Origin of the sequence: uncultured Umboniibacter sp. (assembly GCF_947497555.1) — a bacterium.
GTDB lineage: Bacteria > Pseudomonadota > Gammaproteobacteria > Pseudomonadales > DSM-25080 > Umboniibacter.
Map to the genome: position 1 here is coordinate 1 of NZ_CANMGY010000009.1, position 57,671 is coordinate 57,671.

A 57,671-nucleotide genomic window follows, 5' to 3' on the forward strand; every position below is an offset into this window, starting at 1 on the left:
TAGGTGAAATTACACGCGATACGGCAGCTCTTAGCCAAAACATCTGACTAGCGACGGGTTACCGCCGTCAAGCAAGGAAACGGATAATAGGGGTCTTCAGAGGTGTCGTCAAACGTTTTTTGTAAATTAGTTACAACCACTTACGAGGAAGTAATCTATTGGTTATTTTTCAAACATAAAACGTAAAAAAGGCGATGAAATTCATCACCTTTTTTAATGCTAATAATAGCGGCCGCTAAATCACTCGCTTTACTTAGTCAAAAATAACTCAGCAGACTATAAACAGCGTATTTAGCAATTAATTGCGTTTCAACAACCGTGTAATTGGCCCAGACAGCGCATAACCCGCAAAAATAACCAATAGCGCCAACGCTGGGTTCATAGCCACCACTACAAAGATCACAACTAACAGTACGATCTTACGGATGGGCACACGACCTTTCAGATCTAAGGTCTTGAAGGAGTTATACTTGAGGTTGGTAATCATCGCCAAGCCTGCAAAGGCGGTAACTACTGCAGCAATCACTTGCACGGCAAAGCTTGTTTCTGCGTCGTAACCAAACCAAACCATTCCCGCAACCAGCGCTGCGGCTGCCGGACTAGGTAAGCCGGTGAAGTAATTCTTATCTTCAACACCCACCATGGTATTAAAGCGCGCCAAACGAATAGCCGCACAGGCTACATAGATGAAGGTAGCCGCTAAGCCCACCTTACCAAGGCTATGGGTCGCCCAGCTATAGGACACTAATGCGGGCGCAATACCAAAGGAACACATATCCGACAGGCTGTCGTACTGAACACCAAACTCACTGGTGGTATTAGTCAGGCGGGCAACGCGCCCGTCTAAGCCGTCGAAAATCATCGCAAAGAAGATCGCAATAGCCGCTGTCTCAAACTGAGCATTCATGCCCGAGATTACAGCGTAGTAACCACAGAAGACCGCAGCGGTAGTCAACGCATTCGGAAGCAGAAAGACACCACGATGGCGAACAGGCTTACCATCTTCTAGCACCTCTTCCTCATGCTCATCAACCGGGAATATGCCTTCAGCGGCTTCTATTGTCTGCTCAAACGGATCCTTTTCTGAACCATTTGTTTTATTAGTTTCGTTGCTCATATAACTCTCTATATAACGTCGAGTGTCGTAAGCATACAAAAAACGCGGCTAGTTTGCCGCGTTTTTTTATCAACTCATGGTGAGCTGAGAGGTTTTAACCCGAATATCATGGTGCGTTAACAGCTAGCTTTACCCAGCAGACAACGTATCCCGCAATATTAGTTACGAGTTTTATCGATGATTTTGCTCTTAGCAATCCAAGGCATCATGGCTCGAAGCTTCGCACCAACCTCTTCGATTGGGTGCTCTTCGCCCAAACGACGCTCTGCCTTCAAGCGTGGCTGACCTGCCTGCGACTCCAACATGAAATCCTTCGCGAACTTGCCACGCTGGATATCATCCAGTACACGCTTCATTTCAGCTTTAGTTTCCGCTGTGATGATACGAGGACCGGTTACATAGTCACCGTACTCGGCCGTGTTCGAGATTGAGTAACGCATGTCGGCAATGCCGCCTTGGTACATCAAGTCAACAATCAGCTTCAATTCGTGTAAACACTCGAAGTAAGCCATCTCTGGTGCATAGCCCGCTTCAGTTAATACTTCAAAGCCAGCCTGAACCAATGCTGAAGCACCACCACAAAGTACTGCCTGCTCACCGAACAAGTCCGTTTCAGTTTCTTCACGGAAGTTAGTTTCAATAATACCTGAACGGCCACCACCATTAGCAGAGGCATAGGAAAGCGCGGTGTCTTTCGCCTTGCCTGACGCATCTTGATAAATCGCGATAAGTGTTGGTACACCGCCACCTTCTGTGTATGTTGAACGAACGGTGTGACCTGGACCCTTCGGCGCGATCATAATCACGTCAACGTCAGCACGTGGCTCAATCAACTGGAAGTGGATGTTGAAGCCGTGGGCGAATGCCAAGGTAGCACCTTGCTTTAGGTTTGGCGCGATGTCCTTTTCGTAAATACCCGCTTGGTACTCATCCGGAGCCAAGATCATTACTACGTCAGCATTAGCAACGGCATCAGCAATCTCAGCTACCTTAAGGCCTTCACCTTCCGCTTTCTTCCAGCTAGAAGAACCCTTGCGCAGTGCAACGGTAACGCCTTCAACGCCTGAATCGCGAAGGTTGAGTGCGTGGGCGTGACCCTGTGAGCCGTAACCAACAATAGCTACTTGCTTGCCCTTGATGATGTTGATGTCACAGTCTTTATCATATGAAACGTGCATGGTGTTGTTCCTTAATTCGTAAAAATCGAATGTGCTAATTTGAATAAAATTTAAATACTAAGAATCTTTTCGCCGCGAGAAATACCGGAAATACCGGTTCTCACCACTTCGAGAATTTGTGTGTCGCCTACTGCCGCAACAAAGGCATCTAGCTTTTCCTGCTTACCGGCAAGCTGAATGGTGTAAGTCGTTGGTGTTACATCCACAATGTCGCCGCGGAAAATATCGGCGTTGCGCATCACTTCAGCTCTGGCTTCGCCCACTGCTCGCACTTTGATTAACATCAATTCGCGCTCAATGTGAGGGCTTTCGGTGAGATCCACCAGCTTCACCACATCAATCAACTTGTTTAAGTTTTTGATGATGCGCTCCATGTGATCGTCGTCGCCTACGGTGGTTAACGTTAACCGCGAAAGCGTTGCGTCATCGGTTGGCGCTACCGTTAGCGTTTCAATGTTATAACCACGCTGCGAGAATAAGCCCACTACGCGCGACAATGCGCCCGGGGCGTTTTCCATAAGAATCGAGACTATTCGTTTCATTAGGTACGCTCCGTTTTACTAATCCACATGTCCTGCATCGAGCCATTCGGCATGATTTGCATGGGGTAAACGTGTTCGCTTTGATCAACCACTACGTCGACAAAGATTAACTTATCCTTCTGACTGAACGCCCACTCAAGTGCCGGCGCTAAATCCGCTAACTTCTCAACGCGAATACCGTCGTGACCATAGGCTCGAGCTAGCGCGATGAAGTCCGGTAGTGAATCAGCATAAGTACTCGCAGAGTATCTACTTGAGTACTGCATATCCTGCCACTGGCGAACCATACCTAACGCTGAGTTATTCAGATTGATAATCTTGACCGGCAAGTTGTAGTGCGTACAGGTAGCCAGCTCCTGAATATTCATCTGAATGGAACCCTCACCCGTTACTACGGCGATGTCGCGCTCAGGAAATGCTAACTTCGCACCCATGCCTGCCGGCAAACCGAAGCCCATGGTGCCCAAGCCGCCTGAGTTGATCCACTGGCGCGGTTCCTTAAACTGATAATATTGCGCCGCGAACATTTGGTGCTGACCAACGTCAGACGTCACAATGGCGTCGCCGTTAGTTGCCTTATACAACGCCTTGATCACTTCCTGCGGCTTAATTGGGCCGTTGGGTTGCTGGTCGTAGTTCGGCTGGCGATAAATACTGTACTGGCTGCGCCATTTTTCAATGCGTGCCCACCAATCACTCAAGTCGACTTGCTCAATCTCAGTGCTGTGATAGATCTCCAGCGCGTCCGATAATACTGACTTAACCGGCCCGACAATCGGTACGTCGGCGGTGATGGTTTTTGAAATGGACGCTGGATCAATATCAATATGAACGATCTTCGCGAACGGGCAGAACTTATCGGGGGTATTAGTAACCCGGTCATCGAAACGGGCACCCACTGCGAAAATTAAATCCGCATGGTGCATGGCATTGTTGGCTTCAACTGTGCCGTGCATGCCCAACATGCCGATAAACTGCTCATCATTACCCGGGAAAGCACCCAAGCCCATGAGCGTATTGGTTACTGGTGCGCCACATAATCTGGCCAGCTCGGTCAATTCAGCCGAAGCTTGACCTAGAATCACGCCACCACCGGAGTAGATGACCGGACGCTTTGCGGCCTTCAATAATTTAACGGCCTTACGAATCTGCCCTAAGTGACCCTTTTGAATAGGGTTATAGGAGCGCATCTTCACTTCTGCCGGATACTCGAACGGATAGGTCTTTTCTGGGTGACACATATCCTTGGGAATATCCACAACTACCGGGCCAGGCCGGCCGCTGCTCGCGATGTAAAAAGCCTTCTTAATAGTCTCTGGAATATCTTCGGTCTTAGTGACCAAAAAGCTATGTTTTACGATTGGCCGCGAAACACCCACCATATCGGTTTCCTGGAAGGCATCGTCGCCAATCAGATGACTTTGCACCTGACCCGAGATCACCACCATAGGAATAGAATCCATATAGGCCGTAGCAATACCGGTAATCGCATTAGTAGCACCGGGACCTGAGGTGACTAGCACCACACCTGGCTTACCGGTAGTACGGGCGAAGCCATCGGCAGCGTGCGTAGCAGCCTGCTCATGGCGAACCAATACGTGTTCAATCTTGTCCTGTCGGAAAATGGCATCGTAAATATGTAGTGCTGAACCGCCTGGGTAGCCGAAGATAACTTCAACGCCCTCGTTCTGAAGCGATTTAACTAGCATGTCTCCGCCGTTAAGCATTTCCACGTTGTTTCCCCTTAGGAATGCAGCATAAATTTTGGCGCTTGTGGAACGCAGCGGATAAAAACTCGACGTGCTTGAGCCAGACTCAAGACTGATAGCAGATTTCCTTCCGACCCTGCGTGGTACACAAGAGGCCTTTCAGCAGATGCAAATATACATGCACCTGTGGGTTCGCTAGATAGCTCATGGTAAAGCTAAAAATCCCTGCACACTTTCGCGCTCACGGAAAAACGAATCCCTTGTGCTCATTGTCGTCGAGGAGCGCTCAATGTCAATGAAGGCAAGTACAAAAAATGAGCTTTTTTCATGGTTATTTAGAATTGGGTGCATAACCTTCGCTTATAGCATTAAATAGGTTGCTGTAATTGGCGAGTTTTATGCAGGTTTTCGACGAGGAGCAGACGAATTGGACAGCGCAATGACTAGAACTCCCCAGACGGATTTTTTCACACTTGACGTGTTAGTCACAACGTTAGTTTTCGAGCACTATATAAAAAAATCCCGACGCTAGCTTTCACTAGGTCGGGCATTAGGGGAGTACTGTTAAGGGTAAGTTTAATGCGCTATTGCTACGGGTTTATTACTAAACACCAACTGATCGTTCTCAACCGTGGTGTAAATCACATCACCGGGCAGGAAGTCTCCGCGAAGAATGCGTTCTGCCAACTGATTCTCAACCAATTGTTGAACGGCTCGCTTAAGTGGTCGTGCGCCATAGACTGGGTCATAGCCTGCATCCACAATTTTTGTCATCGCCGCTTCGCTCAATTCAATATTCAACTCACGCTCACCAAGACGCTTACGTAGGTGATCTAACTGAATATCGGCAATGCCGGCAATCTGATCCTTCGCCAACGAGCCGAATACCACGGTTTCGTCAATACGGTTCAGGAACTCTGGGCGGAAATGCGTTGATACTACGCCCATTACCGCTTCCTTAATTGCTTCGTAGCCTTCATCGCGCTTAGCTTGAATAAGATCCGAGCCCAAGTTTGATGTCATCACTACTACCGTGTTCGAGAAATCAACCGTTCGACCCTGACCATCCGTTAAGCGGCCATCGTCAAGCACCTGTAATAGGATATTAAAAACATCGGGGTGCGCTTTCTCCACCTCATCCAGCAAAATAACTGAGTAGGGCTTTCGACGCACCGCTTCCGTGAGGTAACCACCCTCTTCATAGCCTACATAGCCAGGGGGAGCACCAAGTAGACGAGCGACTGAATGCTTCTCCATAAACTCGGACATATCAATGCGAACCATGGCATCGGGCGAATCGAATAGGAACTCCGCGAGTGTTTTACACAGCTCGGTTTTACCCACACCTGTTGGCCCTAGGAATAGGAACGAACCATTGGGACGGTTCGGATCCGATAGGCCGGCACGTGAACGGCGAATGGCATTCGATACCGCAACCACGGCCTGCTCCTGACCTACCACGCGCTGATGTAAGAGTCCCTCCATCGCTAGTAGTTTATCGCGTTCGCCTTCCATCATTTTACTAATTGGAATACCGGTCCAGCGTGAGACCACTTCGGCCACCTCTTCCTCGGTAACCTTATTACGTAATAGCGTGTTTTCTACGCCCTGTTCTTCGCGCTCGGTGGCATCTTTCAGCCGAGCCTCCAAGGCTGGAATAACGCCGTACTGCAGCTCACTCATCTTTGCTAGATCGCCGGCTCGGCCCGCAGCTTCTAAATCTAAGCGTGCCTGCTCAAGTTCTGTTTTCACCTGTTGAGCGCCCTGAAGTGTGGTCTTTTCAGCCACCCAAACAGCATTGAGGTCAGCGTATTCGACTTCCAATTCTTTGATGTTGGCATCCAGATCCGCCAAACGCTGCTTAGAGGCTCTGTCCTCTTCCTTCTTAATGGCCTCGCGCTCAATTTTTAGCTGAATTAATCGACGATCAAGCTTATCCATTGATTCCGGCTTGGAGTCAATCTCCATCCGGATACGGCTGGCCGCTTCGTCGATTAGATCGATCGCTTTGTCCGGTAGCTGTCGGTCCGTAATATAGCGCTGACTGAGCTTCGTTGCGGCGATAATTGCACTATCGCGAATATCGACACCGTGGTGCACTTCATAGCGCTCCTTCAGACCACGGAGAATCGCAATGGTGTCTTCCTCGGTAGGTTCATCTACCAGTACTTTCTGGAAGCGACGCTCCAACGCAGCATCCTTTTCTACAAATTGACGATATTCATTCAGCGTCGTTGCACCCACACAGTGCAGTTCACCACGAGCCAATGCCGGTTTCAGCATGTTGCCCGCATCCATAGCTCCTTCGGCTTTACCGGCACCAACCATGGTATGAAGTTCATCAATGAATAGAATCACCTGCCCTTCCTGCTTTTTAAGATCAGTCAGCACTGCCTTGAGTCGTTCTTCAAAGTCACCACGGAACTTAGCCCCCGCCAATAGCGCAGCCAGATCTAGTGACAACAATCGCTTGCCCTTTACGCCCTCAGGTACTTCACCGTTAACGATGCGCTGTGCCAAACCTTCCGCAATGGCGGTTTTACCTACACCCGGCTCACCAATGAGAACGGGGTTGTTTTTGGTGCGGCGCTGCAGTACTTGGATAGTGCGACGAATCTCATCGTCTCGGCCAATCACGGGATCAAGTTTGCCCGTCTCGGCAAGTTCGGTCAGATCAACCGTATATTTATCTAGCGCCTGGCGCTGATCTTCTGCGTTTTCGTCCATGACGCGCTCTCCTCCGCGAACCTGCTGCACAACCGCTTCGAGTTGCTGCAAGTTAACTGATTTTTTAAGTAGCTTGGCTACCTCGTCGCTGCCGTCAAATAGAGCCAGTAACAGGGTTTCTACCGCGACAAAATCATCGCCCATCGCCTGCATACGACGATCAACTAAATTGAAGGCGCGGCTTAGATTCTGGGACAGACTGATGTCGCCCGTGTTGTTGGTTAGGGTTGCCTGCTTGTCTACCAGCGCTAAAGCCGCTTTGCGCAGAGCAATCGTATCGGCATTCGCCGATGCAAGTAGTTTGGCGGCCGTTTTGTCGCTTTGGTCCAATAGCGCTATTAAGAGGTGGCTGGTATCAATGGCGGCGTGATTTCGGCCAGCAGCCAACGATTGCGCATCGGCAATAATAGCTTGGGTATTGCGAGTAAATTTGTCTGGGCGCATGTTTTCCATCCTTAAAATGTTTGCCTGTTAAAGGATAGATGAGGTCGTTATTTTATTTTTCAAGGCATAAAAGACAAATAAACAATTATTTATGGCAAAAAGGCCATATTAATCATTCTAGTGGGAAAGTTACTGCGCTAATTGGCGGGAGGACCAACGACCGTTGCAAGTCGCTTACTTGTTTTATGGCGTCGATAACTAAAAAAACAAGGGTCGAGTGCGGTACAGAACTGACTTTGCTTAATTTTTACGCCAAGAGATGCTAGTTGATGCTGTGCTAAACCGGCTAAATCGGCTCGCAGATGCTCGCTGCCATCCTCTTGAAAGTAGCCACTGAGATCTTCACGCCACTTCTTTTCAAACTCAGTGCGAAAGCTCAGAGGAACTTGATACTCAGGCTGCGATATCGCTGGGCCAATATAGGCGTGCAGTGTCTCGGTACTAAAGGTTTTAACGGCGTTACTAAGAATACCATTCACTAAGCCCCGCCAACCAGCGTGGACCGCTGCATATTGTGTACCGCACTCACTATAGAGAATTACCGGTAGGCAATCTGCCGTGAGTACCGCAAGGGTTGCCCTTTGCTCGTTTTTGTCTGGACTGGCATGGGTGAATAGGCCGTCGACGGTTGGGGGGTGGGCTGCGCTTGTAGAAGGTCCGATGGATTGCTCTGTGTTAACGAACGGCTCAGCAACCACTTCAGCCAAATCTGTGGCGTGTACTTGGTTCATCCAGTGAATAGGACTGTGCCAATTTTTTGCAATCTTCGCTCGGTTGGCATTGACGCACACCGGATCGTCGCCGGTGTGTAGCGCCATATTGCCGTCATCTGCCTCACTCACACCAATTAGTAGCGGTGAGGCAGTGGCTAGGCGAATCAACCTCAAGCGGGGTCTTCCGCTTTGATGATCGCTAACAGATGCGCCATGTCATCGGGTAGCGGTACTTCCCACTCCATTTGATCACCCGTTTCCGGATGGATGAGCTCCAAGGCTTTGGCATGAAGGGCTTGACGCGGAAAATTACGTAAGGTGTCCAGCAGCAAGTCGGAGGCACCGGCAGGTACTTTTTGACGGCCCGCATAGGTTGCGTCACCCACCAGCGGAAAACGTAAGTGAGACATGTGCACACGAATTTGATGCGTTCGACCCGTTTCAAGCTTCACCCGCACGTGAGTGTGATGGCCAAAACGTTTGAGAACACGATAGTGGGTGATGGCTTCTTTACCGCCACTTCTAACCACGGCCATCTTTTGTCGCGCTTTCGGATGCCGGCCAATTTGCGATTCGACCACACCACCCCCGGTCATGGTACCCATGGTAATAGCCTCATACTCGCGCCCTACGGTTCGATCATGTAATTGCTTAACCAGATCCGCATGAGCGGTTAATGACTTCGCCACGACCATCAAACCGGTAGTGTCTTTATCTAGACGATGGACAATCCCAGCGCGTGGCAGTGCCGCACAATCAGGGGCGTGGTGAAGAATGGCATTCAACAGGGTTCCGTCACGGTTACCGGCCGCGGGATGCACAACAATGCCCGCCTCTTTGTTGATTACTAACAGGTGCTCGTCTTCATAGACCACATCTAACGGAATATCTTCGGGCTGATGATCGGAATCAGCCTCAAGTTGGACTGCTAAGGTCAAAATGCTTTCGACATAGACCTTCTCTTTGGCCTTCATCGGATTACCATCCACGACCAATTCGCCACTTTTTATCCAGGTTTGTAGTCGCGCTCGCGAATAATCGGGGAACAAAGCCGCTGCAACGTGGTCGAAACGTTTACCGCTAAGGTCGCTGGGAACTACTTTTGTTGCGCTTATCGTCTCTAACATAAGTTTTTTCCAAAAAGGTTTCTGCCAGTAAGTGCTTATGGTTAAATACTGGCCTATTAAATATAAAGATAACCGTTTTTTTTCGTTGGGAGTTAAATTGTAATGAGCCTGTTCAGAATTGCTGGCCTTTCACTAATAGTGTTGTTGTCGGCCTGCTCGAGTACAGAAGACCAAGAAACTTCCGAACAACAGTTGTACACGTCTATTCAAGGTAGTTTGCGCGCATCTCAGTGGGATGCTGCTATTTCTAAGCTTCACCGTATTGAATCTGAGTACCCGTTCGGTAGTTTCGCAGAACAAGCACAACTAGAATTAGTGTACGCATATTATCAAAGTAATGAGCCAGATGCTGCCATTAGTGCGGCTGATCGTTTTATTCGCCTTCACCCACTGCATGAGAAAGTCGACTATGCCTACTACATGCGTGGCTTAGCGGCATTTACCCAGAGTCAGAGTGTGATTGAACGCTTTATGCCTACGGATATCACCCAGCGTGATCCCGGAGCCGCGCGTGAGAGTTTCAACTACTTTAAGCAGTTGACAGACCGCTACCCTGAAAGTATTTACGCTTGGGATGCCACCCAACGAATGATCTATCTGCGTAACGTTCTAGCTCGTTACGAGCTGCATGTCGCGAACTACTACTTTACTCGCGGTGCGTATGTAGCCGCGCTGCGTCGTGGCCAGTTTGTATTGGAAAATTTTCCCAGCACTCCAGCTGTGCCGGATGCTCTAGCGACAGTCATTCAAGCGTATCACTTACTTGATATGAATGACTTAGCGGATGAGAACCTTGCAGTACTGAGTCTGAATTACCCCAATTACCCGCTGCTTGATGACGACGGGCAACTTCAACTGGCAAAGAATCGTGGCGCTAACCAGCGTTCTTGGATCAACCAATTAACGTTCGGCTTAGCGGATCGTCCAGAACCCCCCGGCTTTGATACGCGTATTGATGGCGAGTTTGAGCGAGACTGGGACGAAGCAACCCCCCAGCCGAACTAATCGGCCCATAAAAAAACGAGCCTAGCGCTCGTTTTTTTTGGCCTGCGTTTTGGGGCCCGCAATTAGGGGTCGGGAGTTTTGGGGTCGGGTACATAACTTTATTATCGCGCAGGGCGATGGTGGCGGTGGATGCAATTAGGGGTCGGGTACATACCCGTAGACCGAGCTTGAATGAACTACCTAAACGTTACCAATAGCCGGGATCACTCAACGCTTCAATACAACTAGGCCGCTGATCCACCTTAGGTATTTCGCCTTCCGTCAACGACTGGCACAACCAGCCTTCGGGATGACTCATTGGCACCGGCGCTGGGATCTGCGCTTCTGGGATTTGTTGAAACCCCATCTTTGAGTAGTAGCTTGGATCGCCGTAGGTAAACACCAGCTCCACAGTGCCCTGTTTCAATTGTTCCAAGCCAAAATTGATTAATCCCTGTCCAACTCCTTTACCTTGGTAACTAGGAGAAACCGCCACGGGCGAGAGAATATAGGCGTTGATAGTAGGCGTGAAGTACATCTTGCTGAAGATGATAGCGCCAACAAGCGTGTCATTATCAAAAGCGACTAAGGGTATGAGTTCTGTCTCTGCTGTGATGGTTAACATGTTGTTAACTAGCTCACCAATAACTTGGCCCTCGGCCTCGCCCTCGGAAGCTCCGAACGTTTGCTCATAGAGTGCGATGACATCATCTTTTTGATCGTGGGTGTAATATTTAAATTGCATTGATGAACACTCTATCCGACAGCATGTGCGTCTAACGTTAGCTTGAACCGAGAAAGATTGCTATTGATCCGAACTTATAGGGAGCGGAGACGCCGAGGCGTGAATAGCTTATGTACCCGACCCCTAATTGCATTCGGTCCCCAATTACACAAGGCGCCGCTTTAGGGGAGGGTAAAAGTTATGTACCCGACCCCAATTAGATGCCGGGTTTCCAGCCATTGGTGATCGGATAGCGACGGTCTCGGCCAAAGCCTCGCTGAGAAATGCGGACGCCGATGGGTGCTTGGCGGCGTTTGTATTCGTTGACGTCGACGAGGCGAATGACGCGGTGAACATCATCTGCATCAAACCCCGCGGCGATAATCCTGTCTCGAGACTCGTCGCAATCGATGTAGCGATAAAGGATTTGGTCCAAAATGTCGTAGGACGGGAGGTTGTCCTCGTCCTTTTGATCTGGAGCAAGTTCCGCTGAGGGTGGACGATCGATAACGCGTTGCGGAATCACTGGGGAGACGGTATTGCGATAGGCTGATAACTCGAACACGAGCGTTTTGGGGACATCCTTAAGGACATCGAAGCCACCCGCCATGTCACCATAAAGGGTTGAATAGCCTACTGCGACTTCACTCTTATTACCGGTAGTGAGTACTAGCGAACCATTCTTATTAGATAGCGCCATGAGCAGCACGCCGCGCGCACGCGCCTGAAGGTTTTGTTCGGTGGTATCCGCTTCACGCCCAGCAAAATGCGGCGCTAATTCCTTCATAAAGGAATCATAGATCCCCTCAATGGAAATAACTTGGTAGTCGACCCCTAGCGTATTGGCCTCTTCGGCCGCATCTTGAATACTCATCTCTGAGGTATAGCGGAACGGCATCATAACCGCCGAAACACGCTCGGCACCTAAGGCATCCACCGCAATCGCCAGCGTTAGTGCCGAATCAATACCGCCAGACAACCCCAGCACAACACTTGGGAAACCATTCTTATTCACATAATCGCGCACGCCAACCACTAACGCTTGATAGGCTGAATCTAAGTAGGATAACTCCACCGCGCGTTCAGCAGTTTGAATCTTCACACCGTCATCGGTATCGATATCTACATAGGCCAGCTGTTCTTCATAGCGCGTTAATTCGGACAGTACCTCGCCATCCTTAGCAACCAATAGCGAGCCCCCATCGAATACCAACTCGTCCTGGCCACCCACTTGGTTCACATATACGATGGCCGAATTGGCCTCGTTAGCTCGGGTTTGCAGTAACTCAATACGCTCGGACTGTTTGTTCTGGTGGAAGGGTGAGGCGCTAAGATTAATTAGCACATCAATTTCACCCTCTGAGTAATCTTCGCAGATGCCGCGATGCCAGATGTCTTCACAAATCGACACCCCGAAATTAACACCCAGGAAGTCCACCAACATCAGCTCACTGCCGGCGGTGAAGTATCGATGCTCATCAAAAACTTGATAGTTAGGCAACTTCTGCTTGAAATATTCGCCCACCAGCTCACCGCCATCGAAAAAGCCGGCTGCGTTATAGAGTTTGCCGCCCTCATGGCGAGGGTAACCTACCACCACGGCAATCCCGTCTGTGGCCATCGCGATTTCTTTCAGCGCGCGCTCCACACGTGCCTTCAAGCTTGGACGTAGCAATAAATCCTCAGGCGGATAACCCGTTAGAGTCAGTTCGGGGAAGATCACTAAATCTGCACCCTGAGATTTCGCCTCAGCAATGGTCTTTAGAATCACTAAGGTGTTGCCCTCGATAGCCCCTACGTGAGGATTAATTTGTGCCATCGCTAATTTCATGTCGGTTCCTGCTTAGATGTACCCGTAATGGGCGCTATTGTTCACAATTACTGGTAGAAAGGCAAAGTGTCTTTATACCTAAACAAATGTCACTTACACTCAACTATCCCTAAACAGATAAAGAGCTCTATGGTTGCTACAAAATTCGCGCTATCGCAACAGCGATATCTCACACTAAGAAGCTACAGTATATACCGTCTGCTGCTCGCTATTGCACTAATCACTTTGCTATGGGGGGACTTAACTCAGCAACTGGTTGGTAACTTTCATAGCGAAGTTTTTAAGTATAGTGTTTACGCGCTAGGCCTCGTTGGGCTAATTGGGCTGAGCGTAATCTTCCGTCCTCCGTTCAATCCTAATAACCAAGAGGTTGTGGGTTGGTTACTTACAGACACCTGCCTAACCTTCGCGATTATCTATGCTTCCGGAGGCATTGGCAGCAGTTTACTCCCGCTCTACCTAGTGATCGTAGTGGTTGGTGCGGTTTTACTTCGAGGACAGCTCGTTTTTCTTATCGCCTCAGTAGCAACCATCAGCCTACTTGTTGCAGCCGCGTCTCTGGCGAATAACTCATCTGAATCGCAATCACTGTTTACCGCGGCCGCTTGGGGCTTTGGCCTATTTTTGATGGCTGGGAGTGTTTCGCTGTTGGCTAAACGACTCTACGCCACCATGGAATCCGAGGAAGCGCAATCATCGCTTATTGCTGAGCTACAAGCGGTGAACAATCGTATTATTGGCCGGATGAATACGGGGGTTATTGTGGTGGATCATCAGCTTAACGTGAAGCAGATCAATCCTGCTGCAAAGCGACTATTAGGCTGTGAAAGTGAAGATATCCTTAACCTTAGCGCGTTAAGCGATGCCGCCGACTGTTTTCAGCAATGGCAAGATAACCCTCACCACTATTCTCAAGAAATTTCCGTTGACGACACGCATGTCATTAAACTCAGTTTTGTTGAACTGGTTGAACAGCAGGAGAGTTTAATTTTCATCGAAGATCAGGCCCGCCTTCGCTATCGAGTTGAACAGATGAAGCTCGCTTCGCTTGGCCATTTAACCGCCAGTATCGCCCACGAAATTCGCAATCCTCTCAGTGCGATTAGTTATGCGCGTGAACTTCTCGCGCAGGCGCCCGAACTCTCAGACGAATCACGGCATTTTTTAGATATTATTAAACGCCAAGAAAATCGTGTGAATCGAATCATTAGCAACACCTTTGAACTGTCCAAGAATGATAGTGTTAACAGTGAACGTATCGAATTCTCGAGCTTTATCTCCGCTGTCTTACAGGAAATGCAGGAACTGCACGATTTCCAAAGCGGCGACATAAAGATTGCTGCTGAGCAATCAAATTTTATTATTGAATTTGATCGAGATCACTTGCGCCAAATCACCATGAATCTACTTGAGAATGCCAAACGCTATGGCAAACTGCCCATTACGCTGGAATACCGAATCCTAGCGGGGGCGCTTTCGATTGACGTGTGTGATCAGGGCGAAACCTTAGATGACGCAACACAAAAGCAGATTTTTGAGCCATTCTTCACACAGTCGGATAGTGGCACCGGTCTAGGTTTGTATATTAGCCGCCAGCTGTGCCAAGCTAATCGCGCTAACCTTATGTATAGCAATCACCGAGGACATTCTCGGTTCAGCATTGTAATCTCAAGCTGGTCGAAGACCACCGATGACTCTAAATAGGAACACCATGAAAGACGCCAGAATTTTAATTGTCGACGACGAAGCTGATATCCGTGAATTACTGGAGATTGCCTTGCTTCGCATGGGGGCGAATACCTCTACGGCACGCTCGGTGAATGATGCCTACGCCAAGCTCGACGAAAACGAATTCGATCTTATACTGACCGACATGAAGATGCCGGGCGGAGATGGCTTAGATATTATTCGACACGTACAAACACTCAAAAATCAGCCTCCCGTTGCCATGCTCACTGCATACGGGAATACGGAACTCGCTGTCGAGGCACTGAAGGCAGGCGCCTTTGACTTTGTCTCCAAGCCCATTGCTCTAGACAAGCTGAAGTCGCTCGTTGAGGGCGCAGTGAATATACCAAAGACCAGTATCGCAGCGAAGGCGAGCCTCATTATCGGCGAGTCGATTCCCATTCAAAAGCTTCGCAAACAAATCACTAAGCTCAGCAACAGCATGGCGCCCGTTTATATTTCGGGTGAATCCGGGAGCGGCAAGGAGTTAGTCGCTAGGGCACTTCATAATGAAGGGAGCCGAGCGGCACAGCCCTTCGTGCCGGTTAACTGTGGCGCCATTCCAGCTGAACTTATGGAAAGTGAATTCTTCGGGCATAAAAAGGGCAGTTTCACTGGGGCTAATTCCGACAAAGCGGGCTTATTCATTTCGGCCAACGGCGGTACACTATTCCTGGACGAAGTAGCCGACTTGCCATTAGAGATGCAAGTGAAGCTTCTACGCGCAATCCAAGAACGTGGCGTCCGAGCGGTTGGTGGCGAAACTGAGCAATCTGTCGACGCCCGGATTCTCTGCGCAACCCATAAAGATCTGTCGGTGGAAGTAGAAGCCGGACGTTTTCGTCAAGACCTATACTATCGCCTCAACGTTATCGAACTACCCGTTCCGCCATTACGTGAACGAACCAGTGATTTACCGATGTTAATCGATCACTTCCTCACCCGCTTCGCGGCGCAGTCTGATTGTACTCGCCCAGAATTAAGTGAGAGCGCGAAACAGACATTAGCCCACTATGCCTTTCCTGGAAATGTTCGCGAACTTGAAAACATTCTCGAACGTGCTTTCACGCTCTGCGAGGATGACAAAATCGAAACCGCTGACTTAGGGTTGAGCGCCAACCGAAGCGATATGATTGAGAGTATTGATGACGTTGAAAATATTGACGAATTCTTGGCAGTCTTGGAGCGTCAGGTGCTCATTCGTGCGTTAGAAAAAACCAAAGGAAATCGCACCGAAGCGGCGAAAAATCTAGGCATCAGCTTTCGGAGTATTCGCTACCGATTGGAGCGCCTAAACATTAATGTCGATGAGATTGATACGCCCTAAGCGCGCCCTTCGCTCCAGCCGCCTCTCCTAACGAAGTTAAAAAGAAGCGAAGTTAATATCTTAGCGACGCTGATGATTAAGGGGAGCTTATGATCCAGCAGTGTTACACCTTAAACAACAGCCTCGGTGCTAACTGCTGCCCACCAAAATGAAGAAATTCATGAATCCTCTATCTTTACGGAGGGTTCAGCACGAAGTTTCATTGCTACGCTACCTCGTATGATCTCACCCGCTATTCCACCTCAAACCAAGTCCTACTCACCCGATCGCCCTCGGGGCAATGAGCGAGGGTTATTGCTTGTAGAGCTCTTGGCCTACCTATTAATCTTTAGTTTGCTGAGTTCCACGTTCATGAGCTGGTTAGATTACTTACAACGGCAACGACTAGCGAGCGAACTTAATCAACTTCAGCAAGCCTTCCGAGGTGCACAACAGTTTGCTATTGCCTCGGGTAGAACCGTATTTGTATGCTTGGCGACTACCAATAATCAATGTATTTCTGATCCCTCTGCAGGATCGAAGTGGCTCGTTCATCAGGATATTGCGAATCCCTCATCGCCGTCTGAAGCCAATATTTTACAGAGCCTGCCGCGTAATCCTCAGGTAAGGGCAAGCGGACGATGGCTGGTATGGGGAGTGGGCCGCGATGGGCTCATGCGTTCCTGGGGAAGTTGGTTGGTTTGCAGTGGCGAGCAGGGTGCCAAAGTCACCATCAATAGGGGCTTAAGGTTCAGCACCAGTCAAACGGTATGTGATGAGTAGCGTCTCATCAGATCGAACCGTTAGGCGGATCTAAATCCGCCACCAGCATCGGCTCATCCAGGTGCATCATAGCGAGATTAAGTACGACTATTCCGACTTAGCCCATACATTCAACGCCAGCCAAATGACTCACTCGAATACTGGGGCAAGCAGTTTCCACCCCCGTCCGAGCCTGTGCAACAAGATGAAAGCCGCCGGCTTCAAGCACTTCAAAATCAACACTAAACTCCGTCTCTAGTTGAAGCGCTGTGACACTTTCCACCCACTCATAGCTTCCATTCGCCAGCGCGTGACGGTTAAGTTGCTGCTGCACAATCTGCCACTGCTGGCGCCGATGCTCGTCTTCGGCTCGAAGCACATATTGATGGTATTGTGGCAGCGCGATAGCACTCAGTACGCCCACAATCGCCATCACCACCATAATTTCAATCAGCGAAAATCCCCTCGCTCTCATCCAGCTCCCTCCGGTAAATGATCTGAATGCTACGCACGGCATGATGGTATCGAACCTCCCCGTCATCCGCGGATGCACCGTTTGCAATGGCTAACTCCATGGTGAAATCACGGCCTATCAAGCTGATATTTTCAACCACCAGCTCATGATTATTAGCCCCCTCTGTTTCTAGAAATTCAATCAAGCACGCTTGGATGAGTGGTAGCTTGGCATTCGCCCATTGGGAACGCAGCCATTCACATAACCATTGCTGGATGGCCGCCTGAGAGTGACCTCGCGAGGAACGAAAAGGGGAGTTCGGTGTCTCGCTTAACCCTTCGCTGAGAGCAGGTGTTTTTGGATCATCATCTAGCAGTGTTGAAACGCCACTAATGAGAAAGTTGAGGTAATTCCCAGATATACCGCGATAGCCGTCTATTTCACAGTCCCCCTGACCCAACTCAAGTACTAAACCACTGCTACGCCAACAGGCATCAAACTCAAACGGGCCCGGATACTCAACGCTCGGAGCATACACAGGTAAGCTGTCCATCGAAGCTGCCCCACTAACATCACCAGCCCCAGCCGCTGCTTCTAACTCAGCCGCTGTTACAACAGCCACGTTAACTGGGCAGCAATAGCCCATTAACGAACCTACCCAGAGCAGCAAATTCAGTTGCCGGACAAGCGGTTTAAAACTACCAAACGCCATAGAGCAACCAGCCCTCCTGAGTAATAAAGACGATGTCGTGAAGTCCCTGCTGATCCTCCAGCCCTACCGCGAACGAGGCCCGCAAATAAGGTCTCCTTGTACCATCTAGATTTAGAAAGCAGAGAAACTCAATACCGGAGTAAACATTCGCGCCATTCGCAGATTCGGTTCTTGTCATCCAGCTGGGATCAAAGCCTCCCGCCTCAGCCAAGTAGGGAACTTCCGGTTGAAATACACTATCTCGGTTTCGCTCACAGCTTTCACTTTTTTCGCGATTCGTCCAATGCCCCATAAAACATCTACCGGAGTAACAGCTACCATCACTAAAGATCACTAAGCCCTGGTCGAAAAGTTGTTGTTGAGCTTGATCAAAGAAGCGTTCCGATTGTGCCCGATAGTCGTCACGCTGAGTTCGTAGCGCCTGATGCTGGACGGATAAATTACTCATCGAAACCGCTGCGACCACCGCTAGGGTGGCAAGCATCATCAATATAAGACCGGTGAGTAATGCGGAACCCTGAAGCCTCGAATTAAACTTCTCCATCTACCCTCGCCTCAAGGTTCGCTAGCTCAGCTTCATAGATCGGCACCTGTTGTTGCGCTAATTTCGATTTACCAGCAACAGGCCAAACTCGACGGTGTGTGGGTGCCCCCACTATCAGTTGTAGGGCTTCATGCTCGTTCGCTAACTCCATAGCAATGAGCTGTGGTGCCACGGTATTCTCGTGGTAGCGCCATTGCAGCCAGTCACCCTCATACCAAGCCCAACGCCATGTCCCGCTGTAGGAAGAAATGGTATTGGTGGCTCCGCCCGCGCTGTTCAATACCGAAAACATTTCTGCGGTAGTGCTCGGAGATGGGTTGGTGGTAGGTGTCAGTCGCCAGGGATGGCGATGTTCCCGGAGCTTTAATACGCCCGATGAATTATCGAACTGCCAATGTTGGGTGCGCAGAAAAACCAGTTCGCCATTTTCCTGTTGATTACGGTAGAGGCAGTCCTCACGCTGCCCTATACATTTAGCTAGGTCATAGCGATAGAAGCCATCACTGCGAGTACCCAATGGGGGCTCAGATACCGCGAGTTCAGCTCCGTCACAGTACGGTGACACTAGCCAATCACCCTCTTCCAATTTACGTGACGAATACAGCCTCACTTGATCACTGACAAGTTGCCAATACGCTCGATCCTTATGCTCCGGTACCAACACAGTAAACTCCTGCCGAGGATCCTTAGGTGACAGCAATGGGGACGGTAGTGAGAAATCAAGACAGCTGCGATTCATGCCTTGCTCAGCACTGGCCATGACTTGCTCGGCGAGTTGTAACTGGCGAGCACTTTGCTCTGAACTCTTTGCCAAGCTATAGGCGAAGCGATTCTGACTGAGAACAAAATCAATGAGTGCGGTGAGAACTAGTGCCGAAATGAGCATACCTATAAGCAGTGATATTAAGGAGAAACCAGTCATAGTTGAAAGCTTCTGAGCAGCTGGCAAGGTAGGTGTTGCATGGCAACGACGGTAGGTTAGTAGCCACATTAGCGCGCCTCCAAACAGAATTGCTCAACCGCATACTGCCAACACACCGGAGCAGAGCGAAGTTCGCTAAGTTGTAATGGTTTCGCGAGTGGCCATGGCCAGTCGCAGGCGCTTTGGGTTTCACACTGCAAATAGCGCAATTGAGGCATCGCTAAGTAACGTTGGGCTGCCGTTGCAAAACGCTTAGCTTCGGCTAATTGAAAGGTGCTACTGGCGTGGGCAAGGAGTTGCTGCTGACTCGTTATCACTAGCGCCGTAAGCAGCATTAATAGCAGCGCTTCAATGAGGCTAGTACCAGACTGTAAGTGTGGCGTGTTGAGACTGATCGCAGAGCCGCGACGTAACGGTTCTGTCTCGTTGCTTGGAATTAGAAAGGACATCGCTAACATGGTGAATCCTCCATTGGATTTACCGATAGCATGACGAAAAAAAGGCGAGTTACCTACTCGCCTTTTAGGGATGAATCAGATCTTTTAGTCGTTGGTTACGTCAATCAAACGTAGCTCCTTGGGTAACGAAAAACGGATATTTTCTTCGATCCCACTAATTTCAGACACTACTCCCGCTCCTAATTCCTCCAAGCGAGTCAATACTGACTGGACCAGCACTTCCGGAGCCGATGCGCCAGCAGTGATACCTACTGACTTAACACCATTTAGCCAATTGTCATTAATGTCTTCGGCTGAATCGATTAGATAACTGGTTGAGCCTACGCGCTCTGCAAGTTCACGTAAGCGATTCGAGTTTGAGCTCGTAGCAGAACCTACCACAAGCACCAAATCATTTTGTTTTGCTAGTTCTCGTACCGCATCTTGCCGGTTCTGGGTGGCATAGCAGATATCATCTTTTCGTGGGCCGTGAATACTCGGAAACTTTGCTCTCAGGGCATTGATGACCATGGCAGTGTCGTCCATGGATAACGTAGTTTGGGTGACGTACGCCAACTTATTATCATCCTTGACCGATAGCGCTGTGACATCGCTTTCATCTTCAACAAGATGGATCCGACCACCACACTTCGTATCGAACCTGCCCATGGTACCTTCAACTTCAGGATGTCCCTCATGACCAATCAGTACGCAGTCGAAACCCGCTTTGGCATACCTCACTACTTCCATGTGGACTTTGGTTACGAGTGGGCAAGTGGCATCAAAAACTTTCAAGCCGCGCTTTTCAGCTTCAAGCTCAACGGCCTTAGAAACTCCATGCGCACTAAAGATAACAATGGTGTCATCCGGTACTTCATACAACTCATCAACAAATACCGCACCGCGTTCTTTCAGCGTATCTACCACGTATTTGTTGTGAACCACTTCATGACGGACATAAATGGGCGCACCAAAATTATCGAGCGCCCGATTCACAATTTCAATCGCTCTGTCTACGCCCGCGCAAAATCCACGGGGGTTCGCTAGGCTAACTTCCATACTCACTCAGCTGGCTCCACGGCTACAATAAGAACGTTAAAATTGAGAATTTCGCCTGCGAGGGGATGATTAAAATTGACCACTACTTCGCTATCCGTGATTTCATGAATCACACCAGCAATTTCACCCTCAGGTCCATTGGCGAAGTTCATCACCAGCCCCACTTCAATAGCTTGATCAGGGGCGAAGAGATCGCGTGCGACACGCTGGAAATTTAACTCATTTGGCTGCCCGAAAGCATCTTCTGGCGGCACACTGAAGGTCCCTTCGAAGCCTGGCGTCAAACCAACAAGGTGTTTTTCAAAGCCTGGCAACAGTGAGCCGTCGCCCATCACAAAGCTGACCGCGTCCCGATCAAAGGTCGAATCAATCTCACGGCCATCCGTGGTGCTCAATGCAAACTTCAAGCTCACCTTGCTGGTAGGCGAAATGACATCAGACATTATTGGCCCTCTTCTCTTTTCGATGGTCACGATAGGCGTCTACGAGTAGGAGCAAACCACCCACACAGATTGCCGCATCGGCAATATTGAAGGCCGGCCAATACCAACGCTCATAATACCACTGCACAAAATCAACGACGTAACCTAGCAGGACTCGATCGTAGAGGTTGCCCAACGCGCCGCCTAGTACCAACGCCAACGCCAGCGATAACAGTTTCTGTTCAGTAGCTATACGCTTAATCCATACCACTAGACCAACGGAGATAATGCTGGTGAGGATCACGAAAAACCAACGCTGCCAACCTCCGGCTTCGGCGAGAAAGCTAAACGCCGCACCGGTGTTGTATAACAAGGTAAAATTAAAACCAGGCATAACCGCTACGGGATCAGCATAATTAAGCTGAGTCACTGCAATCGTCTTGGTAACTTGGTCAATAACAAAAATAACTACGGCAATAAAATACCAACGCGCAACAGACATCATGCGAATTGACGCTCCTCTCCGGCACCGTCCACATTGGTAACACAGCGGCCACACAGCGTAGGATGCGATTCAATTTGACCAACGTCTTCACGGTGGTGCCAGCAGCGCTCACATTTCTCATGTTCGCTCTTCACTACCGCTACCTGCAATCCGTCGATGTCAGTAGCTTTAGCCTCGACATGTTCGCCTACGCTAGCTCCCGAAGTAATTAATACAAAGCGTAATTCATCACCGAAGACGTTCAGTAGTGCAGCCATTTCCGGATCCGCCTGCAGCGTCACTTCCGCATCCAAGGAACCACGAATCACACCCTCGTTACGGGCATTCTCAATCGCCTTGTTGACTGCGGTCTTAACGGTCATCACGCGCTGCCAATCTTCGTCAGTGATAGCGACTTCACCTTCTAGGCGAGCGAGCTGATCATACCAGTGGGCAATAAACACTGACTCTTCGCGCTTACCTGGAAGGTAAGCCCACGCTTCATGAGCCGTGAAACTTGTAATGGGCGCTAACCAGCGAACCATGGCTTCGGCAATATGGTAAATCGCCGTCTGTGCTGAGCGACGAGCGACCGAATCCGCACCGCAGGTGTACTGTCGATCCTTGATGATATCGAGGTAAAACCCACCCAAATCAACAATACAGAACTGCTGAAGTTTCTGGTAGATGGCGTGCAGACTGTAGGTTTCGTAGTCGGCCTTGATGCCGTCCTGTACCTTCGCTGCACGGTCAACTGCCCAGCGGTCAATGGCGACCATTTCCTGAGTGCTGACTAGATCGGTTTCTGGGTTGAAACCCACAAGGTTAGATAGCAAGAAGCGCAGCGTGTTACGAATCCGACGATAGGACTCTGCAGTGCGCTTGAGGATTTCATCGGAAACACTCATCTCGGCACTAAAGTCAGTGGCCGAAACCCACAAACGCAAAATATCAGCACCTAGGTTATTAACAACCTTCTGCGGTGACATAACATTACCGATGGACTTAGACATCTTGCGGCCTTGCGCATCCACGGTAAATCCGTGCGTAAGCACCTGCTTGTAAGGCGCTTCGCCATGCATCGCAATAGCGGTCTTCAGTGACGACTGAAACCAACCACGATGCTGATCACTACCTTCGAGGTAAAGATCTGCTGGGAAACGCAGGTTATCGCGACGCGATACCACGGAGTAGTGCGTTACGCCCGAGTCAAACCAAACATCTAAGGTATCCGTGACTTTGTTGTAGTGTTCGGCATCAGCGCCTAATAATTCTTGAGCTTCTAGCTCGAACCACGCTTCAATACCCTTGCCTTCCACTCGCTGAGCAACCTGTTCAATCAACTCAGCCGTCTTCGGATGCAGATCACCGGTTTCCTTGTGGATAAACAGGGCAATCGGAACGCCCCAGGTGCGCTGACGAGAGATACACCAGTCCGGTGAACCGTTCAACATTGTTTCGATGCGTGCTTCACCCCACTCAGGGAGCCATTCAACTTTCTTCACTGCCGCCAAGGCCGACTCTAACAGGCCCTTTTGCGTCATGCTCACAAACCACTGAGGCGTAGCGCGGTAGATTAGCGGTGTTTTGGTACGCCAGCAGTGTGGGTAGGAATGGCGGAACTTCTCAGCTTTGAGCAACACCTTGTTTTCACGAAGGAGCTCGATCACCTTTTCGTCTACCTTGTAAACGTGCTCGCCGGCAAATAGCGGCGTGCTATCGCGGTAGATGCCATTGTCGTCTACTCGGTTGATGGTCCCGATACCGTATTTACGGCCCACCGCGAAATCCTCGACACCGTGATCAGGAGCTGTATGTACCGCACCAGTACCGGCATCCACGGTAACGTGGTCACCCAAAATTACCGGTAGCTTGTCCTCGTAAAAGGGATGTTTCAGTAATTGGTTTTCGAACTTCGCACCCATGGCGTGAGCGATGACCTTGTAATCATCGAGTTCGTAGCGCTTGAAGGAATCGGCGACCAGCGCCTCGGCGAACACGAAGTATTCTCCGTTGTGCTCAACCAGACAATACTCCAGATCCGCATTCAAGCTCACCGCCTGTGATGATGGTAGTGTCCAAGGTGTGGTCGTCCAGATCACGACACTTACCTGTCCCAGGTTGTCTTGGCCAAAGGCTTCGAAGACGGCTGCAGGGTCTACTGCACGGTAAGCAACATCAATGGCGTAGGATGTCTTGTCCTGGTACTCAACCTCAGCTTCAGCCAACGCTGAACCACCCACAACACTCCAGTAGACCGGCTTGAAGCCCTTAACTAGGTGGCCATTCTCAGCAATCTTGCCCAGCGCACGAATGATGTCGGCTTCAGTTTGGAAGTCCATGGTGAGGTAGGGGTTGTTCCATTCGCCCAATACACCCAAACGGATGAAATCGGCCTTTTGCCCTTCAACCTGCTTGGCAGCATAGGTACGACACGCTTCACGGAACTTCGCATAGGGAACCTTAACGCCCGCCTTACCCAGTTTCTTTTCCACGTTGTGCTCAATCGGCAGACCATGACAATCCCAGCCTGGCACGTACGGCGCATCAAAGCCGGAAATGGTTTTGGACTTAACGATAATATCCTTAAGAATTTTGTTAACCGAGTGGCCAATATGGATGTCACCGTTAGCGTACGGAGGGCCGTCATGAAGAATGAACTGTTCACAACCTTTACGCGCTTCGCGGATGAGCTCGTACAAGCCAGCTTCATCCCATTCTTTGAGCATCTGCGGCTCGCGCTGTGCCAGATTTCCGCGCATCGGGAAACCCGTTTCTGGCAGGTTTAACGTACTTTTGTAATCACTCATTCAATAACCTTAAACTCATTAACAAAGTAATCGCGGGCGGCCTGTTGGTCGCGCGCGATTTGTTGCTGTAATTCTGCAAACGATGAAAACGTCTGTTCATCGCGAAGTTTAGTCAAAAAGGCAACCTTGATGGCTTGCCCGTAAATATCTTGGTCAAAGTCGAAGATATGTGCCTCAAGCGACGGTATCGGCTCAGCGCCCACAGTTGGCTTCACGCCGATATTCGCTACGCCGTTGTGCCATTTTTCACCAACTTGAACACGCACCGCGAATACGCCGTGCAACGGCGAACGGCGGCGACGAAGCGCTACGTTTGCCGTGGGAACGCCAATAGTTCGGCCCAACTGCCTACCTTTTCCAACGTGGCCCTGAATCGTGAAGTCACGACTCAATAACAGCTTGGCTTGAGCACACTCACCACTCAGTAACCTTTCACGAATTCGCGTAGAGCTGACGCGCTCACCATCGACTTCCGTGGTGGGCGTATCTTCAACAATAAAACCTGACTCTGGTGCCAGCTGTTGTAAAAGCTCAAAGTCACCTTCACGGTTGGCACCGAAGCGAAAATCATCACCCACTATCAAGTGCTGTGTTTTGAGGCCATCCACCAGCACCTTAGACACGAAATAAGCGGGTGTCATATTCTGCATTTGCTGATTAAAACGCAGACAAACAATTCGCTGAATGCCGTAGGACATCAATAGTTCAACTTTATCGCGAAAACGACTCAGTCTTGCCGGCGCCTGATCGGGTGCAAAATATTCACTCGGCTGTGGCTCAAATAGCACCACCGTTGGCACCGCATTGGCCGCTTCAGCGAGTTGTTTTACACGATTGAGAATGGCCTGATGACCTAGATGTAAACCGTCGAAAGCACCAATGGTAACCACCGATGCAGAGCTGATTTGAACTAAGTTGTGCAAGCCCCGTATCAGCTGCATGTCAGGCGATTCTCTTTGATCAAAATATGATCGTCGAAGTATACCGATAAATTGATAGCATTTCAGCTATCAAAAACATTTATTTTGGTGCCACCAGATGGCTTTTTCGCCAGCCTAAGACCGGAACCAACACGAAGTAACAGACCAACCCCGAAACTACGTAGAGCGTCAGGTAGGAAGCGCGCTCGGCAAAGTCGGCACCATCCCAGAAAAGCGGAAACTGCTGTTGTAGAAACACCAAGAGCGCAGCCATGCCGATACCGGCTAAAAGTGGCGCTATAGCGCCCCGTTTTTGGTGCGCCTTCAGCCAAGCCCCATCCCGACGTAAGCCGAACCAAAGAAGACCAGCATTCAACCAAGCCGAGGCCGCCGTAGCGAGCGCTAAACCAGCATGCCCAAGATCGTAATCGTAGAGGAAATAGACGAAGATGAGGTTGAAGATCATATTGGCCGCCATCGCGATAATTCCATACTTCACTGGCGTCTTGGTATCTTGGCGGGAATAAAATCCCGTGGCCAGCACCTTAATCCACATGAACGCCAACAGCCCCAAAGCGTAGGCACGAAGTGCCCAGGCCGACTGCCGCACCCCGAAATCACTTAATTCGCCATAACCAAAGAGCGTGAAAATGAGTGGGTCCGCCAATACGATCAGCGCAATCGCGGCGGGGAAACCAATGGCAAACACCAGCCTAGACGCCCAGCGCAACGTTTCCGAGAAGGTATCGCTACCACCGCGAACATGCTTTCTGGATAGGGTTGGCAGTACAACCGTAGCCAGGGCGATACCAAACACACCCAGCGGGAGTTCTGCCAAGCGATCAGAGTAATACAACCACGACACACTACCACCCGGCAGGAACGAGGCTATGACGGTATCAAGCAGGAGGTTAATCTGACTCACGCTAACGCCGAACAGCGCGGGAATCATCAATCGCAGCACCTTGGAAACACCCTTATCACCCCGGGTCATTTCCGGCTTGGGGAACAACTGCAAATGTGCCAAGAAGGGCAATTGGAAGAGCAATTGAATAACCCCGGCAATCAGGATGGCCCACGCCAATGCATAGGCGGGTTCCTCAAACCAGGGCGTCAAGAAGATCGCGCAGGCAATGAGCGAAAGATTGAGAAATACCGGCGTAATAGCCGGTATCGCAAAGCGATCATAGCTATTCAAAATAGCGCCGGCAAAGCCCGTTAGGGAGATGAGTGCTAGGTACGGAAAGGTTATCCGTAACATCTCAGAGGCCATTTGAAATTTTTCGGGTTCATCCCAAAAGCCGGGCGCAAAGACCAGCATGACCTGCGGCGCAAAGATGACCACCAATACGGTAATTGATATTACCGACGCGCCCAACCAACCGCACATTCTGTTGATAAATTGATGTACGGCAAACTTAGAGCCCTGCTCGCGATACTCCGACAAAACGGGGACAAACGCTTGGGCGAAAGCCCCCTCTGCGAACAAGCGGCGTAGAAAGTTAGGAATCTTAATCGCCACATAAAAGGCATCTGCCGCTGCAGTGTCGCCTACGACACGCGCAAGGATGACATCGCGAACGAGGCCTAGCACTCGCGATATCATAGTCATACTGCTGACGATTAGACCACTGCGGACCAATCCTTGCGATTTTGCCAATTTCTTATACTCCTACGTAATTACGCAGATCTTAACACCTTTACCAGTTGTGCTACACTAGCACCCTATTGTCGATTTATTCGACATTATTGCGATTGACTATTGACAATCGTCGGCGTGAACGGCATAGTTCGCGACCTCGATTTTTGAACCATGATTTCTTAAAGGAGCTTTACGGTGGCAAACTCCCCGCAAGCAAAAAAACGCGCTCGTCAGGCTGAAAAGTCACGTTCGCACAACGCGAGCCTGCGCTCCATGGTGCGCACCTACATTAAAAAAGTAGTTGCTGCCGTCGAAGCAGGTGATCACGAAGCAGCAAAGGCAGCTTTCGCTGCAGCAGAGCCGGTTATTGACCGCTTTGCAGACAAGGGCATCTTCCACAAGAATAAGGCAGCTCGTATCAAGAGCCGTCTTAACGCCCAGGTCAAAAAGCTAGCTGCTTAAGATCGCGTATGAAAAGAACCGGCTCTATGCCGGTTTTTTTTCGTCTGTACATTGCAGAGCAATTAAACTCCAGTGGCAAACTCAATCAAACTAACCCTTATAGTAAAACTAAGTTATCGCGGTGAATCGCCTCTCGCTCGGGCTCAAAACCCAGTAAGCCAGCAATTACACGAGATGACTTGCCCGCCATATCTCGTAATTCAACCGCGCTAAAGTTAGTTAAGCCACGCGCAAAGACTTTGCCCGACTCATCCTGAACGATCACACCCGCACCACGCTGGAAATTCCCCTGAACACCAACAATCCCAACCGGTAGTAAAGACGAACCATTCTGCTCTAGATGCTCCCGAGCACCTGCATCCACGACTACCACTCCACTGTGCTGGATATGCCCTGCTAGCCATTGTTTACGAGCCCGTAGCGGCATTGAGCGAGCAAGTAGCTGCGTTCCTACCCTCGCCCCATTTATCACTCGTTGAACAACCTGAGGAGCCGCTGCGTTGGCGATCACCGTGCGAGTACCCGAACGAGCCGCTAACCGAGCGGCTGAAACCTTAGTACTCATACCGCCAGTTCCTACGTTTGTACCCGACCCCGATGCATATTCCATCAGTCGCTCTTCGTCCGCGAAAGCCTCCGAAATTAATTCAGCATTGAGATCAACATTGGGATTTCCGGTAAACAGGCCATCTTGATCAGTCAGCAATAACAGACCATCTGCATCAATTAAGTTGGCGACCAACGCAGCAAGGTTATCGTTATCGCCCAGACGAATTTCATCGGTCGCGACCGAGTCGTTTTCATTTACAATGGGTACCGCGGATAAATCGAGTAGGACCTGAATCGCGGCACGCGCATTCAAGTAGCGTTCGCGATTAGCAATATCAGAGTGATTTAGTAATACTTGAGCAACGGGGGTATCAACATGAGCAAACTCGTCACGCCAAGCCTGCACCAAGTCCGACTGACCGATTGCAGCAATAGCTTGGAGTTGAGCTATTTGGGTGGGGCGATCGGCCATATTGAGGCGAGCCATGCCGGCAGCAACGGCGCCTGAGGAGACCACAACAATCTCAAAACCCTGCGACATTAACACGGCAATATCGGCTACCCACGCCGACAATGCCTCAGTAGCCAAGGAGGTTCCGTGATTCGTAAGGGATGATGAACCCAGCTTAACTACCCAACGCTGATTTGCCATTCACCCCCCCCTCGGACTAAGCTACTTTGTTATTTGACGTACTCGACTTCAACGTCGTAGTCGTCTTCATTCCAATCATCATCGTCGGAATCGTCTTGGTCTTCAAGAGGCTTACCCGCTTTTTTCGCGCGATAAGCTAAGCGCAGCTCATCAATACGCTGGCGCGCCTCTTCCTGCATTGCCAGTTGCGTCTGATGCTCAATTTCCGCCAACTCAGGATTAGCGGCTTCTTCCTCTTTCAAGGTTTCGAGACGCATCATCAAGTCATGGCAGAGCTGTTCAGTACCCTCGCCGTTGATGGCGCTAACACGATAAACTGGACCTTCCCAGCCCAATGCATCAATCACAGACTGACAACGCGCTTCGCGTTCTTCTTCGGGTACCATATCCAATTTATTAAGCACCAACCACCGCTCACGCTGAACCAAGGTTGGCGAGAATTTTTCCAATTCACGAACAATGGAGGTTGCCGCTTCAGCCGGAGTAATATCATCCCACGGTGCCATATCAATAGTGTGTAGAAGCACTCGGTTACGAGTCAAATGCTTAAGGAAGCGAATTCCTAGGCCAGCACCTTCAGAAGCGCCTTCAATTAAGCCAGGAATGTCCGCAACCACGAAGCTACGGTGGCGCTGCAAACGCACGACACCCAAACTTGGCACCAAGGTGGTAAAAGGGTAGTCGGCTACCTTTGGCGTAGCTGAAGAGACCGAACGAATGAAGGTCGACTTACCGGCATTCGGTAAACCCAGCATGCCCACGTCCGCTAGCACCTTAAGTTCTAATTTGATCTCGCGAGATTCGCCCTCTTGACCTGGAGAGGTCTGACGAGGCGCTTGATTCACTGAAGATTTGAAGCGCGTATTACCTAAACCGTGCCAACCCCCGCGAGCCACCATGACTTGTTGGCCGGCTTCAGTAATGTCCGCCAAGATTTCATCAGTTTCAATATCAATAGCCGAAGTGCCAACAGGCACCTTCAGAATGAGATCCTCACCCTTTCGACCTGTCATATTGCGACCTTGACCACCTTGGCCGGTTTCCGCACGGAAGTTACGCGTAAAGCGATAATCTACAAGTGTGTTCAGCGAGGCATCACCCTCAAGGAATACCGAGCCGCCATCACCGCCGTCACCGCCATCGGGACCGCCACGTGGGATATACTTTTCTCGGCGAAAACTGAGACAGCCATTACCACCCTTACCCGCCTCGACGCGAATCGGTGCTTCATCGACAAATTTCATTTTCTAACCTCTTTGATCTGAACATTGAGCTCGATAACAAATCGAACGCTTTCACTTAGTATGTACCCATAAACAAAAAAAGCCCCATCCGAAGACAGGGCTTTTTTCGTAGGCACTGTTACTTATGCAGCAACGATGCTTACGTACTTACGGTTGTGCGGGCCCTTAACATCGAACTTAACAACACCGTGTTCTGTCGCGAACAATGTGTGGTCTTTGCCCATGCCTACACCAGGACCTGCGTGGAAACGAGTACCACGCTGACGAACCAAAATATTACCTGCTAGTACTTCTTGACCGCCGAAACGCTTAACGCCAAGGCGCTTACTGACCGAATCGCGACCGTTACGAGTACTACCACCAGCTTTTTTATGAGCCATTTTACTTTACTCCTAAAATCTTATTTAAGCTTACGCTTGAATACCAGTGATCTTCACATCAGTGTGCCACTGACGGTGACCTTGTGTCTTCTTAGAGTGCTTACGACGACGGAATTTAACAATCTTCACTTTGTCACCGCGCAATTGGCCAACAACTTCAGCTGTTACCTTAGCACCTTCAACGACTGGCGCGCCGACTTTAACGTCTTCGCCATTAGCTACTAGTAGAACTTCGTCGAAATCGACTGATTCACCAGTTGCTACTTCAATCTTTTCTAGACGAACTACTTCGCCTTCCTGAACACGGTATTGCTTACCGCCGCTCTTAATTACTGCGTACATATATTTTGCTCCAACTCCGCTATTAGGACTGTGACGCCGTGGTTACGGGGCTGAACCACTGAATTTCACAAGGTGCGGCATTCTACGAAAAACTTTGCCATAGGGCAACCCCTGTTAGACTTATTTATTTTGCGAAGTTGACCTTCTGGCTGCATACTTCTAGCATACTCAAAACTCAGAGATAACATTATCTAGCCATGCAGTCTTTCCTAGACCTTACCAGTAGTGACCTTAAGCAGGTTGACGCCCTCATTTTAGAGAATTTAAACTCGAATGTCGCTCTTGTCGAACATATAGGAGAGTACCTAGTTCAGGCAGGGGGAAAACGCCTACGACCGATGCTTTCCCTTATTAGCGCAAAAGCACTGGGGTTTGAGCATTCTTCTGTTTTTCAATTGGCAACCGCCGTTGAATTTATCCATACCGCCACGCTTTTACATGATGATGTAGTCGACGAATCAAATCTTCGCCGCGGTCGTGATACCGCCAATGCAAAGTGGGGCAATGCCCCTTCAGTATTAGTTGGCGACTTTGTCTATTCGCGCGCCTTCCAACTGTTAGTCAAGATTGGCAATCTCGATGTCCTCGATATTCTCTCTGAGACCACCAACGTTCTGGCCGAGGGTGAAGTCCTTCAGCTCGTCAACGCTGGTGACGCCAGCCTGAGCGAGCGTGACTATTACCAAGTTATTCGCGCCAAGACCGCCAAGCTATTCGAAGCCGCCTGTGAGGGCGCAGCAATTCTGGCTTCTGCAACTACCGAGCAACGCCAACAGCTCGCCACCTTCGGCGATCAACTGGGCATTGCCTTCCAGCTTGTTGACGACCTACTTGATTATGTTGGAAATGTGGATACCATGGGCAAGAATGTTGGCGACGACTTAGCTGAAGGGAAAACAACACTCCCATTAATTCATGCGATGAAACACGCGTCAGCTGAAGATGCAGGGACGATCCGCACCGCCCTGCAGACTAAAAATACCGATCAGATCGACGATATCATCCGAATAGTGGAAGCGACCGGTTCGCTTAACTACACTCGAGATGCAGCTTATCGTGCAATCGAAACGGCTAAAGGTGCGCTGTCCACACTACCCGCCTCTGCCTATCGTACCGCACTTGAAGAAATCGCCGACTACTGCATCGCTAGAACGAAGTAATTAGTAATAAAGGCTAAATATCTATGTTTTTAAAACAACTGCAGCAGCTTGCGGAGCATGCTGGCGACGAGTGCGTTGCTACGCTTTGCCAGGACCCGCAACGGTTCACCCAATTTAAGACCTCAGCGGCCGAACTCACCCTCGACACTAGCCGCCAGAGAATGACCTCAGACACCTTTTCGAAACTCGCCGATTTGGCGAACAAGAGTGGCTTTAACCAGGCTTTCAAAGCAATGCGCCAAGGTGAGGAGATCAACTTCACCGAAGGACGTGCGGTTCTGCACACCCTGCTTCGCAACCTCAATAGCACAGACCCTCGTGCCGAGGAGGTCCGTACTTCACTCGCCAAAATGCAAACACTGACGCAAGCCGTTCAATCGGGCGAATGGAAAGGTTATAGCGGCAAGACAATCCGCGACGTTGTGAATATTGGTATCGGTGGTTCAGACCTGGGCCCACGAATGATTTACCGCGCAATGCTGCACTATCGCCATGACGCCATTAACGTCCATTGGGTGGCGAACATTGACCCGGCTGACATCGAGAAAAAGCTCGCTGCGCTCAACCCTGAAACCACCCTCATTGTGGTCTCGTCGAAAAGCTTCTCCACCCCCGAGACACTTAACAATGCCAATACTGCCCGTAAATGGTTAGTAGACAATGGCGTCACCGACGTCTCGAAGCACGTGGTAGCAGCAAGCTCTAACGTTAAGATGGCACTTGAATTCGGCATTGGCGAAAGCAACATATTCCCACTGTGGGACTGGGTTGGCGGTCGTTTTTCTCTATGGTCTGCTATTGGCTTACCACTTATGATGGGTTTCAAGGCCGGTGTTTTTGAAGCTATTTTGGGTGGCGCTCTAGCCATGGACGATCATGCCGAGCGCGCGCCACTCGAGGCTAACCTTCCTGCGCAACTGGCGCTGTTCGAACTCTGGAATGTTAACGCTCACGGCACTAGCTCACGTGCAGTGCTGCCCTACTGTCATGACCTCCGCCTGCTTCCGGCACATTTACAGCAACTCGAGATGGAAAGCCTTGGTAAATCAGTGAATCTCAAAGGCGAACGAGTAGATTACCCTACCGGCGGCGTAGTCTGGGGCACTGAGGGCAGCAATGGCCAGCACTCCTACCACCAGCTACTTCATCAGGGTAACCAAGGTATCGCCGCTGAGATCATTCTGCCGCTATCGTCATCAAACGAGCCAGTGCAGCATCTCAAACTCATCGCCAACGCGTTAGCCCAGAGTCAGGTATTTTGTTACGGTCAAAGCGCTGCGGAAGCGAAAGAGGCGCTGCTCGCCCGCGGAATGGCAGCTGAGCAAGCCGATATTATCGCCCAGCATAAGGAAATTCTCGGCAACCGCCCGCACAGCATCATCACCATGGAGTCGCTAACTCCTCATACATTGGGAGCACTCATTGCAGCCTACGAGAACAAGGTCTTTTTCTGTGGCTACTGGCAGGAGATTAACGCGTTCGATCAGTGGGGAGTTGAACTAGGAAAAGTCCATGCCAGCACGATGGAAACCGTGCTGACATCGGGCGATACCGCGCAGGTTGATGACGGCTATGCCGCCATCGTTAGCGCCTATTTATCAGCCGCCAAGTAAGTTGCGTTTTAGGCGGCGGTTAACCGGCCGCTCGCCTAGCCAAATACCAAACATACCCTCTTTGAATAGAGGGTTTTCTACCAGAATAAATTCTTCGCCGTTACGATAGGTCATCACACCGCGCGCTGGGTCATTAAATACGGTATAAATATCGCCCTCTACTAACTCCTCAACGAACTGCGCCAAGTAGTCTTGGACCACTTGCTTCACTTCCTCATAGTGCTCGTATTTTTTGAAACCGTCTAATACCGCCTCGGTAAACAATGCCGTGCTAACTAGGCTAGAACGTACCTCAATACGTAGCGCCATAGGTGACACAGTCTCGCTCACCAGGGTTTCCCTGTCTTGCCCTTCGACCGTATACAGCGCTATATCATAAAGTGGGACCATAAACTTACGGCGAACACCCTCACCTTGCTTTTGCATTTCTGCCTCGGCTAACGTCATAGTCTCTGGCGACGCTGCGTTCGCCGAAGTAATACTCGTTAGACCCAGTAAGGCCAACAACACGCTAGTCAATAACGTTTTCATTTCCACTCCTCATACCACATGATTGTGCCTACGCACTGGTTATTATTGCGAGTAACTCATCGCGCTTTGCTTCCATCAACGCTGAATCTGCTTTCGACTCTACATTGAGTCGGAGCACGGGCTCAGTATTAGACATTCGTAAATTGAAGCGCCAATCACTCCCGAAGCTCATACTCAAGCCATCGGTACGATCAACTGAGGTAGCTAAATGGCTATATTTCGCCTCGATCTGCGCAATCGCCGCTTCCGGATCGTCGAGCTTGGTATTGATTTCACCACTACAGGGGAACGCCAACATGCACTCATCTACTAATGAAGCCAGACTAACATCACGCTGACACATCAGTGCTGTAATCAATAGCCAAGGTATCATGCCGCTATCACAGTAGGCAAAATCTCTGAAGTAATGGTGCGCACTCATCTCGCCACCGTAAATAGCATCTTCGAGGCGCATGCACTCTTTAATAAAAGCGTGTCCAGTTTTACTCATGATAGCCTTGCCATCATAACGCTCCGCGACTTCAATGGTATTCCAAGTCAGACGCGGATCATGAACAATTTTCGAACCTGGCTGCTTCAATAGGAACGCTTCAGCTAGCAAACCTACTACGTAGTACCCTTCGATAAAACGACCAGAGGAGTCGAAGAAGAAACAACGGTCAAAGTCACCATCCCAAGCAATGCCCAAATCGGCATTATTAGCCACGACAGCATCAATGGTGGATTGACGGTTCTCCTCTAAAAGTGGGTTGGGCACGCCATTGGGGAAGTTGCCATTCGCTTCGTGGTGGACCTTGATAAACTCAAACGGAAGATGTGGCTCGAGCAAATCGACGACCGCTCCAGCGCCACCATTACCGGCATTCACAACGACTTTAAGTGGTTTAAGCTGAGTAACATCTAGATAGGTCATAAGATGCTTGATATAGGCTTCGCTATGATCGAAGCGACTTACACTGCCCTTGTGCACTACCTCTGGAAAGTTGCCTTCTTCTGCCAACGCTTGAATGTCAAACAAGCCGGTATCTCCAGAAATTGGCTTCGCATCTTCGCGAACAAACTTCATCCCGTTGTAGTCCATGGGGTTGTGACTAGCCGTCACGACAATGCCGCCATCGACCGGTAATTCTTTCGCTGCGAAATAGATCTGTTCGGTACCACACTCGCCAATATTGATGACGTCTGCACCACCATCAGTGAGCCCCTCGGTAAGCGCATCGCATAAGGTCTTACTAGTTAGACGAATATCATAACCTACGGCAACACGCTTAGCGCAGAGGAACTGAGCGTAGGCGCGTCCAATACGATAGGCAACGTCATCATTAAGCTGATCCGGGACGCGACCACGAACATCGTAGGCTTTAAAGCAGCTAATTTGCATATTTTCTCCATTCGACTTTCTTGTCATTTTTGGTATTACGTCTACTATACCATCCATTCGTAGACCTGTTTAGCACCGCTTAGGTGAAATATTTCCGTTTCTTCAGTTGAATTTCACAATTCGACTACAGGCACTAAAATATTCACAAATTGTGAATAGTCGATAGTGACTTAAGAAACGCATTCCAATAAAATGACCGCACAGTCGCGCTATTTTTCATGACATTTCGCGACATTTCACAGCAATTTTTACGAGATGCACTATGACCCAGCAAAGCTCTTACACCTACGAGGAACTCATTTCCTGTAGTCAAGGCGAACTATTTGGCCCAGGCAACGCCCAACTTCCAGCTCCTAATATGCTGATGCTTGACCGCATTACTAGCATCTCTGCTACCGGTGGCGAAAACGGCGTGGGTGAGCTTATCGCTGAACTCGACATCACTCCCGATCTTTGGTTTTTTGACTGCCATTTCCCTGGCGACCCTGTGATGCCGGGATGTCTAGGCCTCGACGCAATGTGGCAGCTAGTTGGCTTCTTCCTAGGATGGAAAGGTAATCCGGGCAAAGGTCGAGCGTTAGGCTGTGGCGAAGTGAAATTCACGGGGCAAATTTTACCTACCGCAAAGAAGGTGACTTATAAGATCACCCTAAATCGCGTTATTGAACGCCGCTTGGTTATGGGCATCGCCGATGGCGTTGTCTTGGTTGATGGGCGTGAAATCTATCATGCAAAGGACCTCAAGGTTGGTCTGTTTCAAAGTACTGAGAATTTTTAAGGAGTATCCACCATGCGTCGTGTAGTCATCACGGGAATGGGCATTGTATCTAGCCTCGGCAACAATCTTGCCGATGTTGAAGATTCCCTTCGTAACGGAAAATCTGGTATTTCATTCCAGGAAGAATATAAAGAAGTGGGCCTACGTTCGCACGTAGCCGGCTCCATTGACATCGACTTCAAAGAACACATTGATCGTAAAGCACTTCGCTTTATGGGTGATGCAGCGGCTTATGCGTTCATTAGTATGGACCAGGCAATTAAAGATTCGGGATTGAACGACGAACAGGTATCTAACGAGCGCACCGGCATCATCATGGGCTCGGGCGGCGCATCATCGCACAACCTAGTTGAAGCGGCAGACATCATTCGCAAGCGTGGTGTTAAGCGTGTTGGTCCATATCGTGTGACGCAAACGATGGGATCTACTACTTCAGCCTGTTTGGCAACGCCATTTAAGATCAAGGGTGTTAACTACTCGATCTCATCTGCCTGCGCTACGAGCGCTCACTGTATTGGTCACGGCGCTGAGCTCATCCAGTTGGGTAAGCAGGATGTTATTTTTGCTGGCGGTGGTGAAGAACTGCACTGGGTTATGTCTTCACTATTCGACGCCATGGGTGCACTCTCTACTCAGTACAACGAAACGCCGGACAAAGCTTCGCGTGCCTACGACGAAGGTCGTGATGGTTTCGTTATTGCTGGCGGCGGCGGTTGTGTTGTGTTGGAAGACTATGACCACGCGATAGCTCGCGGCGCGACAATTTACGCTGAACTCGTAGGCTACGGTGCTACCTCTGATGGCTACGATATGGTAGCGCCAAGTGGCGAAGGCGCAGCACGTTGTATGCGTATGGCGATGGCTACGATTGACGAACCGATTGATTACATCAATGCACATGGAACTAGCACACCAGTTGGTGACGTTGCCGAATTAGGCGCGGTACGCGAAGTATTTGGCGATAACACTCCACTCATTGGTTCAACTAAATCGCTTTCTGGTCACTCATTGGGTGCCGCTGGGGTACATGAAGCAATTTACTCTATCATCATGCAGCAGAAAGGTTTCGTGGCCGCTTCGGCGAACATCGAGAAGCTGGATGACAAAGCACAGGGTCTGAACATTGTTACAGAAACCCAGGAGAAAGAGCTGAAGACAGTGATGTCGAATAGCTTTGGCTTCGGTGGCACCAACGCCACATTGATTTTCAAAAGCCTTTAATTAGCTAGCGATAAATCGAAAGCCTAGAGAGCCCTCGAACTATTGAATTCAATAGGACGGGGGCTTTTTTGTTGAGGCTATCTTTTGTTAGTGAGAGATTTTGCGAATGCGCCGTTATTGAGGTGGCGTTTGTGGACACGATGAAAGTAAATCGCGCAATGATCTTGTTGGACTGATGTCTTTTGACACGATGAAAGCTAATAACGTGTTAACGCTAACTGCTACCTAGCCTAAAAACGCCCGCCAGCGATCCAACAAACCGACTCGCCATGGCTTCGGCTTTATTCCAAAGGCAAACTTCAAGGCTGTTCCATCCAGCGTTCTATCCACGCCGAGCCCTGCACCAGCAACAAGCTGATCGGTTGTCTTCTCGCACTTATCATCACACAAATAGGCAGTCAAACGATGCCAAGTGACCTTACCGCCGGAAGCATAGGTGTATCGCCCCCAATTCTCGCCGCCCGATAACAACTGCGCGATCACTGACGCACAGACCCGAGATAAATCCGGTACGGTAACAATATTGAAGAATGAACTATCATCCAGCTCACGTGTGCCAGCCAGTTCAATTTCACGCATCACATCGGGAAATAGACGAACGGCTAACATGGGAAAGTCCAACAGCATGACCCGTGCCGAATCGTCGAGTAATGGAGATTCCCAGACGTCATCGAATTCATCGTTACTCAGACTAAAAGACTGTAATCTTGCCTGAATAACACCAACGTTTTGCAGGTCCGCTTGCCGGCAGAGCGCCAAAAAATCTTCAACTTGAGTAACAAAGCTAATCACCAACTGAGCACCATCCAATACGTTAACCGGATGCTCTACCTCAACACACTCAATACGGGGAAGTAGCGCACGGATAGCAGTCAGGAGCTCTTCGCGTGCTTCCGGAGGCGGGTTGACGATATAGATTCGATCGGACATGGACTAACTCTCAAGTATTTTGCGAAGTATATGAGATTTAACTGTGCTCGCCAACTTGGCTGAGGTTTGCATCACGCTATTAAGTTTCGCAGCCGTAAACAAAAAGAACGCCTAGGCGCTCTTTTTGTTATTTGCTTCAAAGGCCGAATTAAAACGGAATATCGTCGTCGAATGAATCAAAGCTTGGCGCCGGCTGCGCTTGACGCTGAGCGGGTTGCTGCTGAGGCGCTGCGGCATGCTGAGTCTGCGGTGCATTCTGAGGTGCCTGTTGCTGAGCGGGTTGTTGGTAGCCCTGCTGTTGCGGCGCGGACTGTTGCGGCGCAGACTGCTGAGGCGCTGGCTGCTGGTACGCATTCTGAGCTGGTGCTGAAGGCGCCGATGTATATGGATCAGCATAAGCACCCGGCGCAGAGGCATTCACGGAGCCCATATTGGAAGAAGTTCCTGCACCACGGCTATCGAGCATTTGCATTTCGTTCGCCACAATTTCGGTAGTGTAACGATCTTGACCCTGCTGATCTTGCCACTTACGGGTACGCAATGACCCTTCGATGTAGACTTTGCTACCTTTCTTTAGATATTGACCAGCAATTTCAGCTAGTTTGTTGAAAAAGACAACGCGGTGCCACTCGGTGCGCTCCTGCGCCTGACCGGTGTTCTTGTCTTTCCAACTCTCTGATGTTGCGACGGTGATATTGGTAATGGCCGCGCCAGCCTGGGTATAACGACTTTCAGGGTCGTTCCCTAAATTACCTACCAAGATCACTTTATTAATACCACGGGCCATTGTGTCCACCTGCCATTTTATTTGTTGTTTAGTTGTCTAGAATACCGAAGTCAGCGACTAGATGCATCACCTAATCGAGCGGAATTTCGCGACGGTTCAATTGACGGACGAACGGATATGCTCCGTCGGACGTAACCGCTGATCGACCTCCTCAGCATTGAAGCGAGGATGATCAACCTTAAGATAAACGCGCTGACTCACCGCATCGAAGCGAACGCTCTCTACGCCGCTGATTTCAGCAAGCAAGGCGAGCTCATCAGCCGGGGTATCAGCGGTCACCGGCCAGGACACATTCGTGAGGTAACGCACTGGCGCCATAAAACTAATGCACAAACCCCACAGAGCCATACCACCAAAGGCGACTGCATAGGCCGCCTGCGGACCGAACTTCGCTACTGCGGAACCAGCAGTCACAGCGCCAAAGAATGCGCCGGTGAACTGAGCCGTTGAAAATACGCCCATTGCCGCCCCGCGACGCCCTGCCGGCGCAATCTTACTGACTAAGCTAGGGAGTAGCGCCTCAGAGAGATTAAAGCCCACAAAAAACAGCCAGAGCCCAAGTACCAGCCACTCAATAGAGGCCGAGGTGAAAAGCACGGCGGTAGCGGCTAGCAGCACCAGCACAGCTACCCGTAACGCCGCGCGCATCCGCCTTTTTACCTCTGCTAAGATAATAAGCGGAAGCATGGCGACGAAACTTGTCCCGATAATGAGCAAGTAGAACCAACTCAACTGAGATTGCGTTACTAAGTCATAATTCGCCAGGACCGTTGGTACCACTAAAAATATCGCCATCAGGGCGCCATGCAATACGAACACACCCAGTGCAGCTCGCAACAACTCGGCACCGGTGAGTACCTCACGAATTCCAGCAGCCTTCACATCATTGTGAAGGAGGCGTTCTGGCGGTGACGGCACAACGAGCACCACAAGTAATATCGCTACAACTGCCAGCAGCGCACCCGCATAGAAGAGTCCCGACAATCCCACTAGATGATAGATCCACGGCCCCAACACCATCGCCAAGGCAAAGGCGACACCAATACTGGCACCAATGGAGGCCATGGCTCGGGCTCGCTTATCCTCAGGGGTTAAATCTGCTAGCAGCGCCATCACGGTTGCCGCAATCGCACCCGCACCCTGCAAAGCCCGACCAAGGATAATCCCCCAGACGGAATCGCTAAATCCAGCTATCACGCTACCGAGAATAAAAATCAGTAACCCGCTAATAATGATTGGCTTACGACCAATACGATCCGACCAAGCCGCCAAGGGTAACTGCAAGATGCCCTGAGAGGCACCGTAAATGCCCAGCGCCCAACCAATCGATTGTGCACTCGCATCGGGATAGGCATCCAAAGCTAAGCTCAACACAGGTAGCACCATGAAGAGGCCGAGCATTCGTACCATATAAACTGCAGATAATCCGATGAGCGCCTGAGACATATTCGCCTTGTTGTTCGTATACGGTCTTTTGGGGTGATACAGGTAAAACTCACTACCCCATTAATTCAATACCGCAGTATACTGAACGGATGGCATAAATAGGTAGTCTGATGGATAAAATTTCTCTCCGTGGCGCTCGCACCCACAATTTAAAGAATATCGACCTGGATCTTCCTCGCGATAAATTGATTGTTATTACCGGGCTTTCCGGTTCGGGCAAAAGTAGCTTGGCCTTCGACACCCTCTACGCAGAGGGGCAGCGTCGCTATGTAGAATCGCTTTCAACCTATGCACGTCAGTTCCTATCGATGATGGAAAAGCCGGACATGGATCATATCGAGGGCCTGTCCCCTGCTATTTCCATTGAGCAGAAGTCGACCTCGCATAATCCTCGCTCCACGGTGGGGACCATTACCGAGATTTACGATTATCTTCGCCTCCTCTATGCTCGTGTCGGCGAGCCCCGCTGCCCCGATCACGACGAGCCACTCACCGCGCGAACCGTATCCGAAATGGTTGATACGGTCCTGGCGCTGGAGGAAGGCAGTAAAATCATGTTACTGGCTCCGGTGGTTCGCGAACGAAAGGGTGAACACATCCATCTGTTCGAAAAGCTGCGGGCTCAAGGTTTTATTCGCGTCCGAATTGACGGAATCATCACTGATCTTGATGACCTACCTGAACTCGACAAGAAAAAGAAACATACCATTGATGTGGTCGTGGATCGCCTCAAGGTCAGAGATGACATTCAGCTTCGCCTCGCCGAAAGCTTTGAAACGGCGCTAGAACTTGCTGAGGGCTTAGCAACCATTGCATGGATAGATGGAGAGCACGAAGAGATTCTGTTAAGTGCCAAATATGCCTGTCCGATTTGTGACTATAGCCTGAAGGAACTTGAACCACGGCTATTTTCATTCAACAACCCAGCTGGAGCCTGTCCAAGCTGCGATGGTTTAGGAATTCGTCAGTATATTGATCCAGATCTTGTCATCCAGGATGAAGAATTATCCTTGGCAGAGGGAGCGATTCGCGGCTGGGACCGTCGTAATGTCTATTACTTCCATCTGCTCACGTCGCTCGCCGAGCACCTTAGCTTCGATGTGGAAACGCCGTGGAAGAAGCTATCGGATGCGCAGCGTAATTTAATTCTTCAGGGCTCAAAAGAAGAAATTGATTTCTCCTATGTAAACGACCGCGGTGACGTCCACCGTCGTCGTCATCGCTTTGAAGGGGTTATTCCCAATATGTCTCGTCGCTACCACGAAACCGAGTCTAACTCGGTCCGTGAGGAGATGGCCAAATATCACAGCCAGCAAAGTTGCCCAGACTGCAGTGGCTCCCGACTCTGCCGCGCAGCCCGTCACGTATTTGTTGACGAAAAGACGATTTCCGAAATTACCAACATGTCCGTGGGCCGCAGCTACGAGTACTTCGAGCAGCTTAGCTTTCAGGGCGCTAAAGCCGAAATCGCAGATAAAATCCTCAAGGAACTTAAGGATCGCTTCCGTTTCTTGAATGACGTGGGGCTCAATTATCTTAGTCTCAACCGGTCTGCTGATACCTTATCCGGCGGTGAAGCTCAGCGCATTCGCCTGGCGTCACAAATTGGTGCCGGCCTAGTTGGCGTGATGTACATTCTCGACGAACCCAGTATCGGACTCCATCAACGCGATAATGAACGCCTCCTAAATACCCTGACACGCCTTCGCGACTTGGGAAATACCGTGATTGTTGTGGAACACGATGAAGATGCTATTCGCCTTGCCGACTATGTTGTCGATATCGGCCCAGGGGCAGGCGTAAATGGCGGCGAGATTGTCGCCGAAGGAACCTATGAACAAATTCTTCGTAGTGAGCGATCACTTACGGCGAAATACCTATCGGGACAGGAAAAAATATCCATACCAGCCGTCCGTAACGTCGCCAAGAACAACCAATTCTTGACGCTAAGCGGCTGCCAGGGCAACAACCTTCAAGACGTTACCCTCAAGCTTCCCGTGGGGGTATTCACCTGTGTGACCGGTGTTTCCGGCTCAGGTAAATCAACGCTAATCAACCGTACTTTATACCCGCTTGCGGCGACAGCACTAAACCGTGCTACCACGCTAAAGGCTGATGAGTATGAAGCAGTTGAAGGCCTTGATCATTTCGATAAATGCATCGATATTAACCAGAGTCCAATCGGCAGAACCCCCCGCTCCAACCCCGCTACCTATACTGGAATGTTCACACCTATTCGTGAATTATTCGCAGGCACGCAGGAGGCCCGATCTCGAGGATACAAGCCAGGTCGTTTCTCCTTTAACGTTAAGGGTGGACGTTGTGAAGCTTGTCAGGGAGATGGCGTTACCAAAGTAGAGATGCACTTCCTACCAGATGTCTATGTGCCCTGTGATATCTGCACAGGGAAACGTTATAACCGTGAGACGCTAGAGATTCTCTATAAGGGCAAGAATATTCATGACGTGCTAGAGATGAGTATTGATGATGCACTGGAGTTCTTTGACGCCGTACCATCAATTCGCAATCGTCTTCAGACGCTAATTGACGTTGGTCTTACCTACATCCGTTTAGGGCAAGCCGCCACCACGCTCTCGGGCGGCGAAGCTCAGCGTGTTAAATTGGCGAAGGAACTATCACGGCGCGATACAGGCCAAACACTGTATATTCTTGATGAGCCCACTACCGGCCTGCACTTTCACGATATTAAGCAGCTTTTACACGTACTACACCGCCTCCGTGACCACGGAAACACGATTGTAGTCATCGAGCACAATTTAGACGTCATCAAGACCGCAGATTATATTGTGGATATTGGCCCTGAAGGGGGCTCTGGCGGCGGTCAAATTGTCGCTACCGGCACGCCCGAAGAGGTTGCAGAGATTGTCAAATCTCATACTGGCGTATTCCTTAAGCCAATGCTGGAGAAGCAAAAATGAGCTGGGAGCTAGACAGCAGATTGGCGAATGACAGCGTACTGATTGCGGATTCCAATACATTTCAACTTCGCTTACTGAACGATCACCGCTATGAATGGTTAATTCTTGTGCCTAAAGTTAGCGAGGCCACTGAGCTTTTCGAGCTGCCAAGCCTTTATCAACAGCAGCTAATACAAATCTGTAATAGTGCTAGCGAGAAGCTACTGGGGCAACGTCACTGCGACAAGGTCAACGCTGGCTACCTCGGTAATGTCGTTGCTCAGTTTCACTTTCACATTGTTGGTCGTCGAGTTGATGACCCGGCGTGGCCCGGCCCCGTGTGGGGGCACTCACCGAGAGAGGCTGCCGCGGCAGAAATTATTCAAGAACGCTGCAACTACTGGCGTGAACTTCGACTTGTATAACAATTAGCGTGTGGTGTGGATAGAGTATGTTAAACTCTCCGAAATTTACCTACTGTGGTGTGATGAATTATGACCTACGCTACCATTTCCGGCTGGGGGAAATGCCTTCCTCCTGCGGTGCTTGATAACAACGATCTCGCAACATTTCTCGATACTAATGACGAGTGGATCTACTCACGAACAGGCATGAAAGAACGCCGAATTTCTCATGTCGATCTCTGTGAACTGGGCTATGTCGCCGCGGCTAGAGCGATCGCTTGCGCTGGCCTAGAAGCAGATGATATCGATATGATTCTATTTGGCTCTACGAGCTTTTCAGAGTTTGCTCCTAATACGGCTTCCTACGTGCAAAAACGCCTCGGTGCCTCACGAGCCGCCTGTATGGACTTGAACACAGCTTGCACTAGCTTTATGTACGGTCTAACCACCGGCACTGCGATGATTAGATCTGGCGTGTTTAAGCGTGTACTGGTCATTGGCGGAGAAGTCGTCAGTAAGCTGATGGATTGGGAGAACCGCAATGTTGCAGTACTGTTCGGCGACGGCTGTGCGGCCATGGTACTGGAAGCATCCGACGAAAAAGAAGGTGTCATCTCTGAAACTCTAGGCTGTTATGGAGAACATCGTGACATCCTGAAAGTGCTGGGATATGGCGGTCAGTATACCAACCAAAACATTATGCTAGGCGATGTTCAGTGGAATTTCGAAGGCCAAGATATCTTTAAGCGTGCAGTGGCTGGCATGAACAAAGCCAGTAAAGAAACACTAGCAAAGGCGGGCTGTGGCGTTGAGGATATCAACCTCGTTGTTCCCCATCAGGCAAACGTCCGTATTATTGAAGCCGTGGGTAAAAAGTTAGGCGTCGACGCCGACAAAGTCTTCGTCAATATTGAACGCTACGGCAATATGTCGGCTGCTACCGCTCCCATTGCATTGATTGAGGCCGTTGAAGAAGGTCGAGTCAACCCTGGAGACCTGGTACTTCAGCCTGCTTTCGGTGCAGGATTAACATGGAGCTCACACCTTATTCGTTGGGGTCAACGCGTTTCGCCACTAGCTGAAAGCGATGCTGAGCTGGCGCCCTGCGAGAAAACGGCTTTGGAGCTGGTGAATGAAATGCGAACCATTAAGAATGCCGCGAAAGCAGCGCGTAAGGCTAACAACAACGAGTTGGTAGCAGTCTACTAAGCCACAAACCTCGAGGAAGGCCGATCGGCCTTCCTTCCTACTTCCTACTTCCTACTTCCTACTTCCTACTTCCTACTTCCTTCTTCCTACTTCCGTTAAAGGCGGAAAAATTCTGCCGACATTCGTATTCCTACGCACACTCATAATCACTAATCGCTAACAAAATAGGGGTTTTCACATTGTTGGCATAGCTTTTGCTTTTGCTCCACTTAAGAATACGTGGAGTTCTTGCATGAATATTGATCAAGCTTTTGCTTTTAATGAACAGACCCTTCGTTTTCGAGTAGCTCGAACCGAAGTATTAGCCAGCAACTTGGCCAACGTGAATACTCCTGGCTATCTCGCAAAGGACGTAGAATTTAAGGATGTGTTTTCAGCGACTAACCGGGACATCTCTTTGCAGCAGCGGATTGAACAGGAATATCGCTATCGTATTCCTCAGCAGAACTCTCGTGACGGAAACACGGTGGAGCTGGGTGTAGAGCAAGCTAAGTTTGCAGAGAATCAAATGGATTTCCAAATGTCACTCACGTTTTTCAATATGAAACTCAGCGGCATCAAGAAAGTACTCGAGGCAGGTTAATTATGTCACTTCAAAACGTCTTTGACATAGCGGGATCATCGCTGGTTGCACAAACAATTCGACTCAACACCACCGCGTCGAATATGGCTAATGCCGACTCAATGTCTGCCGATCCAAATAGTGTTTATCGAGGCCTTCGGCCCGTTTTTGCGGCTGTCTACGATAATGCATCTAGCCAACCTTCCTCCTCAGCGCAAGTAGCCATTGTGGATGTCGTAGAGATGGAAACTCCCCCAGAAAAAAGATACGAGCCTGGCAACCCTAACGCTGATGAACAGGGATTTGTCTATTACAGCCCCATCGAAGTGGTATCCGAAATGGCCGATATGATGTCCGCGACTCGGAGCTATGAAATGGGCGTAGAAATTATGAGCAACGTCAAAATGATGCAACAAAGCTTACTTAGCTTAGGGAAATAACTATGAGTCTTGCCTCCTTTTCAGCCATTGATATCAATCAACCTGCAACGAGCTCTGCGGCACCTTCTCCCAGTAATTCAGGAGATAGCCTTAAGAATGAGTTTCTTACTTTAATGGTCGCTCAGTTGCAAAATCAAAACCCGTTAGAGCCCATGGATGGTGCTGAATATGTATCTCAACTGGCAGAGTTCACCCAAGTTGATTCTGCGGAGACACTGAATAGATTGATGCAAAGTAATACGGCGACGCTGGGCAATCTCCAGTCATTAGCAGTCTCTGACCTGGTGGGTAAGCAGGTAGTTGTTAACACTAACCAGTTTCAGCTAGACGATTCTGCTATCGACGTTTCGGTCACCGGCCCCAGAACACCGCTTCCGGTGACGGCCGTGTTTAGCGATCAGTACGGCAACACCAAGGAAGCATTTCTAGATATGCGAAACGGCGTCGCTAACTTCCCCCTCGAAGCTAATAGTCTCGGCCTCTCGGGTAAAGTGATGGTGGAATTTCCTGAGCGCCAGGACATGCGTTTCAACGTTAAGGGGCAGGTATCATCGGTTCAACTTTCACCCACTGGCGGCGAACCTCGTATTCGAGTCGATGGCGTTGGCGAAGTCCCAATGTATCAACTTATTCAATTTGGAATCTAAGGAAGGAATAAATTATGAGCTATCAAATCACTTTGAGCGGTCTAACCTCGATTGACAAACAGATCTCGAACATTAGTAATAACATTGCCAATGTCTCAACCACTGGCTATCGCGCCGCGACCACTCAGTTCTCGTCCATTTACTCGGGAGCTCAACCTAATGGGGTAGAGGTTGCTGCCGTTTCTCAGAATTTTAGTCAACCTGGTTCAATGTCTGGTACAGGTAAAGAATTAGACTTAGCAATTAGCGGCGACGGTCTGTTCATTCTCAAAGATGGGCAGGGACAATCGATGTATTCACGCAACGGCAGTTTTAACCTCAACGCCAATAACCAACTTGTGGACGCTCAAGGTAACTCCGTCATGGGATTTGGTTTGGATGCGAACGGCGGCGTGGAATTCGGTTCGCTATCCGAACTGACTATTCGAAGTGAAGGTTTGGTAGCCCAGGAAACATCGCTGGTTGAGTTTCAAGCTAATTTTGACTCTAGAATGAGCCCTTTAGTCGCTAACGATTTCGACCAAACGGACCCGGCAACCTATCATTCATCCTACTCAACTCAGCTGTTTGATTCTCTAGGTAATGAACATACCCTGACCCAGTATTTCCTCAAGACCAATACCAATGAATGGCAAGTTCATTACAGTGTCGATGGCGAAATTTCACCCACCACTGGGGCGAACGGAGCCATTTTGCAATTCAATAGTGATGGCCAACTCAACTCAATTGACGGCAACCTAATGTTTGATGCTGCTGGCAACCCTACCCAACCCGACCCCACTACTAACTTCAACTATGTTTTAGCAAATGGGGCAAACAACTTGGATATCGATGTTAGTTACCGCGCGACGGGTCAGTTAGGTAGCGAATTCTCTGTCGTTCGGAACCAGACCGATGGCTACGCCTCCGGTGAACTCATCGGTGTTACAGTTGATAATGAAGGCCTAGTATCTGCCAACTACTCAAATGGTTTGCTTCGCGAGCAGGGAATGATTGCCTTGGCCAACTTCACCAATTTAGATGGTCTGCGTCAGGTAAATGGTACCGCATGGAGTGAGACACTCGCCTCAGGAGATCCTGTCTTTGGACAGCCTAGCTCCGGTTCCTTCGGAAAAATCGAGTCGGGGACTTTAGAGTCATCCAACGTAAACCTGACGGGCGAACTAGTCAGTCTGATTTCGGCACAGCGGAACTACCAGGCCAACGCTCAAACGCTCTCAACGCTGAACCAGCTAAGTCAAACCCTGTTCCAGAACCTGTAATCGAGGGCTAAGTTATGGATGGTTTACTCTATACCGCAGCCTCAGGGGCAAGCCGAGTGTTGGATGCTCAGGCCGTTCGAGCTGACAACCTTGGTAATGTTGATACGGCAGGTTTTCGCTCTCAGATGGAAAGAGCCCGCTCGTTCTCAATTGGCGGTTCGGGCTTCCAGGGTCGTACTCTGGTAAGCACCCTGCCCAGTGGAATCAATCTCAACCCTGCGTCGCTGACAACAACCGGTCGGGATCTCGATTTTGGCATTCAAGGTGAAGGGATGTTCACGCTTAAACGTCCAGATGGAACGCTTGCTCACACTCGCAACGGCAGCTTTGAATTAGATAATCAGGGCTACCTAATGCTCAGCGGTCTTAGAGTACAAGGGTTCGACGGTGATATTCAAATCCCCCCTTACCGATCATTTGAGTTGAGTGAGAACGGCTTAATCTCTATTACACCTCAGGTCGGCGACGGAATCATCGAAATAGACCAATTGAAGATGGTCAATCCACCGGCCGGCGAGCTGACCAAGGATATATATGGCCTTATTGAGGCCCGAAATGGAGGAGAAATCCCAGTAGATCCAACCGTAATGGTGGTGTCTGGGTTTGTTGAGGAGTCGAACGTATCTCCTGTCACTGAACTGGTGGACGTCATGAGTCTGACACGAAATTTCGAAATGCAGCTCAAGATGATGCGAGCCGCAGATGAACTTGCTAAGAACGGCAACAAACTGATTGCAAGTCGCTAGGAGCGAATTATGAATAATGCACTGTGGGTAAGTAAAACGGGAATGGCAGCTCAGGATACCAAAATGGCTGCAATCTCAAACAACCTTGCCAACGTTAATACCGTAGGTTTTAAACGTGACCGAGTCGTATTCGAAGATCTTTTTTATGACATCCAGCGCCAGCCTGGCGCCCTAGTTGATGCAACCAACTCTTTGCCTACCGGCGTTCAAGTAGGCTCAGGGGTTAGGGTCGTTGGTACCCAAAAGGTCTTCACGCAGGGATCGGTCATCAACACCGGTCAAGATTTGGACTTGGCCATCATGGGTGATGGTTTCTTTCAAATTGAGAATAGCGATGGCGATATTCAGTATTCTCGGAATGGCCAATTTCATGTCAATGCTGAAGGCCTCATCGTTAATACCGAAGGCTTCCCAATGGTACCGAATATTGGCATCCCTCAAGAAACGACGAGTATTTCCTTTAGTTCCGATGGCATCGTCTCGGTGCAATTGGCTGGCGATTCCCGGAGCCAGCAAATTGGACAGATTAGCTTGGCTCGTTTTCTTAACCCTGCTGGTCTTGAAGCCCTTGGTGGCAATCTGTTTCGCTCTACCGATGCCAGTGGTGAACCCTTTGAAGTCACTCCGAGCACCGAAGGAGCCGGCACACTAAGACAGGGGGCTCTTGAGGGCTCAAACGTCAAGGTAGTAGAAGAGATGGTGGACATGATCACCACTCAACGAGCCTATGAAATGAATGCTAAGGTCGTCTCTGCAGCCGATGAAATGCTGCAGTACGTTTCACAAACTATCTGAGGTGATTGAAATGTACTTGCGCCTAACTTTTACTCTAGGAAGCCTAATGTTCTTGATTGGTTGCGTCTCCCACCCAACCATTATTCCACCTTCGCCAGGTGACGAACTGTACCAACCTCCAATGGCTGAGAACTATTCAGTGCATGAAACTAACGGCAGTCTATTCCGTGGTGGTCAATCGGTGACGCTCTTTACTGACCGAAGAGCTTACCAAGTAGGCGATATTCTAATGATCGTGCTAGACGAAACTACGCAAGGTGAAAAATCAGCCAACACTGGCTTCTCCAAGCGCAGCGAAGTTGAGATTCCTACACCTACGATCGGCAGTCTTAACACCTCAGAATTTAACGCGAGCATTCAGGGCGACCGATCCTTTGATGGCGGCGCTACCAGCTCACAGGCTAACACTATGAGCGGGATTATCTCGGTGATGGTTCATCGTGTACTGCCCAATGGCGTGCTCGAAGTTCGTGGCGAAAAATGGCTGTCATTGAATCAAGGTGATGAATTTATTCGTGTAACGGGATTCATTCGCAGTGAGGATATTGATAGCGAGAACCGAGTCTTGTCGAATCGCTTAGCTGACGCTCGGATTAGTTATGCGGGAACAGGTGAACTCGCCGACTCAAACGAAGCGGGCTGGTTATCGCAGCTTATTAATTCACCTTGGTTCCCACTTTAGGAGAACTCTCATGACTCGGATATTCCTAATCATGCTACTCGCACTATTAAGCTCCGGTGCTTTTGCTATGGGTAGTAGACCTCTCGAGACCTTAGTCGATATTCAAGGCGTAAGAGATAATCAACTCGTTGGCTATGGGCTTGTCGTTGGCTTAGATGGTACGGGTGATCGAAACCAGGTTGAGTTCACGGGTCGCTCGGTGGGCAATATGCTCGAGCAATTCGGCATTCAGTTAGACGGCAACGGAAGAGTGAAGACTAAGAATGTCGCAGCGGTAATGATTACCGCACGAATGGGCGTATCCACGGGTGTTGGTCAGACCATCGACGTGGTGGTTTCTTCGCTTGGTGACGCTGAATCTCTTCGCGGTGGAACCTTACTCATGACACCATTAGTCGGTGCCGACGGAATGACCTATGCCTTGGCTCAAGGGCCAGTAGTCGTAGCAGGGCTATCAGCAAATGGATCAAATGGATCGTCGGTTACGGTCAACACGCCAACGGGAGGCAGTATCCCTAGTGGCGCCATCGTAGAACGAGAGGTCAGTGTCAACCAAGCTGCACTGCAGCAACCGCTGGTAATGCATCTGAGAAGGCCAAGTTTCGCTATGGCCACTCAGGTTGCTCGAAAAATCAATGAGACTTTTGGCGCCGACACTGCGCGCCCGTTGAACGATAGTCGTATTGAAGTCAGTGCTCCCAGCGAGGCGTCTCAGCGAACTGGATATATTGCATTACTATCTCAGATATCCATTGACTCAGTGGCCCAGCCGGCACGAATTATTTTTAACTCACGGACCGGAACCGTAGTAATTAGCCAGAACGTGATGGTTCGAGAGGCCGCTGTGAGTCATGGCAACCTGTCAGTTAGGATTACAGAAACTCAAAATGTTAGTCAGCCGAACGAATTCGGGCAGGGCGATACCGTCACAACAACCGATTCCATCGTTGAAGTATCTCAGCCCGATGGGACGCTCAATATTGTTGGTAGCAGTACGAGTCTTAGCGAGGTTGTTGATGCCTTGAATGGATTAGGTGCATCGCCCGATGATCTTATGACTATACTTCACTCACTCCAAGCGGTTGGAGCGATTGACGCCGAACTCATTGTTATTTAAGGAATCGCTATGATTGATCCGAATCAAAACAGTATTCAATCACCGTCTGCTCCAACAGTCGCTGATGCAAACAAACCAAATAGCGGTTTAAGCGATGCAGCGAAAGACTTTGAAGCCTTATTTTTACAGACCGTATTGAAGCAGATGCGATCAGCAAGTGATGTACTGGCACCTGAAGATAGCCCCCTATCGTCCAACAAACAGGGGGCATTCCGTGACATGCATGATCAGACCGTCGCACAGTCTCTCGCCGGCCAAGGGCAAGTTGGCATCGCTGCCATGATTGAGCGACAGCTCGACCCCGAAAAAGCGGGCGAAGCCGCAGCAGCGCTCAGAGAGATGCGATCTGAAGCCAGCGCGATGACGGTTTCATCCCTGAAAAAACCCATTGATACCTCATCACTATGAGCATTCATGCTGCGCAAACCGCACTGTCTGGATTAATGGTTGCGAAGGCCGGTTTGGACACCACCGCTCAAAACGTGGCGAATGCTACGACGGAAGGCTACACACGGCAGCGTGTTTCCGTTAACTCGATTGGCCCAGGCACGCAGGCTGGGCTAAGCGCGGGACGGGGTGTAGAAGTCACCGACATCCAGAGATTTGCTAGCAACTTCAATGACAGTCAACTTTGGAAAGCCACTAGTTTAGAGGCCAATGCCAATGAGCGCTTAGATGCTTACGAACGAATAGAAGAACTCTTTGGTCGCGATGGCGCCTCCATATCCTCAAATTTAGATTCTTTTTTCTCGGCACTTAGCGAGGCGACTACCCAGCCTGAGTCTTCGCCGCTCCGGCAGCAAATCATCGAGGAAGCTCGAGCGTTAACGCTGCAATTTAACAATGTTTCAAGCACACTCAACAATTTCCAGACATCTATTTATGATCAGTATCAAGATAAAGTCGCAAATGTAAATTCGCTGATCTCAGGGATCTCCGATATTAACGACAAGGTAGTCATCACCGAACGATCAGGCGGCAATTCTTCAGTATTGCTTGATCAACGTAATCGGCTAGTTGAAGATGTTGCCGCACTGATTGATATTGAGGTGAACTACAGTAGTGAGAATCGGCTTGAAATTGCCTTCGCTAGAGGTCTTCCTTTAATCGTCGGTTCTAGCTTCTCTTCCCTATCGGCGAATATTGATCCATCCAACGCCGATCGCATTCAATTGTCGGTACAAACACCGGGATCGCAGGTTTCAGTCACGCATCAATATGGCGGCGGTTTGGGCGCCTTAGCCGACTTCCACGAGTCGGCTGTGGGCGATTATGAAAATATAGTTAATGCCATGGCAACAACGCTGCACGATGAGGTCAACAGCCAACTTGCACTGGGTCAGGACCTAGTTGGTAACTTTGGCAGCGCTGTTAGCGCTCTATTCGTGATTGCGAATCCTTCAGATCCGGCAGGCTCCATTGGCGTTAACGAATCAATCGAACCCGATTTACTCGCCTTCTCTGCCTCCGTGGACGACGGCAACCCGCTTACCATCGATCAAATGACCCCAGGAGACTCCTCTAATCTGCTTGCTTTGAACCTAATCAAAGAGAGTTCGTACACGATAGCTGGATTGGGCAATGTCACCTTAAATGAAGCTTACGAATCACTCCTCGCTAATGTCGGCATTTTAACTCGTCAATCACAACGAGAATCCGACACTTACTCCATCCTTCACGCTCAAGCTAAGAGTAACCGAGAAGGATTGAGTGGTGTAAATAGTGACGAGGAAGCAACAAAATTGATGGAGTACAGCCAAGCCTATCAGGCCAATCTCAAAGTCCTCAATATAGTCAACGAGCTAATGGAAGACTTGTTTAATAATCTGAGGTAACCATGCGTGTAGCAGATAGCCAAGTTCGAACCTTAATGCAGCAGAGTCTTCAGACGTCGAATACTGAATTGGCGAAGGTAATGCAGCAAATCTCAACCGGAAAGCGACTCACTAAAATTAGTGATGACCCCTCGGCATCGCTAAAGCTTGAGAGTATCCGTAGCGAGCAAGAAGAATTGACTCAATATCAAAGTAATATCGAGACTGCCAAAACCGCACTTGCGCAGTCAGAGCAATTCCTATCGAGTACCAATGATACGCTACTTCGCATAAAGGACTTAGTCCTCTTCGCCAACAACGGCACTCGGTCACCGGATGATCTCAAAGGTATTTCAATCGAACTTGAGAACCTAAGAGATTCTTTGATCACACAATTCAATGCTCGTGATGGATCAGGTAGCTACCTGTTTTCCGGCACGTATAGTGATCAACCTGCGATAGTCGCTGGTACTAACCCTAACGAATATGTAGTGCAAGGAAACAGTAGTACACGAGAAACTCTCGTAGGTAGAGGCATTCGCATAGAAACTAACGTCACGGCGCAGGCGATGATTGGCAGTGGCGCTAATACGCTGACAGAATTAAGCGCTTTCATCTCCGACCTTGCTGTGGGGTCCGTTAACAGCTCGTCCGCCTCGAGCAGTCTCGACGCCGTCGACAGCATATTTTCGGAAGTGCAGAAATCCATTACCACGCTTGGCGGGCGGCAAAGTTTTCTTAACACTCATTCCGACAACATTGCCAGAAATAAACTATTCTTAGACAAAGTCAGTACCGAGATATCGTCACTCGATATGAGTGAGGCTTCTACCAGACTGCAGTCTTATCTTCAGGGTCTAGAAGCAAGCCACCTTACCTTCAAGCGAATCTCGGAACTCAACCTATTTAACTTAATGTAGAGTGTTTGAATGGCTATTGATCGCCTCGAAAACAGCGCCCCGCTAAAGCCCATTAAATCCGTGGTGGCAGATCGTAGATCTGATATGCCTCCCACGTTGGCTCCCATAAAGCGACCGGCGACAACGTCGCTTAATAGCGCAGCTAAACATGATCTTTCGCAGCTACGTGAAGCACAGTTTCACACTGCGCAAAAGTCCGTCGCAGAACCCGCGTTGAAAAAGCTCGGTAATCGTATGCTGCAAATGTGGCGATTACTGCCAACCATCGAGTCACCTGACTCATTCAATCAATTCACTCGCCTTGGTAAGTCACTAAATAATGTCATCGGCACCAGTACGTTCGATGGTGATACTATCATTGCCCAGGATTTGACCTTAAAGTTGGACCCGAATCGTGCCTTCCACTTTAACGCGGGAAGTGTCTCCACGCTGCCCGTTGAGCAGTCCTATACGGCTACCGTCTCAATAAAAGGTAAGGAACCTACACAACTGATTTTGTCATACCAAGAGGGTTGGCAAACCGAGGCGATTCATCAATCCGAAGCTAATCCGCTGAGAATCAACATCACTGACTCGGGTGAGCTCAACGCAATACTCTCAAAAGAAGAATTGCTGATTGCTCAAGGAGTGGTAAGCATTAATGTTAGCGCTAATGACACCGGCCAGGTAATGCAGCAGGAGGTGAACGCCCTGAAGGCAGCTAAACACCCAATTTTATCACTATCATATGCTGATTCAGAAAAGGAATTATTGATTAATTCTGGGCCTATAATCCAAGACGGCTTAAGAACAATAAAAGCTCAGCTTCAGGTATTAAATACCAGCCCTAACTCTCAGCCCCAGACGGCTTTATCAACCTTGTCGAAGGAAGAGGCATTAGCCATTGGCGCCAAAGTAGAAGCTCAGTTAGATCAAGGTTTTAAGGGGATTCATCGAGGCATAACGGTTCTACAGGGTCTAAGCGATAGATTGCTAAACGTGCTTCGATCCTGAAATGAGAGGCGGATGAACAACCTTAGCGATATTCTCGAAGATTAGTCCACTCATCTAGTAGTCGTTGCTCGTTGCGTTGAACTTCGCGCTGCCCTCGTCGGTGATGGTTGTTGACAAGCAGCTCCATTGCTTTACAACGCCTAAGTAATTCATCTCGCTGAAAACCTAAATCAAGAATACGAGCCTCAACCTGCGTAATGGCTTGGCTAATTCTCGCTTTATTACCCTCATGGTTCGCCTTAATTAAACACACTCCACTTAGCTCATGAGCTCCCAGTGAACCTGGGCCGCGGAGACTAGACTCCGCTGTATCTACGTACTTACGCTCGCCATCTATAGCCAACTGGAATTTTGCCAAAATTGCTTGCTGAGCTTGAAGCTTTATCACGATTTCATCCAGCTGTTTAGATAAAATCGTATGAGCTGTGTTGAGCGCTTGAAGCTTCATTATCCTGCCTTGCCATTGCCGCTTAGCAGGGCTTGAAGCTCGTTGAGGCCGGTGGTGGCATCCATCGGCGTACTGGGGGCCTGTTGAAGCCAGGTGCTGATCGCCGGATCTAAGTTGATTGCTTCATCGCGTTCGGCATCTACTCCGGAGACATAGGCCCCCAAAGGAATTAACTCACCGACTTCACGGAATAAGCTGATCATCCGCCGACATTTTCGCGCAAGCTGCAAGTGATCCTCGCTCACTAAGTCGTTCATACACCGTGATATTGACGCTGGAATATCGATTGCTGGATATTGGCCTTGAGAGGCAAGATCTCGCGAGAGCATAATGTGACCATCTAGAATAGCTCTAGCGGAGTCGACGAGGGGGTCTTGAGCATCATCACCCTCGGCAAGAACGGTGTATATGGCAGTGAGACTGCCCTGCTCCGATTCTCCATTACAAGCTCGTTCAATCAGCTGATTCAAAAGAGAGAAGACACTTGCAGGATAACCCTTCGAAATAGGAGCCTCGTTCAACGCCAAACCGATCTCACGCTGAGCCATACCTACTCGCGTGAGTGAGTCCATCAATAACAGAACATTTTTGCCTTGATCACGATAGTATTCTGCCACGGCATGAGTGCGTCGGGCCGCCGCAACGCGCATAACAGGTGATTCTTCTGCTGTTGCTGCGATAATGACCGCCTTCTCCGCCATTTCAGGCGTTAAGGTCTTCGCGATAAAATCACCTACTTCTCTACCTCTTTCACCCACGAGGCCTACTACTACAACGTCAACGTCTGAAAATCGAGTAATCATGTTAAGTAACACCGACTTACCAACGCCAGATCCTGCCACCAAACCAATACGCTGCCCTCGGCCGAGCGTCAGTAGGGAATCGATCGCCTTTACTCCCGTTTCCATAACCTCTTCAACACCACGACGCTTAATTAAGCTGGGTGGCGCCGCATTATTTGGACGGAATTCTTCGTAATTGATTTGTCCCAAGCCGTCAATCGCCTCGCCAAGTCCATTCACAGCTCTTCCTAATAATTGGAAACCCACTCCCGTTCCACTCGCTTGAGGACGATGATGAACACTCCCGCCGAAGTGTGCGCCGTTAGCATGTTGGTAGGGAATAAGCCGATAGAACTCACCATCAAACCCAACAACTTCACAGGCGAATCGACTCCCTGATTGGAAGCTAACATCGCAAACATCGCCCACACAGAAGTTTTCGCCCGTTGCCACAATCAAGAAACCATCGGACTTAATCACCTTAAAAGTCGGTCGCAATATCGTGACCGTATTGAGGTGTTCACTAACTGTCGTTAATTGTGCTGATAAATCCATTTCAGCTTTTGGCTTCGCTGGAGAATAGATCGTAGAGTATTCTGTGTAGCTGCTGCTCTGGATCTACCTTCAACTGCTGGCGGGGACTATCGAGGATAAATTGCCCACGTTTGAGGCTTGGGTCTATCGTGACACTTGTTAGCTCTTCATGAGGCTCAGACTTAATTAACGCCTCATCATCGGCTGAGATACTTAATACAAAAGCGCTGTCGCAACTCAGACCCTTTAATGCCGAAGATATCGTTTGATTAATCTTACGTTTAGGAGCAGTTAGCTCGTGGGATAAAATCTTTTCACAAATACCTTTAACGAGCTCCATCAATTGCTTTTTCTCACTAAGCTGAAAATCCAACTTTAGACTGTTCAGCTCCACGATCAGCTCGTTAATGGATCCCTCATAATGTTGTTGGACCTCCAAAAGCTTTGCTTCGAGCGCTTTCTCGGCCGCTTCTTCTAGTTCTTGTCTCGCTTGCTTCAGGCCGTCTTTATAACCTTGGTCAAAGCCCATCTGACGGGTTTCTTCAGTAGTTGGTGATGCACTAATTGGAGCTTCACTTGACGGCGGAAATGCCGACGGCACTGGAGTCAAATCTGCTTGAGATT

56 protein-coding genes (1 of these 56 running past the window's edge) are annotated in these 57,671 nt (G+C 49.6%); 24 read left to right on the top strand and 32 right to left on the bottom strand.

Features of this window, described 5'->3' with window-relative positions:
• Positions 1–298: 298 nt before the first annotated feature.
• The 7 genes from pssA to rluD all read right to left on the bottom strand — a co-directional run bounded on the left by pssA (position 299) and on the right by rluD (position 9,557).
• On the bottom strand, positions 299–1,117 hold the full coding sequence (gene pssA / locus Q0698_RS10465) for a CDP-diacylglycerol--serine O-phosphatidyltransferase (protein WP_298636467.1): 819 nt from the start codon (positions 1,115–1,117) through the stop codon (positions 299–301).
• A gap of 158 nt (positions 1,118–1,275) precedes the next feature.
• Positions 1,276–2,295: a ketol-acid reductoisomerase gene (gene ilvC / locus Q0698_RS10470; protein WP_298636469.1), complete on the bottom strand. Its 1,020-nt coding sequence runs from the start codon at positions 2,293–2,295 to the stop codon at positions 1,276–1,278.
• A 50-nt stretch (positions 2,296–2,345) separates the two neighbouring features.
• On the bottom strand, positions 2,346–2,837 hold the full coding sequence (gene ilvN / locus Q0698_RS10475) for an acetolactate synthase small subunit (RefSeq protein WP_298636471.1): 492 nt from the start codon (positions 2,835–2,837) through the stop codon (positions 2,346–2,348).
• Entirely contained in the window at positions 2,837–4,570 is a 1,734-nt protein-coding gene (locus tag Q0698_RS10480; protein ID WP_298636473.1) for an acetolactate synthase 3 large subunit, read from the bottom strand. Before Q0698_RS10480 ends, ilvN begins: the two co-directional genes overlap by 1 nt.
• A gap of 552 nt (positions 4,571–5,122) precedes the next feature.
• Positions 5,123–7,717, bottom strand: a complete 2,595-nt coding sequence (gene clpB / locus Q0698_RS10485; RefSeq protein WP_298636475.1) for an ATP-dependent chaperone ClpB — start codon at positions 7,715–7,717, stop codon at positions 5,123–5,125.
• A 137-nt stretch (positions 7,718–7,854) separates the two neighbouring features.
• Positions 7,855–8,604, bottom strand: coding sequence for a polyphenol oxidase family protein (locus tag Q0698_RS10490; RefSeq protein ID WP_298636476.1), 750 nt, complete (start codon positions 8,602–8,604; stop codon positions 7,855–7,857).
• Positions 8,601–9,557 carry a 23S rRNA pseudouridine(1911/1915/1917) synthase RluD gene (gene rluD, locus Q0698_RS10495; protein WP_298636478.1) on the bottom strand — a complete coding sequence of 319 codons (957 nt, stop codon included), beginning with the start codon at positions 9,555–9,557 and terminating at the stop codon, positions 8,601–8,603. The genes Q0698_RS10490 and rluD overlap by 4 nt, the downstream gene beginning before the upstream one ends.
• 102 nt (positions 9,558–9,659) lie before the next feature.
• Here rluD and Q0698_RS10500 point away from each other — a divergent pair, with 102 nt between their 5' ends.
• A complete protein-coding gene (locus tag Q0698_RS10500) occupies positions 9,660–10,562 on the top strand; it encodes an outer membrane protein assembly factor BamD (protein WP_298636480.1) in 903 nt (300 codons plus the stop codon).
• Positions 10,563–10,749: 187 nt separating this feature from the next.
• Here Q0698_RS10500 and Q0698_RS10505 read toward each other — a convergent pair whose 3' ends face one another.
• The gene (locus Q0698_RS10505) at positions 10,750–11,286 is read right to left on the bottom strand and encodes an N-acetyltransferase (RefSeq protein ID WP_298636482.1); all 537 of its coding nucleotides are present in this window, start codon (positions 11,284–11,286) and stop codon (positions 10,750–10,752) included.
• Between the two features lie 196 nt (positions 11,287–11,482).
• Positions 11,483–13,096 carry an NAD+ synthase gene (locus Q0698_RS10510; protein ID WP_298636484.1) on the bottom strand — a complete coding sequence of 538 codons (1,614 nt, stop codon included), beginning with the start codon at positions 13,094–13,096 and terminating at the stop codon, positions 11,483–11,485.
• Between the two features lie 129 nt (positions 13,097–13,225).
• Here Q0698_RS10510 and Q0698_RS10515 point away from each other — a divergent pair, with 129 nt between their 5' ends.
• The 3 genes from Q0698_RS10515 to Q0698_RS10525 all read left to right on the top strand — a co-directional run bounded on the left by Q0698_RS10515 (position 13,226) and on the right by Q0698_RS10525 (position 16,913).
• Positions 13,226–14,800: a histidine kinase dimerization/phospho-acceptor domain-containing protein gene (locus Q0698_RS10515; RefSeq protein WP_298636486.1), complete on the top strand. Its 1,575-nt coding sequence runs from the start codon at positions 13,226–13,228 to the stop codon at positions 14,798–14,800.
• Positions 14,801–14,807: 7 nt separating this feature from the next.
• The gene (locus tag Q0698_RS10520; RefSeq protein WP_298636488.1) at positions 14,808–16,151 is read left to right on the top strand and encodes a sigma-54 dependent transcriptional regulator; all 1,344 of its coding nucleotides are present in this window, start codon (positions 14,808–14,810) and stop codon (positions 16,149–16,151) included.
• 351 nt (positions 16,152–16,502) lie between these two features.
• On the top strand, positions 16,503–16,913 hold the full coding sequence (locus Q0698_RS10525; RefSeq protein WP_298636490.1) for a GspH/FimT family pseudopilin: 411 nt from the start codon (positions 16,503–16,505) through the stop codon (positions 16,911–16,913).
• 97 nt (positions 16,914–17,010) lie between these two features.
• Here the strand turns inward: Q0698_RS10525 and Q0698_RS10530 are convergent, their stop codons facing one another.
• The 11 genes from Q0698_RS10530 to murJ form a co-directional block, all read right to left on the bottom strand.
• Positions 17,011–17,367 (bottom strand): prepilin-type N-terminal cleavage/methylation domain-containing protein, encoded by a 357-nt coding sequence (locus Q0698_RS10530; RefSeq protein WP_298636492.1) that lies wholly within the window; start codon positions 17,365–17,367, stop codon positions 17,011–17,013.
• Positions 17,339–18,058, bottom strand: a complete 720-nt coding sequence (locus Q0698_RS10535; protein WP_298636493.1) for a hypothetical protein — start codon at positions 18,056–18,058, stop codon at positions 17,339–17,341. The genes Q0698_RS10530 and Q0698_RS10535 overlap by 29 nt, the downstream gene beginning before the upstream one ends.
• Positions 18,045–18,602: a hypothetical protein gene (locus tag Q0698_RS10540; RefSeq protein ID WP_298636495.1), complete on the bottom strand. Its 558-nt coding sequence runs from the start codon at positions 18,600–18,602 to the stop codon at positions 18,045–18,047. Before Q0698_RS10540 ends, Q0698_RS10535 begins: the two co-directional genes overlap by 14 nt.
• A complete protein-coding gene (locus tag Q0698_RS10545) occupies positions 18,589–19,593 on the bottom strand; it encodes a hypothetical protein (protein WP_298636496.1) in 1,005 nt (334 codons plus the stop codon). The genes Q0698_RS10540 and Q0698_RS10545 overlap by 14 nt, the downstream gene beginning before the upstream one ends.
• Complete coding sequence (locus tag Q0698_RS10550; protein WP_298636497.1) at positions 19,593–19,982, bottom strand: hypothetical protein; 390 nt, start codon at positions 19,980–19,982, stop codon at positions 19,593–19,595. The genes Q0698_RS10545 and Q0698_RS10550 overlap by 1 nt, the downstream gene beginning before the upstream one ends.
• Before the next feature lie 84 nt (positions 19,983–20,066).
• Positions 20,067–21,020, bottom strand: a complete 954-nt coding sequence (ispH, locus tag Q0698_RS10555; RefSeq protein WP_298636499.1) for a 4-hydroxy-3-methylbut-2-enyl diphosphate reductase — start codon at positions 21,018–21,020, stop codon at positions 20,067–20,069.
• Between the two features lie 2 nt (positions 21,021–21,022).
• Complete coding sequence (locus Q0698_RS10560) at positions 21,023–21,463, bottom strand: peptidylprolyl isomerase (RefSeq protein ID WP_366140328.1); 441 nt, start codon at positions 21,461–21,463, stop codon at positions 21,023–21,025.
• A complete protein-coding gene (lspA, locus tag Q0698_RS10565; RefSeq protein WP_366140329.1) occupies positions 21,456–21,947 on the bottom strand; it encodes a signal peptidase II in 492 nt (163 codons plus the stop codon). Before lspA ends, Q0698_RS10560 begins: the two co-directional genes overlap by 8 nt.
• Positions 21,944–24,736 (bottom strand): isoleucine--tRNA ligase, encoded by a 2,793-nt coding sequence (gene ileS / locus Q0698_RS10570; protein WP_298636501.1) that lies wholly within the window; start codon positions 24,734–24,736, stop codon positions 21,944–21,946. The genes lspA and ileS overlap by 4 nt, the downstream gene beginning before the upstream one ends.
• Positions 24,733–25,677, bottom strand: a complete 945-nt coding sequence (gene ribF / locus Q0698_RS10575) for a bifunctional riboflavin kinase/FAD synthetase (protein WP_298636502.1) — start codon at positions 25,675–25,677, stop codon at positions 24,733–24,735. Before ribF ends, ileS begins: the two co-directional genes overlap by 4 nt.
• Before the next feature lie 79 nt (positions 25,678–25,756).
• Complete coding sequence (murJ, locus tag Q0698_RS10580; protein ID WP_298636503.1) at positions 25,757–27,316, bottom strand: murein biosynthesis integral membrane protein MurJ; 1,560 nt, start codon at positions 27,314–27,316, stop codon at positions 25,757–25,759.
• A 177-nt stretch (positions 27,317–27,493) separates the two neighbouring features.
• Between murJ and rpsT the strand changes: the two genes are divergently transcribed.
• Positions 27,494–27,760: a 30S ribosomal protein S20 gene (gene rpsT / locus Q0698_RS10585; RefSeq protein WP_298636504.1), complete on the top strand. Its 267-nt coding sequence runs from the start codon at positions 27,494–27,496 to the stop codon at positions 27,758–27,760.
• A 97-nt stretch (positions 27,761–27,857) separates the two neighbouring features.
• On the opposite strand, the gene proB is transcribed toward rpsT, so the two are convergent.
• The 4 genes from proB to rplU form a co-directional block, all read right to left on the bottom strand.
• Positions 27,858–28,961, bottom strand: a complete 1,104-nt coding sequence (gene proB, locus Q0698_RS10590; RefSeq protein WP_298636505.1) for a glutamate 5-kinase — start codon at positions 28,959–28,961, stop codon at positions 27,858–27,860.
• A 29-nt stretch (positions 28,962–28,990) separates the two neighbouring features.
• Positions 28,991–30,205 carry an Obg family GTPase CgtA gene (gene cgtA, locus Q0698_RS10595; RefSeq protein WP_298636506.1) on the bottom strand — a complete coding sequence of 405 codons (1,215 nt, stop codon included), beginning with the start codon at positions 30,203–30,205 and terminating at the stop codon, positions 28,991–28,993.
• Between the two features lie 122 nt (positions 30,206–30,327).
• Positions 30,328–30,585, bottom strand: a complete 258-nt coding sequence (rpmA, locus tag Q0698_RS10600) for a 50S ribosomal protein L27 (RefSeq protein WP_298636507.1) — start codon at positions 30,583–30,585, stop codon at positions 30,328–30,330.
• 30 nt (positions 30,586–30,615) lie between these two features.
• Positions 30,616–30,927 carry a 50S ribosomal protein L21 gene (rplU, locus tag Q0698_RS10605; protein WP_121877648.1) on the bottom strand — a complete coding sequence of 104 codons (312 nt, stop codon included), beginning with the start codon at positions 30,925–30,927 and terminating at the stop codon, positions 30,616–30,618.
• A 197-nt stretch (positions 30,928–31,124) separates the two neighbouring features.
• On the opposite strand from rplU, the gene Q0698_RS10610 reads away from it, so the two are divergent.
• Both Q0698_RS10610 and pgi read left to right on the top strand, forming a co-directional pair.
• Positions 31,125–32,087: a polyprenyl synthetase family protein gene (locus Q0698_RS10610; protein ID WP_298636508.1), complete on the top strand. Its 963-nt coding sequence runs from the start codon at positions 31,125–31,127 to the stop codon at positions 32,085–32,087.
• A gap of 23 nt (positions 32,088–32,110) precedes the next feature.
• The gene (pgi, locus tag Q0698_RS10615) at positions 32,111–33,700 is read left to right on the top strand and encodes a glucose-6-phosphate isomerase (RefSeq protein ID WP_298636509.1); all 1,590 of its coding nucleotides are present in this window, start codon (positions 32,111–32,113) and stop codon (positions 33,698–33,700) included.
• Here the strand turns inward: pgi and Q0698_RS10620 are convergent.
• Positions 33,686–34,231: a chalcone isomerase family protein gene (locus Q0698_RS10620; RefSeq protein WP_298636510.1), complete on the bottom strand. Its 546-nt coding sequence runs from the start codon at positions 34,229–34,231 to the stop codon at positions 33,686–33,688. The two genes, pgi and Q0698_RS10620, sit on opposite strands and share 15 nt — an antisense overlap.
• Before the next feature lie 28 nt (positions 34,232–34,259).
• Positions 34,260–35,612 (bottom strand): phosphomannomutase, encoded by a 1,353-nt coding sequence (locus Q0698_RS10625; RefSeq protein WP_298636511.1) that lies wholly within the window; start codon positions 35,610–35,612, stop codon positions 34,260–34,262.
• 262 nt (positions 35,613–35,874) lie between these two features.
• On the opposite strand from Q0698_RS10625, the gene fabA reads away from it, so the two are divergent.
• Complete coding sequence (gene fabA / locus Q0698_RS10630) at positions 35,875–36,390, top strand: 3-hydroxyacyl-[acyl-carrier-protein] dehydratase FabA (protein WP_298636512.1); 516 nt, start codon at positions 35,875–35,877, stop codon at positions 36,388–36,390.
• Positions 36,391–36,402: 12 nt separating this feature from the next.
• A complete protein-coding gene (gene fabB, locus Q0698_RS10635) occupies positions 36,403–37,611 on the top strand; it encodes a beta-ketoacyl-ACP synthase I (protein ID WP_298636513.1) in 1,209 nt (402 codons plus the stop codon).
• 225 nt (positions 37,612–37,836) lie between these two features.
• On the opposite strand, the gene Q0698_RS10640 is transcribed toward fabB, so the two are convergent.
• The 3 genes from Q0698_RS10640 to Q0698_RS10650 all read right to left on the bottom strand — a co-directional run bounded on the left by Q0698_RS10640 (position 37,837) and on the right by Q0698_RS10650 (position 40,774).
• On the bottom strand, positions 37,837–38,541 hold the full coding sequence (locus tag Q0698_RS10640) for a hypothetical protein (protein WP_298636514.1): 705 nt from the start codon (positions 38,539–38,541) through the stop codon (positions 37,837–37,839).
• 148 nt (positions 38,542–38,689) lie between these two features.
• A complete protein-coding gene (ssb, locus tag Q0698_RS10645) occupies positions 38,690–39,328 on the bottom strand; it encodes a single-stranded DNA-binding protein (RefSeq protein ID WP_298636515.1) in 639 nt (212 codons plus the stop codon).
• Positions 39,329–39,424: 96 nt separating this feature from the next.
• Positions 39,425–40,774 (bottom strand): MFS transporter, encoded by a 1,350-nt coding sequence (locus tag Q0698_RS10650; protein ID WP_298636516.1) that lies wholly within the window; start codon positions 40,772–40,774, stop codon positions 39,425–39,427.
• Between the two features lie 110 nt (positions 40,775–40,884).
• On the opposite strand from Q0698_RS10650, the gene uvrA reads away from it, so the two are divergent.
• The 15 genes from uvrA (at position 40,885) to Q0698_RS10725 (ending at position 55,283) form a co-directional block, all read left to right on the top strand.
• Positions 40,885–43,713, top strand: coding sequence for an excinuclease ABC subunit UvrA (gene uvrA, locus Q0698_RS10655; protein WP_298636517.1), 2,829 nt, complete (start codon positions 40,885–40,887; stop codon positions 43,711–43,713).
• Positions 43,710–44,117, top strand: coding sequence for an HIT family protein (locus Q0698_RS10660; protein WP_298636518.1), 408 nt, complete (start codon positions 43,710–43,712; stop codon positions 44,115–44,117). The genes uvrA and Q0698_RS10660 overlap by 4 nt, the downstream gene beginning before the upstream one ends.
• A 69-nt stretch (positions 44,118–44,186) precedes the next feature.
• Positions 44,187–45,305, top strand: coding sequence for a ketoacyl-ACP synthase III (locus Q0698_RS10665; protein WP_298636519.1), 1,119 nt, complete (start codon positions 44,187–44,189; stop codon positions 45,303–45,305).
• Positions 45,306–45,537: 232 nt separating this feature from the next.
• Positions 45,538–45,888, top strand: a complete 351-nt coding sequence (flgB, locus tag Q0698_RS10670) for a flagellar basal body rod protein FlgB (protein ID WP_298636520.1) — start codon at positions 45,538–45,540, stop codon at positions 45,886–45,888.
• 2 nt (positions 45,889–45,890) lie between these two features.
• Positions 45,891–46,307, top strand: coding sequence for a flagellar basal body rod protein FlgC (flgC, locus tag Q0698_RS10675; protein WP_298636521.1), 417 nt, complete (start codon positions 45,891–45,893; stop codon positions 46,305–46,307).
• Positions 46,308–46,309: 2 nt separating this feature from the next.
• On the top strand, positions 46,310–46,954 hold the full coding sequence (locus tag Q0698_RS10680; protein WP_298636522.1) for a flagellar hook capping FlgD N-terminal domain-containing protein: 645 nt from the start codon (positions 46,310–46,312) through the stop codon (positions 46,952–46,954).
• A gap of 14 nt (positions 46,955–46,968) precedes the next feature.
• Complete coding sequence (locus Q0698_RS10685; RefSeq protein WP_298636523.1) at positions 46,969–48,216, top strand: flagellar hook-basal body complex protein; 1,248 nt, start codon at positions 46,969–46,971, stop codon at positions 48,214–48,216.
• Positions 48,217–48,230: 14 nt separating this feature from the next.
• On the top strand, positions 48,231–48,962 hold the full coding sequence (flgF, locus tag Q0698_RS10690; protein WP_298636524.1) for a flagellar basal body rod protein FlgF: 732 nt from the start codon (positions 48,231–48,233) through the stop codon (positions 48,960–48,962).
• Between the two features lie 9 nt (positions 48,963–48,971).
• Complete coding sequence (gene flgG, locus Q0698_RS10695) at positions 48,972–49,757, top strand: flagellar basal-body rod protein FlgG (protein WP_298636525.1); 786 nt, start codon at positions 48,972–48,974, stop codon at positions 49,755–49,757.
• 10 nt (positions 49,758–49,767) lie between these two features.
• Positions 49,768–50,439 carry a flagellar basal body L-ring protein FlgH gene (gene flgH, locus Q0698_RS10700; protein ID WP_298636526.1) on the top strand — a complete coding sequence of 224 codons (672 nt, stop codon included), beginning with the start codon at positions 49,768–49,770 and terminating at the stop codon, positions 50,437–50,439.
• A gap of 10 nt (positions 50,440–50,449) precedes the next feature.
• Positions 50,450–51,556, top strand: a complete 1,107-nt coding sequence (locus tag Q0698_RS10705; RefSeq protein WP_298636528.1) for a flagellar basal body P-ring protein FlgI — start codon at positions 50,450–50,452, stop codon at positions 51,554–51,556.
• Between the two features lie 9 nt (positions 51,557–51,565).
• Positions 51,566–51,964, top strand: coding sequence for a rod-binding protein (locus tag Q0698_RS10710; RefSeq protein WP_298636530.1), 399 nt, complete (start codon positions 51,566–51,568; stop codon positions 51,962–51,964).
• A complete protein-coding gene (flgK, locus tag Q0698_RS10715) occupies positions 51,961–53,391 on the top strand; it encodes a flagellar hook-associated protein FlgK (protein WP_298636532.1) in 1,431 nt (476 codons plus the stop codon). The genes Q0698_RS10710 and flgK overlap by 4 nt, the downstream gene beginning before the upstream one ends.
• A 2-nt stretch (positions 53,392–53,393) precedes the next feature.
• Entirely contained in the window at positions 53,394–54,290 is an 897-nt protein-coding gene (gene flgL, locus Q0698_RS10720; RefSeq protein WP_298636534.1) for a flagellar hook-associated protein FlgL, read from the top strand.
• 9 nt (positions 54,291–54,299) lie between these two features.
• Positions 54,300–55,283 carry a hypothetical protein gene (locus Q0698_RS10725; RefSeq protein WP_298636535.1) on the top strand — a complete coding sequence of 328 codons (984 nt, stop codon included), beginning with the start codon at positions 54,300–54,302 and terminating at the stop codon, positions 55,281–55,283.
• A gap of 22 nt (positions 55,284–55,305) precedes the next feature.
• Here Q0698_RS10725 and Q0698_RS10730 read toward each other — a convergent pair whose 3' ends face one another.
• The 3 genes in view from Q0698_RS10730 to Q0698_RS10740 are tightly spaced (at most 1 nt apart) and all read right to left on the bottom strand, a layout consistent with a single transcriptional unit that may run on beyond the window.
• Complete coding sequence (locus Q0698_RS10730) at positions 55,306–55,731, bottom strand: hypothetical protein (RefSeq protein ID WP_298636537.1); 426 nt, start codon at positions 55,729–55,731, stop codon at positions 55,306–55,308.
• Entirely contained in the window at positions 55,731–57,068 is a 1,338-nt protein-coding gene (locus Q0698_RS10735) for a FliI/YscN family ATPase (RefSeq protein WP_298636538.1), read from the bottom strand. The genes Q0698_RS10730 and Q0698_RS10735 overlap by 1 nt, the downstream gene beginning before the upstream one ends.
• Before the next feature lies 1 nt (position 57,069).
• Positions 57,070–57,671, bottom strand: the 3' portion of a protein-coding gene (locus tag Q0698_RS10740; RefSeq protein ID WP_298636540.1) for a FliH/SctL family protein. The gene runs 73 nt beyond the window's last position; only the last 602 of its 675 coding nucleotides appear in the window; its start codon lies off the right edge, out of view; it ends in the stop codon at positions 57,070–57,072.

Excerpts from the sequence above, each read along its gene's own strand:
- rplU (WP_121877648.1), bottom strand. The coding sequence starts at position 30,927 with ATGTACGCAGTAATTAAGAGCGGCGGTAAGCAATACCGTGTTCAGGAA.
- Q0698_RS10640 (WP_298636514.1), bottom strand. The coding sequence starts at position 38,541 with ATGTCCGATCGAATCTATATCGTCAACCCGCCTCCGGAAGCACGCGAA.
- Q0698_RS10560 (WP_366140328.1), bottom strand. The coding sequence starts at position 21,463 with ATGTCTGATGTCATTTCGCCTACCAGCAAGGTGAGCTTGAAGTTTGCA.
- Q0698_RS10710 (WP_298636530.1), top strand. The coding sequence starts at position 51,566 with ATGATTGATCCGAATCAAAACAGTATTCAATCACCGTCTGCTCCAACA.
- Q0698_RS10650 (WP_298636516.1), bottom strand. The coding sequence starts at position 40,774 with ATGTCTCAGGCGCTCATCGGATTATCTGCAGTTTATATGGTACGAATG.
- Q0698_RS10510 (WP_298636484.1), bottom strand. The coding sequence starts at position 13,096 with ATGAAATTAGCGATGGCACAAATTAATCCTCACGTAGGGGCTATCGAG.
- Q0698_RS10535 (WP_298636493.1), bottom strand. The coding sequence starts at position 18,058 with ATGGCGTTTGGTAGTTTTAAACCGCTTGTCCGGCAACTGAATTTGCTG.
- cgtA (WP_298636506.1), bottom strand. The coding sequence starts at position 30,205 with ATGAAATTTGTCGATGAAGCACCGATTCGCGTCGAGGCGGGTAAGGGT.
- Q0698_RS10725 (WP_298636535.1), top strand. The coding sequence starts at position 54,300 with ATGGCTATTGATCGCCTCGAAAACAGCGCCCCGCTAAAGCCCATTAAA.
- ilvN (WP_298636471.1), bottom strand. The coding sequence starts at position 2,837 with ATGAAACGAATAGTCTCGATTCTTATGGAAAACGCCCCGGGCGCATTG.
- Q0698_RS10685 (WP_298636523.1), top strand. The coding sequence starts at position 46,969 with ATGAGCTATCAAATCACTTTGAGCGGTCTAACCTCGATTGACAAACAG.
- lspA (WP_366140329.1), bottom strand. The coding sequence starts at position 21,947 with ATGATGTCTGTTGCGCGTTGGTATTTTATTGCCGTAGTTATTTTTGTT.
- Q0698_RS10515 (WP_298636486.1), top strand. The coding sequence starts at position 13,226 with ATGGTTGCTACAAAATTCGCGCTATCGCAACAGCGATATCTCACACTA.
- Q0698_RS10530 (WP_298636492.1), bottom strand. The coding sequence starts at position 17,367 with ATGAGAGCGAGGGGATTTTCGCTGATTGAAATTATGGTGGTGATGGCG.
- flgG (WP_298636525.1), top strand. The coding sequence starts at position 48,972 with ATGAATAATGCACTGTGGGTAAGTAAAACGGGAATGGCAGCTCAGGAT.
- flgF (WP_298636524.1), top strand. The coding sequence starts at position 48,231 with ATGGATGGTTTACTCTATACCGCAGCCTCAGGGGCAAGCCGAGTGTTG.
- ribF (WP_298636502.1), bottom strand. The coding sequence starts at position 25,677 with ATGCAGCTGATACGGGGCTTGCACAACTTAGTTCAAATCAGCTCTGCA.
- fabA (WP_298636512.1), top strand. The coding sequence starts at position 35,875 with ATGACCCAGCAAAGCTCTTACACCTACGAGGAACTCATTTCCTGTAGT.
- flgL (WP_298636534.1), top strand. The coding sequence starts at position 53,394 with ATGCGTGTAGCAGATAGCCAAGTTCGAACCTTAATGCAGCAGAGTCTT.
- Q0698_RS10525 (WP_298636490.1), top strand. The coding sequence starts at position 16,503 with ATGAGCTGGTTAGATTACTTACAACGGCAACGACTAGCGAGCGAACTT.
- ssb (WP_298636515.1), bottom strand. The coding sequence starts at position 39,328 with ATGGCCCGTGGTATTAATAAAGTGATCTTGGTAGGTAATTTAGGGAAC.
- Q0698_RS10625 (WP_298636511.1), bottom strand. The coding sequence starts at position 35,612 with ATGCAAATTAGCTGCTTTAAAGCCTACGATGTTCGTGGTCGCGTCCCG.
- Q0698_RS10680 (WP_298636522.1), top strand. The coding sequence starts at position 46,310 with ATGAGTCTTGCCTCCTTTTCAGCCATTGATATCAATCAACCTGCAACG.
- Q0698_RS10500 (WP_298636480.1), top strand. The coding sequence starts at position 9,660 with ATGAGCCTGTTCAGAATTGCTGGCCTTTCACTAATAGTGTTGTTGTCG.
- Q0698_RS10550 (WP_298636497.1), bottom strand. The coding sequence starts at position 19,982 with ATGTTAGCGATGTCCTTTCTAATTCCAAGCAACGAGACAGAACCGTTA.
- Q0698_RS10660 (WP_298636518.1), top strand. The coding sequence starts at position 43,710 with ATGAGCTGGGAGCTAGACAGCAGATTGGCGAATGACAGCGTACTGATT.
- Q0698_RS10545 (WP_298636496.1), bottom strand. The coding sequence starts at position 19,593 with ATGTGGCTACTAACCTACCGTCGTTGCCATGCAACACCTACCTTGCCA.
- pssA (WP_298636467.1), bottom strand. The coding sequence starts at position 1,117 with ATGAGCAACGAAACTAATAAAACAAATGGTTCAGAAAAGGATCCGTTT.
- flgK (WP_298636532.1), top strand. The coding sequence starts at position 51,961 with ATGAGCATTCATGCTGCGCAAACCGCACTGTCTGGATTAATGGTTGCG.
- flgC (WP_298636521.1), top strand. The coding sequence starts at position 45,891 with ATGTCACTTCAAAACGTCTTTGACATAGCGGGATCATCGCTGGTTGCA.
- Q0698_RS10540 (WP_298636495.1), bottom strand. The coding sequence starts at position 18,602 with ATGGAGAAGTTTAATTCGAGGCTTCAGGGTTCCGCATTACTCACCGGT.
- proB (WP_298636505.1), bottom strand. The coding sequence starts at position 28,961 with ATGGCAAATCAGCGTTGGGTAGTTAAGCTGGGTTCATCATCCCTTACG.
- ilvC (WP_298636469.1), bottom strand. The coding sequence starts at position 2,295 with ATGCACGTTTCATATGATAAAGACTGTGACATCAACATCATCAAGGGC.
- Q0698_RS10705 (WP_298636528.1), top strand. The coding sequence starts at position 50,450 with ATGACTCGGATATTCCTAATCATGCTACTCGCACTATTAAGCTCCGGT.
- Q0698_RS10620 (WP_298636510.1), bottom strand. The coding sequence starts at position 34,231 with ATGAAAACGTTATTGACTAGCGTGTTGTTGGCCTTACTGGGTCTAACG.
- flgH (WP_298636526.1), top strand. The coding sequence starts at position 49,768 with ATGTACTTGCGCCTAACTTTTACTCTAGGAAGCCTAATGTTCTTGATT.
- uvrA (WP_298636517.1), top strand. The coding sequence starts at position 40,885 with ATGGATAAAATTTCTCTCCGTGGCGCTCGCACCCACAATTTAAAGAAT.
- pgi (WP_298636509.1), top strand. The coding sequence starts at position 32,111 with ATGTTTTTAAAACAACTGCAGCAGCTTGCGGAGCATGCTGGCGACGAG.
- rpmA (WP_298636507.1), bottom strand. The coding sequence starts at position 30,585 with ATGGCTCATAAAAAAGCTGGTGGTAGTACTCGTAACGGTCGCGATTCG.
- Q0698_RS10665 (WP_298636519.1), top strand. The coding sequence starts at position 44,187 with ATGACCTACGCTACCATTTCCGGCTGGGGGAAATGCCTTCCTCCTGCG.
- clpB (WP_298636475.1), bottom strand. The coding sequence starts at position 7,717 with ATGCGCCCAGACAAATTTACTCGCAATACCCAAGCTATTATTGCCGAT.
- Q0698_RS10505 (WP_298636482.1), bottom strand. The coding sequence starts at position 11,286 with ATGCAATTTAAATATTACACCCACGATCAAAAAGATGATGTCATCGCA.
- Q0698_RS10735 (WP_298636538.1), bottom strand. The coding sequence starts at position 57,068 with ATGGATTTATCAGCACAATTAACGACAGTTAGTGAACACCTCAATACG.
- ispH (WP_298636499.1), bottom strand. The coding sequence starts at position 21,020 with ATGGAAGTTAGCCTAGCGAACCCCCGTGGATTTTGCGCGGGCGTAGAC.
- rluD (WP_298636478.1), bottom strand. The coding sequence starts at position 9,557 with ATGTTAGAGACGATAAGCGCAACAAAAGTAGTTCCCAGCGACCTTAGC.
- ileS (WP_298636501.1), bottom strand. The coding sequence starts at position 24,736 with ATGAGTGATTACAAAAGTACGTTAAACCTGCCAGAAACGGGTTTCCCG.
- fabB (WP_298636513.1), top strand. The coding sequence starts at position 36,403 with ATGCGTCGTGTAGTCATCACGGGAATGGGCATTGTATCTAGCCTCGGC.
- Q0698_RS10610 (WP_298636508.1), top strand. The coding sequence starts at position 31,125 with ATGCAGTCTTTCCTAGACCTTACCAGTAGTGACCTTAAGCAGGTTGAC.
- Q0698_RS10520 (WP_298636488.1), top strand. The coding sequence starts at position 14,808 with ATGAAAGACGCCAGAATTTTAATTGTCGACGACGAAGCTGATATCCGT.
- flgB (WP_298636520.1), top strand. The coding sequence starts at position 45,538 with ATGAATATTGATCAAGCTTTTGCTTTTAATGAACAGACCCTTCGTTTT.
- Q0698_RS10730 (WP_298636537.1), bottom strand. The coding sequence starts at position 55,731 with ATGAAGCTTCAAGCGCTCAACACAGCTCATACGATTTTATCTAAACAG.